The following is a 56,285-nucleotide window of genomic DNA, read 5'->3' as shown; positions in this document are numbered from 1 at the left end:
GCAACCGCGCTCGGCGGAACGCCCGTACACCCGGAGAGGACGGGCCACCCCATCGGGGGGTACCATCCCGCTTCTCTCCTGTGTTCCCGACGGCGTCGTCCGCCGGGGTCGCAGCACCCACGTCGTCGTCGCCGGAGCACCCATGGCCACCACCGCCGCGTTCACCACCGAGCCCACCGATCCCGAGACGCGGGACGAGATCCTCTCGCTGGTCCGGCAGTTCACCGACGAGCAGATCATCCCCAACGCCGAGCACTACGACTCGACGGACACGTGGCCCGAGCCGATCGTCGAGGGGCTCAAGGAGCTCGGCCTCTTCGGGACCACGCTGCCGGAGGAGTACGGCGGCCTGGGCCTGGACCTGCAGACCTACGCGCGCATCGCCGAGGAGCTCGCGCGCGGCTGGATCTCGATCCCGGGCATCGTCAACACCCACTTCATCGGCGCGTACCTGCTGATGAAGTTCGGCACCGAGGAGCAGAAGCAGAAGTACCTGCCCTCGATGGCCACCGGTGAGCTGCGCGCCGCGTTCTCGCTGTCGGAGCCCCACGCCGGCTCCGACGTGCAGGCGATCAAGACGTCCGCGAAGAAGCTCGACGACGGCCGCTACGAGATCAACGGCCAGAAGCTCTGGGTCACCAACGGCCTGATGAGCGGCCTGGTCTTCGTCCTCGTCGTCACCGACCCGACCGCCAGCCCGAAGTACAAGGGCATGACGTGCTTCATCTGCGAGAAGGAGCCGGGCGTCGGGGTCAACACCGGCGAGTACGAGGGCTTCGAGGTCCCGCCGAAGATCAAGAAGATGGGCTACAAGGGCGTCGAGTCCACCGAGCTCGTCTTCAACGGCTACAAGCTCGGCGCCGACCAGATCCTCGGTGGCGAGGAGGCCGGGCTGAACAACGGCTTCAAGCAGATGATGGACTCGCTCGAGGTCGGCCGCGTGAACGTCGCCGCCCGTGGCGTCGGGGTCGCGCAGCGCGCGTTCGAGCTGGCCATCCGCTACGCCCAGGAGCGCGAGACGTTCGGCAAGCCGATCGCCCAGCACCAGCTGGTGCAGGAGAAGCTCGCCGACATGTACACCCGCCTCGAGGGCGCGCGCCTGCTGACGTACCGCGCCGCCGAGCTGAAGGACAAGGGCGAGCGCTCCGACACCGAGGCCGCGATGGCCAAGCTCGCCGCGTCGGAGGCCGGCCACAAGAACGCCGAGGACGCGCTGCGCATCCACGGCGGCTTCGGCTTCTCGAAGGAGTACGAGATCGAGCGCATCTACCGCGACGCGCCGCTGCTCCTGATCGGCGAGGGCACCTCCGACATCCAGCGCATGGGCATCGCCAAGGGCCTGCTGAAGCGGTTCAAGATCTAGGGGTCCACTGACCCCGCCGCGAGGCGGGACCGAGGTCCGAGGGGCGCCGGCGACGGCGCCCCTCGTCGTTCTTGGACGGCGGCTCCGGGTCGATGCCCCGGCCCGGTCGCGCGTCGTGCGGAGCCCCGTCCCGCCGGCGCCCCACCCGGTGCGATCGCGGGTCGACCGCCCCGTCCGCGGGTACGGTGTCGACGCATGAGCACGGATCGCCCACCCGGAGCCTCCGACCGCGGGACCGGGTGGGCGCACGGCGGCGGCCCCGAGCCGACGACCCCTTCGCCCGGCGGCCCCGCGCGACGGCGCATCGCGATCGTCGCCGGGGGCGTCGTCGCGGTGCTCGTCGTCGTGCTCGTCGTGCTCCTCGTCGGCGGCGGCGACGGTGACGACCGCAGGCGGTTGCAGGCCACGGGCAGCACGCAGGGGGTTCCGGACGCCTCGGGCGTCGGTCGCCTCGGCAGCCGGGCGGCGCTCGTGCAGCTCCGGCGCCGGATGCGCCCGGAGGACACGGTGTCGGACATCTCCCTGACGAGCTTCCACGCCGTCGCGAGCATGATCAGCCCGTCCGGGGGTGGCCGGACGCTCGCGATCACGGACATGCCCGACGGGGACGTCGACGTCGACGGGGACGGCACCACCGGCGGATCGACCGGCCTCGACGGGGACGTGCCGGGGGCCGAGCTGGACGTCGACGCGCCCGCCCGGCTGCTCGCCGCGGTGCTCCGCGCGGTGGGCCCGGAGACTCGGCCGAGGATCCTCGAGATCAGCGCGCGCTCGACGGACGATGCGGGCGACCGGTCCGGAGGACTCGAGTGGAAGATCGACGTCGGGTCGGTCTCCGACGAGGGCACGTGGATCGGCGACGAGCACGGCCGACACGTCCTCCGCCCGTCCGACGGCATGCCCGCGCCGCCCGAGGGATCGCGCGGCCCGGCGCTGCCACCGGACGGGGTCAACGCGTCCTCGCTCGTGCGGCCGACGGCCCTGCGCGCGGGACTCGACGCCGTCGGGGAGCGGCCCGGGGCGACGGGGGGCGTGACCTTCGTGCGCGTCGAGCCGAAGGAGCTCTACGTGTCGTTCGTGCAGCCGCTCGGATCGCCGGACGCGGAGGGCCTCGAGCGCATCCGGACCCGGACCTTCACCGTCGACGCGGCCGGGGGGATCGAGGTCGACGAGGTGCTCCGGCGGGCGCGGCGCAGCGAGGACGGCGTCGGCGTCCCGATCGCGGCGATCGACCCGGACGCCCCGCTGCGGGCCCTGCGCACCATCGGTCGTCGGGAGGGCCGGGACGCCGCGGCGGAGGTGCGCGCCGTCGAGTTCCGGGCGCCGGGCACCTTCAGCGGCGCCTCCACCGGCTGGGAGCTCGAGCTCCGGGACGGCAAGCGCCTGAGCACCTGGACGGCGAAGCCGGACGGCCGCGGGGTGCGCAGCGGGACCGACGGGTAGCCCCGCCCGGCCGCGCGCCGACACCGCCCTGCGCGGCGGGCGTCGGCCCGGTCAGGCCGGCATGCGCTCGTCGAACCGCGGGAGGCCGTCGTCGGGGATCGGCTCCCACGGCGCGGCGTAGGCGACGAACTGGCGGGCCTGCGGGCGGACGCCGGGGTCGCCGTCGACCGCGGCCAGGCGGACCATCACGCGACCGTGGTCCTGTGGGTCCTGGGCGAAGACCGCCGACCCGCACGAGGCGCAGAAGACCTTGTCGAAGCCGCCGGGGCTCCAGCGGCCCAGGGCGTCCTCGCCGGCCGTTACGCGGAACGAGCCGTCGACGGTCTTCGCGGAGGCCTGGACGGCGGTCCCCGTGCGGTGCTGGCAGCGGGTGCAGTGGCAGTAGGCGGCGGCGACGAGCGGCTCGTCGATCTCGAAGCGCACGGCGCCGCAGCCGCAGCCGCCGGTGAGGACGGGGGTGGTCATGGGGCGACCGTAGCGCGGCGCGGGGGCGTCCGGGTGCGGCGACCACCCCGCTCTCCCGTGACGCCGTCCACCCGTCCGGTGGCGGCAGGAGCCCGGGTCACGGGGACGACCGCCGCCGGTGCCGTCCCGGCCGGGGCCGCTACCGTCGTGGCGATGTCCACGACGCTCCCCGACTCCGCCCCCGACGCGGCGCGCCGCGCCCGCGCGCGGGGTGCGGTCGACGGGATCGTCCGGGTCACCCCGGTCCTGCGGTCCACCGGCCTGTCGGAGCGGTTCGGTGCGCCCGTCGACCTGAAGGCCGAGTCCCTGCAGCGGACCGGGGCGTTCAAGCTGCGCGGCGCGCTGGCCAAGCTCGCGGCGCTGGGCGACGCGGCGGCCCCGGGCGTCGTGGCGGGCAGCGCGGGCAACCACGCCCGCGGGGTGGCCGAGGCGGCGCGGGCCCGCGGGCTGCCGGCCGTCGTCTACATGCCGGTCGGTGCACCGATCGCGAAGATCGAGGCGTGCCGGGCGCTGGGCGCCGACGTGCGGCTCGTCGAGGGGCAGGTCGAGCAGGCGCTCGAGGCCGCCACGGCCCACGCCGCGGAGACGGGGATGATGTTCCTGCACCCGTTCGACGACCCCGACGTCGTCGCCGGGCAGAGCACGATCGGCAGCGAGCTGCTCGAGCAGGTCCCCGACCTCGCGCAGGTCGTCGTCCCGGTCGGGGGTGGCGGCCTGGTCTCGGGCATCGCCACGGCGATCAAGGCGGAGCGGCCCGACGTCCGGATCATCGGCGTGCGGGCCGCGGTGCGCGGGGCGCAGGTCGCCGCCCGGGAGAGCCGGTCCCAGGTCTCCCCGACCTACGGGCTCCGGCGTCCGGAGGCCCCGGCCACGACGATCGCCGACGGCATCGCGGTCAAGACCCCCGGCCGCTACACCGGCCCGCTCGTCGACGCCCTGGTCGACGAGCTCGTGGCCGTCGACGAGGACTCGATCGCCGAGGCGATGGTGCTGCTGCTGGACCGCGTGAACCTCGTCGTCGAGGGCGCCGGCGCCGTCGGGCTGGCGGCGCTCCTGCGCGACCTCGTCCCGCGACCCGACCGCGGCAGCACGGCGCTCGTCCTCTCCGGCGGCAACGTCGACCTGGGGCTCCTGGCCGAGATCGCCCGGCGGCACGAGTCCCTCGTCGGCCGGCGTCTCGGCCTGATCGCCCTGCTCCCCGACCGCCCCGGCGCGCTCGTCGGCCTGGCGTCCGCGGTCGCGAGCGTCGGCGCCAACGTCGTCGAGGTCCAGCACGTCCGGGAGGGCGTCGACATGCACGTCGGCGAGACCACGGTGCGGCTCGTGCTCGAGACCCAGGGCCGCGACCACGCCGAGACGGTGCTCCGGGCCGTCCGCGACGCCGGGTTCCCCGTGCGCCGGACGGCCGAGGCGGGCTGAGGCGGTCGAGCGGCGCGGCCGCTGCGGGGGCCGGGTGGAGATGACGAGGCCCTGGCACGCCGCGGCGAGGTGGCCGGAGCGCGGGCATCTGCCTGCCCGACGGTCCGGTCGGACCGTGGCAGCACGGCCACCGTCTCCCGGTGCGCGGTCCGCCCCGCCTGCGACGATGCGAGCCGTGCCGGACCTGCGCGTCGTCGACCACCCGCTCATGGCCGACCGCATCGCGGTCCTGCGCAACGAGGCCACGGACCGCGCGGGGTTCCGTCGTGCCCTGCGCGCCGCCGCGGTGCTGCTGGCCGTCGAGGCCACGACCGACCTCGCCACGAAGCGCGGGCGCGTCACGACGCCGCTGGAGGAGACCGACGCCGTCCGGATCGCCGGCGACGTCGTCCTCGTCCCGGTCCTCCGCGCGGGACTCGGCATGCTCGACGCGTTCCTCGACGTCGTCCCCGAGGCCCGCGTGGGCCACATCGGCCTGGAGCGCGACGAGGTCTCGCTGCAGCCGCGGCGCTACTTCGAGCGCCTCCCCGAACAGGTCCCCGTCGCCCGGACCCTCGTCCTGGACCCGATGCTCGCCACGGGCGGCAGCGCGGTCCACGCCCTGCAGGCCCTGCGCGAGGCCGGCGCCCGCGAGCTCGCCCTGGTTGTCCTGGTCGCCGCGCCCGAGGGCGTCGCGGCGGTCCAGGCGGCGCACCCCGACGTGCCGATCATCGCGGGCGTGCTGGACCGCGAGCTCGACGGCGACGGCTTCATCCGCCCGGGCCTGGGGGACGCGGGGGACCGGGTCTTCGGGACCTGACCCGGCGTCGGCCCGGCGGACGCGCCCGGGCGCGGGCGGCCGGAGCCGGGCCCGGCCCCGGCGTGTCCCACCCCGGGCGGGGCGGGGGGTCAGCCGCGCAGCCGGACGGCCGTGCCGTAGGCGCAGATCTCCGTGCCCGTCTGGGCGTACTCCGTCGTCTCGAAGCGGAACGCGACGACGGCGTCCGCACCCTTGGCCTCCGCCTCGGCACGCAGGCGCTCGAGTGCCTCCTCGCGGCTGTCGTGGAGCATCTTCGTGATGCCCTTCAGCTCGCCGCCGACGAGCGACTTGAAGCCGGCGCCGATGTTCGAGCCGATGTTGCGGGAGCGGACGGTGAGACCGAAGACCTCGCCGAGCGCCTCCTCGATCTCGCGGCCGGGGACGTCGTTGGTGGTGACGATGAGCATGGGACGAGGGTAGCCGCGGCGGTGGAGGGCGACGGTGAACCGGGCGTGTCGGCGCTCGAGGTGCCCTGCAGCTCGACCACGCAGATCGCAGACATCTGATGACTTGGTAGGCTCCGCGTCCGATGGCGATGACCTCTCTCGGTCGCGGCTCCCTCGGGGAGCTCGCGGCGAACGCGCTGCGCGAGCAGCTCGCCGCCGGCGCCTGGCCGGTCGGGACGAAGCTGCCCGCGGAGAACGTGCTCGCCGCCCAGCTGGGCGTCGGGCGCTCGACGGTCCGCGAGGCCGTGCGGGTCCTGGTCGCGGCCGGGCAGCTCGAGACCCGGCAGGGGTCCGGCACCTACGTCCTCGCGCTGCAGCCGCCGCCGGAGTGGGAGACCCGCGTCCGCCGGGCCGACGTCCTCGACGTCTACGAGGTCCGCGAGGCGCTGGAGTCGCAGGCGGCCCGCCTGGCCGCCGAGCGGCGCACCGGCGACGACCTCGTCGCGATCGACGTCGCGCTGGCCGCCCGCGAGGCCGCCCGGGCCACCGGCGGGGTCGAGCCGTTCGTCGACGCAGACCTGGCGTTCCACGCCGCCATCGTCGCCGCCGCGCACAACCCGCTGCTCGAGGAGATGTTCACCTCGTTCCTCGGGGCCCTGCGCGCGGCGCTGGTCACGGTCGTCGAGGACGTGGTCCTCGACGTCGTCGACGACGCGCACGCCCACGCGGCCCTCGCCGCGGCCGTGCGTGCGGGCGATCCGGAGGCCGCGATCGCCGCGACCCACGCGAACGTCACGGTCACCGGTCGGTCCCTCCGCGCGGCCGCGTCGCCGGCTGCCGAGGCCCCCGCGAGCACCCCTTCTTCGCCCACCACCCCCGACGGGAGCGCCCCAGCATGAGCACCGAGACGAACCCCACCTGGAGCCTCCAGAAGCCGAGCGGGATGCCCTCCGGGCGCTACCGGCCGTTCCACCAGCGCGTGCCGTTCGAGCTCGAGGACCGCCAGTGGCCCTCGAGGCGGATCGAGAAGGCACCGATCTGGGCGGCGGTCGACCTCCGCGACGGCAACCAGTCGCTGATCGACCCGATGGACACCGACCGCAAGCGGCGGATGTTCGACCTGCTCGTGTCGATCGGCGTGAAGGAGATCGAGGTCGGCTACCCGGCGTCCGGCGCCACCGACTTCGACTTCGTCCGCTCGCTGATCGAGGACGACGCGATCCCCGACGACGTGCGGATCATGGTCCTCACGCCGGCGCGCAAGGAGCTGATCGAGCGGACGTTCGAGGCGCTGGAGGGCATCGACCGGGCGCTCGTCCACCTCTACACCGCGACCTCGCGGCTGTGGCGGGAGGACGTCCTGGGGCAGTCGACCGACAGCCTGTTGTCGCTCGTCCGGTCCGGCGCGGAGGACGTCCTGCGCGGCGTCGACTCGCTGCCGGACACCGACGTGCGGATGCAGTTCTCGCCCGAGACGTTCTCGCTGACGGAGCCCGAGATCGCCCTGGCGACGTCCGACGCCGTCTCGGCGCTCTGGCAGCCGACCCCCGAGCGGCCGATGGTGCTGAACCTGCCCTCCACGGTCGAGGTCTCCACCCCGAACGTCTTCGCGGACCAGATCGAATGGATGGACCGGCATCTGGCCAAGCGCGACGCGGTGATCGTCTCGGTCCACCCGCACAACGACCGCGGCACCGGCGTCGCGGCGACCGAGCTGGCGCTGATGGCCGGCGCGGACCGAGTCGAGGGCTGCCTGTTCGGCAACGGCGAGCGGACGGGCAACGTCGACCTCGTGACCCTGGCGCTGAACCTGCACACGCAGGGCGTGGACCCCGAGCTGGACTTCAGCGACATCGACGCCGTGCGCTCGACCGTCGAGTACTGCAACCAGCTGCCGGTGCCCGAGCGCTCGCCCTACGGCGGCGACCTCGTCTACACCTCGTTCTCGGGCACGCACCAGGACGCGATCAATAAGGTCTTCCGCAAGCGCGAGGCCCAGGCGAAGGAGCAGGGTATCGCGGTCGAGGAGCTCGAGTGGGAGGTCCCGTACCTGCCGATCGATCCCCACGACGTCGGCCGCACGTACGAGGCCGTGATCCGCGTCAACAGCCAGTCCGGCAAGGGCGGCATGGCGTACCTGATGAAGACCGAGCACGGCCTGGACCTGCCGCGCCAGCTGCAGATCGAGTTCTCCCAGGTCGTCCAGGCGCGCACGGACGACGAGGGTGGCGAGGTCACACCCCAGCGGCTGTGGGACATCTTCTCCGACGCCTACCTGCCGGGCGGGAAGCCGCCGTGGGGCCGCTACCGCGTGTGGGAGCACCGCACCGCGTCGCGCTCGGACGGCACCGACGAGCTCGGCGTGCAGCTCGACGTCGACGGCCAGCCGCAGCGACTGGAGGGTGTCGGCAACGGCCCCATAGACGCCTTCGTCAAGGCGCTGGCGACGATCGGCATCGTCGTGCGGGTCGACGACTACGTCGAGCACGCGCTCGGCGGGGGAGAGGACGCCCGCGCCGCCTCCTACGTGCGCTGTTCGATCGACGGCACGACGGTGTGGGGCGTCGGCATCCACGAGAACATCGTGCGTGCGTCGCTGGACGCGATCGTCTCCGCGGTGAACCGCGCGGCGAAGGGCTGATCGCGCGACGAAGAACCGGCCGCGCGACGACCGAACGACGGGCGGTGCGGTCCGTCGTGGGTCGGTGCGGCCCGCCGTCCCCGGTGGCACCGTCCGTGGGCGGCGTCCGTGCGGCGGACCGACGGCCGGCCGACCCGGTCAGCGCGCCCCGGCGTCCCACGCCCGGCGGGCCGCGCGCAGTGCGGCGGGATCGGCGCACGCCGCCCCCGCCTCCACCGATCGGGCCCGGCCCGTGCTGGTGGACAGGATCGTCGCGACCGTCTGCGCCCGTCGCGTGCTCGTGCTCGAGCAGTCGCCCGGACCCAGGAGCAGGTCGATCTGCGCGGTTCCGTTCCAGCCCAGCGCCCGGACCGCGCGCGAGAGCCGTCGGAAGCCCGCGGCGTCGCCGACCGGGCTGGACGACGCGCCGAGGAACGAGGGCCTGGTGATCCGCAGCTGCGGGACCCCGTCGGCGGCGCGGCGGTCCCAGCGCAGCCCGGCGATGCCGGCGCTCCGCATCGCCCGGGCCCCGTCGACGAGACCGACCACGCGACCCGGTCCGTCGTCGATCTCCGACCGGTCGCGGTCGAGGGTCCCGACGCCGCCGAACCACACGTCGTCCTCGTCCGCCGCGGGCCAGGACACCGCGACGCGGCGCGCGGAACCGTCCCGGGCGACGACGGCCGCCGTCCGGGCCCCGGAGATCGACGTCGCCCGGGCCTGGGCGAAGCCGAGGTCCGTCCGGGCGAAGGTCCGGGACCCCGGGGTGCTCATCCGACGGGCGAGGGCGAGCGCGCGGGACGGATCGTCCGCGGCGGCGCCGGCGAGCACCGGGCGGGAGACCGGCTCGCCCGAGCGGTCCACGTCGTCGGTCCCGGCGGTGAGGTCGACGGCGATCTCGACCTCCCGGCGGACCTCCGCGTCTCTGCCGAGCGCGGCGGTGGCCTCGCGCCAGGCGACGGCTGCGTCGTCGAGCGAGCGGGCGCGGACGCGGAGCTCGGTGGTCCGTCCGCCGGCGAAGAGCCGCGGGGACCGGTCCGTCAGGCGGGAGGCCGCCCGGAGCGCCGCGCGCGCCTCAGGACCGACGACGCCGGTGGGGGACCGCAGCGCGATCGGCAGCTCCTGGCCCCCCGAGCGCGGGTTCGCGTAGACCAGCAGCCCGCGGAGGCCGGCCGGGAGTCGGTCGCCGCTCAGGACGCGGTCCAGTACCTCGAGGGCCAGGGGCGCGGCGAGCTCCGGGCGGTCGACCTGCGCGGACAGCCGCGGTTCCGAGGGGCCGGCCTGCAGCTCGATCGGTCCGCCGGGGGTCCGCACGCCGGCGACGGCCACGAGCACCGTGGCCAGGCGGGGATCGGGGGTGCCCCGGCGCCGCAGGACCAGGACGCCGCGACCGAGCCGGATCTCGGTGCCCGTCCGGCGCTCCGTCAGCGCCCGCAACGCGGCGGCGACCCCGTCCGCGCGGGTCCCGGGACGGAGGGCGACCCGCAGCTCGCCGTCCTCGTCGGTCACCGACGTGACGGCGGGCACGTCGCGCAACCCCGCCCGGTCGTCGTCGGCGTCGTCCCCGCCTGCGAGGACGACGACCAGGACGACCACGAGCGCCACGGCGGTGACGAGCAGCGCGAGGACGCGCGGGCGACGGAGGCGTGCGACAGACACCCGGGGGACTCTCGCAGAGCGTCGCGACGAGATCCGGCGCGGCGGGCCGCGGCCGGTGGGGTCCTCAGCCCCGCCCGACCGCCCCCTCCAGCCGCAGGATCCGCCGGAGGATGGCCAGCGACCCCGCGTAGGTCGAGTCCATCCCGAAGAAGCTCAGGCCGCGCGCGCCGAGGGTGCGCGCCTGGGTGTAGGGCGTATCCGACGCGTAGTGGATGACGCCGAAGTCCAGCGGGACGCGGGTGAGCGAGACGGCGTCGCCGACGGGGTGGCGGTCGGCGTCGGCGAGCTCGTGGACGGCGGCGCAGAACGGGCCGGCCTCCATCTCGACCACCGTGTACGCCTCGCGGTAGTAGAAGTCGAGGTGATCGCGGTTCTGCAGGAACGTCGACCGCACCGTGACGGCCTTCTGGTTGTCGAGGCCCGTCCCGTAGCGGAGGTCCTGCTGGAGGTCCTCGACGGCGAACGCGTTGTCCAGCCAGTAGGTCGTCCGGGTGTGCTCGTCGTGGACGACGCCGGAGATCATCACGTCGCCGACGTCCGCGTTCAGCGTCGCGGCCTTGCCCAGGACGTAGACCCCTCGCAGGCGCGAGACGTCGACGGCCACCTCGCGGAGGATGTTGTACGCCGAGCTGCCGAGGGGGTAGTCGATGTTCACGATCACCGCGTCGCTGGCCCTGAGCGCCGCGGCGTCGACGTCGCCCAGGCGCGGGTCGAGGTGCTCGACGTCGAGCCGGTCCAGGGCCATCACCTGCGCCGGGACGCGCAGGGCGCCCTGCGGGAGCAGGTCGAGCACGCCGACGCGCGACTCGGCCGCGATCCGCTCCTCGGGGTGGCGCTCGAACGCGCCGCGCGCCGCGAAGTAGAGGAGGTTCTCGAGCGACCCGTCGCTCCGGCCCTCGCGGATCCGCACGAGCTCCTGACGCAGGTCGTCGGGGCCGTGGCGCTCGACCTCGCGCAGCAGGCCGTCGGCGTTCTGGCGGGCGATCCCCGAGACGAGGTTGACGAGCGCGTGGGTGTTCGACGAGACGAAGTAGACCGGCCGCTCGTGCAGGTCCGCCTTGGTCATCGCCGCGCTGACGGGCCGCCACCAGTCGCGCGTGACCCGGGCGTAGCCGACGTAGTTCATGCCGAGCGAGCGCAGCCGCAGGTCGCAGCGACGGTCGCGCATGCCGCGCAGCCGGTCCTCGAACTGGGCGCCCCACGACTCCTGCAGGCGGGTCCAGTCGTCCTCGGTGCCGCCGACGGCCTCGGCGAGCTCCGCCGGGAGCACGGGGACCTCGGCGCGACCGGATCCCCGCAGATGCGCCCGGATGGTGTTCCACTCGATCTGGAACGCCACGAGGGTGGGGACGAGGTCGTCGACGTCGGACGAGCTGGCCATCAGGACGGCGAGGGTGTCGCCGCCGACGTGCCAGAGCCGCCGGCGCGCGGGCGCCTCGGCGGGCGGCCAGGCCCCGAGGTCGATCCCCGCCGCCTCGAACTGCGTGCGCTCCTGGCCGAGGACGACGAGCCGGGCCTCGGCGATCGCGTCGGGCAGGCGTCGCACGGCGTAGAGGAACGCGCCCAGGTCGATCTCCTCGCGTCCCGCCATCGGGTGCAGGCTGGAGCCCATCGCCACGTGCGAGGGCTCGAGCACCTTCAGGCGGGTCTCGCCGGTCGAGCGCAGGAGCGTGGTGTAGGTGCGGTGGTACAGGCCGACCTCGTCCGAGAGGCCGTAGGTCCGGTCCGTGCCGCCCGGCGGCGGGGTGGCGAAGCGCTCGGTCATGTCCCGATCCTGACGGACGGCGGGATCGGTGCCGTGAAACCCTCGGTGGGTGCACGACACGGCCGCGACGACCCACGACGCCGTCCGGCTCGACCGCGTCACCGTCCGGCGCCACGGGCGCGCGGGGGAGGAGCTCGTCCTGCTGGACGACGTCTCCTGGCGGGTCGGGGCGGGCGAGCACTGGGTCGTCCTGGGGCCCAACGGTGCGGGCAAGAGCACGATGCTGCAGCTCGCCGGCGGCGTCACCCACCCCACGGAGGGCACGGTCCACGTGCTCGGCCGTCGCATCGGCGGGGTCGACCTGCGGGCGCTCCGCGAGCGGATCGGACACGTCGACGCGGCGACCGCCCGCGGGCTCAAGCGCGGCCTGGACGGTCGCGACGTCGTCCTGTCGGGCGCGTTCGGCAGCCTCGCCCCGCAGCGCAGGCGGCTGCGCACCGAGCACGAGGCGCGCGCGGACGAGCTGCTCGCGCTGACCGGCTCGGAGGTGCTCGGCCCGCGGCGCTTCGACGACTGCTCCCAGGGCGAGCGGCAGCGGCTGCTGCTGGCGCGGGCGCTGATGGCGGGCGGGCCCGGTGGCGGCCCCGACCTGCTGCTCCTGGACGAGCCCGCGAGCGGCCTGGACCTCCCCTCGCGCGAGCGCCTGGTCGGTGCCCTCGTGGCGAGCGCGCGGCGCTGGCCCGACCTGCCGACCATCACGGTCACGCACCACCTCGAGGAGATCCCGCCGACCAGCACCCACGCGCTGCTGCTGCGCGACGGTCGGGTGCTGGCGTCGGGATCGGCCGACGAGGTGCTCGCGTCCGGCCCGGTGTCGCAGTGCTTCGGCCTGCCGGTCACGGTGGAGCGCTCCGGCGGGCGGTGGGCGGCGCGGATGGACCCGCGGGGGTAGCGGCCCGGGCTGCGTTGGTTTTCGTCGTACGCAGGACGTCGACGCGCCACGCCGTAGCGGGCGCCGACAGCGTCGTCGTCGGACCGATGGCGTAGGCCGTCCCGCCGAGCGCGGGACCCGCGGCCAGCGACGGACCCCCCTCGGGCGAGGCATGGTCGCCGGGTCCTCGCAACGACTGAACGGACCCCGATGGCTCCCACCACCGACCTCACCCGCCGACGGTTCCTCGGCGCCGCTGCCCTCACCGGCGCCGCCGTCGCGGTGCCGGCCCTGCGATCAGCCGACGCGCACGCGGACGCCCCGACCCTCGGCGACCTGCCGACGGCCGAGCGTCGATACCTCGAGAAGGAGCGCCGAGCCGGCCTGGCGGCCGTCGCCGGCGGCGCGGGGCTCCCGTTCCTCACGGGCACCCAGCTCGCATCCATGCTCGCGGCCCGAGACGTCACGAGCGTCGCGGTGACCACCGCCTTCCTCGACCGCATCGACGCGCTCAACGGCGACGGGATGTTCTCCGTCCCGTCGCGCGAGCCGACGATCCCCGTGTTCGGGGACAACGGCAAGCTGAACGCCTACGTGCGATCGACCCGCGACCTGGCGCTCACCATGGCCGAGGACGCGGACGCCGCGCTGGACGCGGCCGCGAAGGGCGGGGCACCGCTGCCCTTCGGCGCCGGGGTCCCGGTGGCGCTGAAGGACATCTACGCCGTCGAGGGTGTGGAGCTCACGATCGGCTGTCCGCTGGCGAAGGGCAACGTCGCGACCGGCGACTCGGTCGTCGCCGAGCGGTTCCGGGCGTCGCACATGCCGATCATCGGCCTGACGCACACCGGGCCGTGGACGAACGACGACACGTGCCCGCAGACGGCCAACCCGTGGAAGCGGGACCGCTGCGTGGGCGGCTCCTCCGGCGGCTCGGCGGCGGCGATCTCCGCACGACTGGCCGTCGTCGCGACGGGCTCCGACACCGGCAACTCGCTGCGCAACCCCGCGCAGAACGTCGGCGTCGGGTCGATCAAGCCGACCTACGGACTGATCCCGAAGTACGGCGTGACGGTCTCCTCGACGAGCCTGGACACCTGCGGGCCGATGGGGCGCTCCATGGCCGACGTGTCGATGCTCCTGGGGGTCATGGCAGGACCGGACCCGAGGGACCCGCGCTCCGAGCAGGCACCGGAGTTCCCGGGCGGATTCCCGCTCGCGCCGCGGCCGGGGAACAAGCCCTTCGCCGGTCTGCGGATCGGGTCGACGGTCGACACCGAGACGAGCCCCGCCCGCGCGAGCTGGGCGCCCGGCATCCTCGCGCGCCTGAAGGCGACCGAGCAGCAGTTCATCGATCTCGGCGCCGAGATCGTGAAGATCACCCCCGCCGTCTCGAACCTCGGCAACACGACCTACTTCCAGGCCAAGGCGAAGGACCCGAACAACGGCACGACGTCGATCTCCGCGGCCAACGTCTACAGCTACGCGGAGAACGCGTTCACGCTGAAGGACACCTACGCGACGACGGCGGCCCAGAGCGCGCCGATCGAGGGCGCGGTCCGGACCCGCTTCCGCACCTCGATCGCCACGATCGAGGCCCAGAAGACGCTGCTCCAGAACCGCGCGAACGCCCTGACCCCGGAGGACCTCTTCGGAGCACAGCGCGTGCGCCGCGAGTACTCGGAGGCGTGGGCGAAGATCTTCGCGGACAACGACATCATCGCGTGTCTCTGGCCCCAGAAGGTGCAGACCCCGCCTGTCCGTGCGAACGACCAGACGGGCGGATTCTCCGGTGTGGAGTCCAGCCGGCCGAACACGACCGGTTGGCCCTGCCTGAACATGCCGGTGGGCAGGGACGAGAACACCGGGATCCCGGTCGGCATCGACCTGGCCGCGCCGTTCGGCGCGGACGCCGTGATCCTGCAGCTGGCGATCGACTACCAGGAGCACCACCCCTACCACCTCGACATCCCGACGGAGCTCTGACATGGCTGATCCCACCGGCGCGCGGCTGCGCGACTTCGACATCCCCGTGATCCTTCCGCGCATCGCGTTCCAGGAGCTGCAGTACGCGGCCGAGCCCGCGACGGGCGATCCGGCGACGCCGGCGCCCGGCCCAGTTACGACGGTGACCTGTGCAGCTCCGACACCCACCGCGGCGGCCGGCCCGCCCCCGGCCTCGGTCGGCGTCCCGTCGCCGAAGGTCCTGATCGGCCTGCCCGGCGCGAGCCGCCGCACGACGTCGCGCCTGCGGCGCTCCGGCCTGCCGTTCGCGGTGTCGAGCGACAAGGCGATCTCGGACGTCGAGGTGCGGCTGCTGCAGCGGCTGGCGAAGGGTCGCCTGCGGCCGCTCGGCGTGACGCTCGCGATCGATCCCGGCAGGCGGACGGTCCGGATGACCGTCCTCCCGACCCCGTTCGCGAAGGGCAAGCTGGCGCTGCCCGCGAGGTCGCGTGCGGTGCGCGCCGTCGTGACGGTGACCGCACGGGACGGCTCCGTCGGCCGCACGCAGGTCGACTTCACGCTGAAGGGCTGAGCACCGACCTGCCGGCGACCGCTCGCCCGCAGGGCGGTCCGGCAGGTCGTCCGGCCCGCCCGGCGGACCCCGGCCGGTCAGTCCTCCGGCCAGGCCTGCTCCTGCGAGCACCACCACGTCGTGCGGCCGCCGACGGTCGCGCGGACCATCTCGGCGCCGCAGCGGGGGCAGTGCTCGCCCTTCTTGCGGTAGGCGATGACGTCGCCCATGTGGACGCCGCCCCGGTGGATGGCCTCGCGCGTGCACGCGAGCATCACGCCGTGGAGCTCGCGCAGCTCGTCCTCCGCGAGGTCGCCCGCGGGCCGCAGCGGCGGCTGGGCGGCCTGCCACAGCAGCTCGTCGCAGAGCAGGTTGCCGATGCCCGCCAGCGTGGACTGGTCCATCAGCCGGGCCTTCAACGGGGCCTTCGCCGCCGCGCTCGCCCCGCTGCGGCCGACGCGCTCGACGAACTCGTCCTCGGTGATCAACAGCGCGTCGGGGCCGAGCTTCGACAGGTCGGGATCCAGCCGGACCCGGCCCAGCCGCCGCTTGTCGAAGAGGATCAGGCGGCCGCCGTCGTCGAGGTCCAGGGCGAAGCGGCTCCACGACCCGTCGCCGGGCAGCTCGCGGGCGCCGGTGCGCACGGGCATCGACCAGTCCTCGCGCTCGCGGGCGGTCAGCGGTTCGCCGGCGGACCCGAAGCGCGCCGGGTCGTCGTCGAGGACGTCGATGCCCTTGAAGTACAGCCCGTCGGCGGGTCCGACGGCGGTCGCGCCCTCGAGTCCCTCGCCGCCCAGGCCGACCAGCCGCCCCGCCATGCCGAGGTGCAGGCCCAGGCGCGGGCCGTCCTCCAGGTCCATCCAGAGCGACTTGCCGACGCGCCCGACGCCGAGGATCCGCTTCCCCGTGATCGCCTCGGCGATCTCTCCCGGCGCGTGGGGGCGGCACACCCACTCGTCGGTGTCGTCGACGTCGACGATGGTGCGTCCCGCGGTCCAGCGCTCGGCCAGGGCGCGGGCGGCTTCGACCTCGGGCAGCTCGGGCACGCCGGGCAGGCTAGAGCAGCGGAGCACCGCCCCGCCCGGCGCCCGGGATCGGTCCGCCCGGCTGGAGGACGGCGTGCAGCCCGGGACCCCCCGGCGGGTGCGGCGGTAGAGTCCGTCCATGTCGAACGCTGACTCCCGCACCGCTGTCGAAGTCGCACTGAAGCAGCTGCTGGAGCACGTCCCCGCCCTCAAGCCGCTGAAGATCGTCGCCGCCGCCGAGGTCCAGGGGGGTCGCGACGTCCAGCTGATCCGGATCCAGATGCCGGGCCCGAAGGTCTCCAAGGCGATGGCGCCGGATGCGCGCGTGACGGTCTCGATCCGCCGCGACCTGCTGAACGAGATGAACGACCTCAACGACCTGCAGGCCTGGGTCCGCGCCTGGGACCACGGCAAGTTTCGTGCCTCCGGCGTCGAGGAGTACATCCGCCTGATCGGTCAGGTCGTCAGCAAGACCGCCGCGAAGCAGAAGAAGATCCAGGACCAGAAGGACCTGGACTCCGGCGCCCCGCGTCGCCAGCACCAGCCGCGCTGAGCCGCGGCGGGAGGCGGCCTTCGACCCGCCCCCGCAGATCCCCCCCGCCGGGCCGCCCGACGGCGTCAGCCGCGCAGGTCGGCGACCAGCACGTCCGCGAACCGCCCGGCTGCGACCGGGACCGCGCGCAGGAACAGCTCGGGCTCGATCAGCTCGGCCTCCATCAGGAGCGGCCCGTCGGCCGTCGTCACGAGGTCGATCCGGGCGTAGGTGCTGGGCCACGGCAGCGCCTCGAGCACCCGGCGGGCGACCGCGACCTCGTCCGGGGTCGGCTCGTGGGGGAGGACGACCCCGCCGTGCTCCTCCTGCACCCGGAAGTCGCCCGCGGCGGGCTGCTTGCGCACCGCGTGGCTGAGCTCGCCGGCGAACAGGACGAGCGAGACCTCGCCGTCCTCGACCTCGGGCAGGTACGGCTGAACGAGCGCCTCGCCGTCGCGCAGCAGGCCCGCCAGGTGGTCGCGGGCCCCGTCCGTGCGGGCGGCCACCCGGACCGTGCCCATGGCGCCACCCGAGATCGCGGGCTTGATGACGACGTCGCCGTCGACGGCGAGGGCGGCGGTGCGCGCCGAGGCGCTCGCGTCGTGCCGCAGCACCGTCGTCGGGACGACCGGGAGCCCGCGCTCGAGCAGCTCGGCGAGGTAGCGCTTGTGCAGGTTCCAGCCGATCAGCCCTGCGGGGTTCAGCAGGCGCGTGGCCGCGCCCGTGCTCCGCGCCCAGGCGAGGAACTCGTCCGCCCGGCCGACGTAGTCCCACGGCGTGCGGCAGAGGACGAGCGGCACCTGGGACCAGTCGCGGTCGTCGTCCCAGGGCACGAGTGCGGCGCGCACGCCGCGCTCGGCCAGGGCCGCGACCAGCAGGTGCGACTCCGGGTCGGGCACCGGCATCGCCGTGGCGGATCCGGTGACCAGCGCGATCTGCAGGTCCCCCTCGTCGCCGTCGTCGGCCCGCAGCACGTCGCGACCCGTCCCGCGGCTCAGGCCGCGTAGCCGGCGGCGCGGCCCTGGCCGGCGATCCGCTCGGCCATCTTGCGGTTGGCCTCGTCGACCATCTCGCCGTCGAAGATCGCCGCGCCCGCACCGGACTCGGTCGCCTCGCGGTAGGCCTGCAGCATCGCCTCGGCCTTCTCCCACGACTCCTTCGTCGGGGTGAAGACCTCGTTGACGACTTCGATCTGCGCGGGGTGGATCGTCCACTTGCCGTCGAGGCCGAGGGCGCGGACGAGCTGCGTGCGGGTCCGGAGGCCCTCCTCGTCCTTGAACGCGGCGTACGGGCCGTCGATGGCCTGGATCCCGGCCGCGCGGGCGGCGACGACGAGGCGCGAGTAGAGGTAGTTGAGGTGGTCGCCGGGGTAGCCCTCGGGCGTGCCGCCGATCTGCGTGATCGGGATGCCGATCGCGGCGGAGTAGTCGCCCGGCCCGAAGATCAGCGTCTCCATCCGGCTCGACGCGGTGGCGATCTGCTCGACGTTGACGAGGCCCTTGGCGTCCTCGATCTGCGCCTCGATGCCGATCCGGCCGACCTCGTAGCCCTTCGCCAGCTCGATCTGGGTCAGCAGCTTGTCGGTCAGCTCGATGTCGCCCGGGGTCTGGACCTTCGGGAGCATCACGGCGTGGATCTTGTCGCCGGCCTCCTCGACCACGTCGATCAGGTCGCGGTAGTAGAACGGCGTGTCGGTGCCGTTGACGCGGAAGACGACCGTCTTCTCGGCCGGGAACTCGAGGGTCTTCAGCGCCTCGATGATGCGGGCGCGCGCCGCGTCCTTCTCGGACCGCGCGACGGAGTCCTCGAGGTCGAGGAAGACCTGGTCGGCCGCCAGCGTCGGGGCCTTCGCGAGGAACTTCTCGCTCGAGCCGGGGACCGAGTGGCAGGTCCGGCGAGGACGCAGCGGGCGGGGACCGTCGGAAGCGCTCATGCCGGGGATGATGCCGGGTCGCGACGCGTCTTGACCGGCGGTCGGGCGACGGCACCCGGCGGGCACCGGGCGGGCGGCCGGGGCCACGCCGTCGCCGGCTCCGGAGGCTCGCCCGGGCTGCCGGGCCGGCGTCGTGACGGGGCACCGCGCGGGGCCGCCGGGCCGGTCCGTGCGACCATCTGGGTCATGGCGCAGAACGTGACGAAGGTGCACCTCCTCGACGACATCAAGGATCTCGCGGAGCCCGCCGGCTTCGGGGACCAGCTCGAGACGCGCTTCGCACGGGCCGCCCTGGGCAGCAAGGAGGGCGCGCTGGGCCTCCAGCGCATCAAGCCCGGCCAGCGCCAGCCCTTCGGCCACAAGCAGAAGGAGCAGGAGGAGATCCACGTGATCATCGCCGGCTCCGGGCGCGTGAAGGTCGACCACGACTTCGTCGACCTCGTCCAGTACGACGCGATCCGCATCGCCCCGGACGTCGTCCGCCAGTTCGAGGCGGGACCCGACGGCATGGACCTCCTGATCTTCGGCTCGCCCGCCGGGGACCCCACGAAGGTCGGCGGCGGCGACAGCATCACGTACAAGAAGTTCTGGGACGCCTGAGACGAAGGCGGGCCCCGACCCCTGCGTCTCTGGGCGTGACCTCCCAGGAGGTGGCGGGGCAGGGCCCACCCGCATGAGGAGAGCGGGCCCCGACCCCTGCGTCTCGGGGCGGGTCGCATCTCCCGGCAGCGCGCGGGTCACCCCGGTGCGGTGACCCGGGTGAACTTCGCGGCGACGGGGTGATTTCGTCCCGTTTCGGTGGATCTGGGGCCCGAGCCCCACGAGGATCGCGCCCATGCGCGTCCCCCGTTCATCCGTCGTCCTGCTGACCGCCGCCGCCGCGGCGCTCGGCGCCTCCTCGACCGCCGGTGCCGTCGCCTGGGACACCACCGACCGCGGGCCCGGCACCGCCCTCGACGTGCCGTTCGTGGGCTCGGTGAACGACCCCCGGGTCGCGATCGCCTCCGACGAGACGGCGGTCGCCGCGTGGTACACGTCGGACGAGGCGCCGTCGGTGCGGGTCGCGACCCGCGCACCCGGCGCCGCGTGGAGCACGACGGCCGTCGACCTGACCGCGTCGGCCCCGCTCCCGGAGCTCGGCGCGTTCTACGGCGTCGACGACGTGCAGGTGGCGACCGGCAGGAACGGCGTGGTCGTCGTCTCGTGGTTCGAGGACCACGAGGGCGGCATGATCGTCCGCACCGCCGTGCGGCGCGGCGCGGGGCCGTGGGTGGTCTCGTCGCCGTCGGGTCCCGTCGGAGCGGACCTCGACGACCCGTTCGTCGCGGTCTCGGACGACGGCGAGATCGCCGCCGCGTGGATCGACGAGCGCGACGACGACGCCCAGCTGCGGATCCGGACGCTCGCTCCCGGGACCGACACCTGGACGCGGCCCACGGACGTCGTCGTGAACCGGGACAACGAGCCCCGCCTCGGGTACCTGCCGACCGGCGAGCTCGTCGGGACCTACCAGGACCGCGACACCGACGCCGTCGTCGTCTTCGAGAAGGCCTGTGACGCCGCCCCGGTCCTGCGACGGGACCTCGCGCTCGGCGGCGACTCCGAGTCGGCCGAGCCGGACCTCGCGGTCTCGCGCGACGGCCGGGTGGCCGTCGTCTGGCAGGAGGAGGAGGACGGCGAGCCCGTCCTCGTCCGGTCGGCCGTGCGGAGCGCCTCGGGGGCGTGGTCCACGTCGATGCTGGACCGGGCCGGCACGAGCAACGACCTGCCCGAGGTCGCGGCCTCCGACACCGGGTTCGTCGCCGCCTGGGACAGTCGCGACGAGGGCGGCCCCGCCGTCGACGCCGCGGTGCTCGGTCCCGGGGCGACCTGGGAGCCGACCGAGCGCGTCGTGGGGCAGCTCGCCGGACCGGGGGAGTCCGACGTGGCGGTGGCCCCCGACGGCACCGCGACCGTGGTCTGGGAGATCTTCGAGGACCGCACCCCCATGGTGGCGGGGAGCACCCGGCCCGCCGACGGGGTCTGGGCCGAGCCCGAGCGCGTCGCGGTCACGGACGAGGGGGAGCTGAGCGGACCGCAGGTCGCGGCCTACGCCGACGGCAGCTTCACCGGCGTGTGGCGCGACGCCCCGGACACCGCCGGCGACCAGACCGAGCTCGTGCGATCGGGCCTGCTGGACATCACCGGACCGGTGGTGCGGACGGATCCGCCCGCGACGACCACGATCGGCGTGCCGCTGACCCTCTCGGCCGTCGCCGAGGACCGGTGGAACGCCGTCGGTTCCGTCGGGTGGACGCTGCCGGGCGGCGTCGAGGTCGCGGGTCGGGACGTGACCTGGACGCCGACCGCCCTGGGCGACGCCACGCTCACGATCCGCGCCCGGGATGCGCGGGGCAACGAGACGGTCCGGACCGTCGTCGTCCGCGTCGTGCCGGTGGCGGTGGCGCCGCCGGCCGGGGAGACGCCCCCGGCCACCCCTGTGCCGCCCACCGTCGTCGCGCCGCCGACGCCCCCGGCGGCACCGGCGCCCCCGGCCGCCGCGACGCCCCCGTCGGCCTGCGCCGTGCCGTTCGTCGAGCTGATCGGGATCCGTGCCACGGGCACGGCGCGCGCGCCGCGGGTACGACTGACCGGCGTCGCCGGGCGCTCCCTCGTCGGTCGGACCGTCGAGGTCCGCCGCGACGGCCGGAAGGTCGGCACGGCGAGGGTCGCGGCGGACCGCTCCGTCGAGGTCTCGGTCCCGGCCCCGCGGCCCGCGGGCGCACGCGCACGGGCCCGCTACCGGCTGGTCGTCGGCGACGCCCGCTCCCGCGCCCTCAAGGCCACCCGGTCGGCCACGATCTCGCGGGCCGTGCGGCTGTCGGGCGGACGCGTCGCCGTCACCGGACGGATCTCGTCCCTGCGGCGGTCGACGACCCTGACGATCACCGGCACGCCGGCGTGCGGCGGCGCGCGGGCGACGCGGACCACCGTGCGCAGCGACGCGCGCGGGCGCTTCCGCGTGACGCTCCCGGCCCCCGCCGTCCCCGGCTCGGCGACGATCTACCGGATCGCTCCGAGGGGCTCGGGGACCGCGACGCTCCCGATCGTCGTCGCGGCCGGCTGATCGGGTGGGGCCGAGGCCCGGCGCGCCCAGCCCCGGTGGGCGACGCGGCGGGGTCGGGCGGCGTCCCGCGTCGCACGTTCGCGGCCATCGGCCACGCCCCGAGCGGTCGCCCCGTAGGCTGGGCGCCGATGGCCCTCCTGGATCGCCGCCTCCTCCTCGTGACCGGAAAGGGCGGCACCGGGAAGACCTCGATCGCCGCCGCACTCGGCGTGCTCGCCGCCCGCCAGGGCAAGCGCGTCCTGATCGCCGAGGTCGCCGGCGAGCGGCTCTCGTCGCTCTTCGGCCACGGCCCGGTCGGCCACCGCGAGACGGTCGTCGAGGAGCGGATCTCGCTGCAGGCGATCGACCCGATCGAGGCCGCCCACGACTTCCTCCGCAGCCAGGTCGGCGGGCCCGTCCACCGGGTGATCTTCCAGAACCGCCTGTTCAACCTGACGATGACCGCGGCCCCGGGCCTGCGCGAGGTCTGCACGGTGGACCGCTTCCGCGACCTGTCGCAGAAGGACCGCGGCCGCAAGCACCCGACCTACGACCTCGTCATCGTCGACGCGCCGGCCACCGGACACGCGATGGCGATGCTGCGCTCGCCGGCGACCTACAGCGGCATCGCGCGCGGGGGGCCGATCAAGAAGCGCGCCGACGAGCTCTCGGCGCTGATCGAGGACCGCAGGCGCACGGGCGTGGTCCTCTGCGCGCTGCCGGAGGAGACGCCGGTGAACGAGACCCTCGAGACCGCGGAGGCCCTGCGTGGCCTGGGCGTCGACCTGGGCCTCGTCGTCCTCAACCGCACCCGGGGCACGCTCCTGGAGGACCCGGAGGCCGAGGAGATCGGGGCGCTGGCGCCGGGCGCGGTCGACGAGGCGTCCGACGGCGACCTCGCCGTCCGGGTGGCCGGTCCCGTGCTCGTCGAGCACCGCCGGGCCCGACGCGAGGACGTCCAGCGCGAGCGCCTCGCCGCCGGCCTGCGCCCCGGCGTCGCGCTCACCGCGCTGGAGCGGCGCGACGACGAGGTGACCCGGGACGACCTGGGCGAGCTCGCCGACGCCCTGGCGGAGGCCGCGGCGTGAGCGCGGCGGACGCCACGCCCGGCGGCGTGACCTCGACCCTGCACCTGGACTCCACGCTGGCCGACGCGCGCGTCGTGGTGCTCGCCGGCGGCGGCGGCGTGGGCAAGACGACGACGGCGGCCGGCATCGGCCTGGGCCTCGCCCGGCGCGGACGGCGCGTCTGCGTCCTGACGATCGACCCCGCCCGGCGCCTGGCCGACGCGCTCGGCCTCGAGGGCGTCGCGGACGAGCCGGTGCAGGTGCCGCTGGAGCCCAGCGCGCCCGACGGTGGCACCGTCGGCGAGCTCTGGGTCGTGATGCTCGACGCGAAGTCCACCTGGGACGGGCTCATCCGGGAGTACGCCGACAGCCCGGAGGCCGCGGAGAAGGTGCTCCAGAACCGCGTCTACAAGGAGTTCTCCGGGGCGGTCGCCGGCACCCAGGAGTACACCGCCGTGGAGAAGCTCCACGAGCTCCTGCAGTCCGGCCGCTGGGACGTCGTCCTGCTGGACACCCCGCCGACCCGCAACGCCCTGGACTTCCTCGACGCGCCGCAGCGGCTGCACTCGTTCCTCGACTCCCGGGCCCTACAGCTGCTGCTGAAGCCGGCCTCGGGTGGCCTCGGACTGCTCGGCCGCGGCGCCGGCGTCTTCACCGGACTGCTCAAGCGCGCGCTCGGCGTCGACCTGCTGTCGGACCTCGTCGAGTTCTTCGGCGTGCTCGGGGGCATGAGCAAGGGCTTCGGCGAGCGGGCCCGCGCGGTCCAGGCGCTGCTGGCGGAGCCGCGGACGGTCTTCCTCCTCGTGGCCGCGCCGCACCCCGAGTCGCTCGCCGAGGCGGGCGCGTTCCGCAAGGCCCTCTCCGGTCGCGACATCACCTACGGCGGGCTCGTCGTCAACCGCCTGACCCGCGCGGCCCGGCACGAGGACGAGGACGCCGTGCGGGACGCGCTGGCCGAGGCGCTCGGCGACGAGGACGTCGCCGCCCGCGCCGCCGCCATGCACGAGCGGATCCGCCGCCAGGCGACGCACGACGAGCGGCTGATCACCGAGCACCTGCGGGGCCCCGGCGACGAGCCGGTCCTGCTGGTGCCCCAGCTGGCCGAGGACGTCCACGACGTCGAGGGGCTCGACCGCCTGGTCGAGCACCTCTTCCCCGCGGCGGGCTGAGCGGCCGGCCGGGGCGACGATCCGGCTCAGGCGGCGGCGGGCCCGTCGCCGCGCCCGGCGCGGCGGTCCCGCCGGACGACCTAGAAGCCGTACTTCTCGCGCAGCTCGTCGTCGTTCTCGGCCAGCTGCTCGGCGAGCTCGACGAGGACCTTGGCCTGCTTCCACGAGGCGTCGTCCTGCATCTTGCCGTCGATCATGTGGACGCCCTTGCCGTCGGGGATCGCCTCGATGATCTTCTTGGCGAAGGCGACCTCGTCCGGGTCGGGGGAGAAGACCTTCTTGGCGATGTCGATCTGCACCGGGTGCAGCGACCAGGTGCCGACGCAGCCGAGGATGAACGCGGCGCGGAACTGCGCCTCGCAGGCGACGACGTCTTTGATGTCGCCGAACGGGCCGTAGAACGGGAGGATGCCGTTGGCGACGCAGGCGTCGACCATGCGGGCGACGGTGTAGTGCCACGGGTCCTGCTGGGCGCGGACGCGGCCGGCCTCGAGGTCGTCGGCGCTCGTGGGGTCCGAGATCGAGACGTAGCCGGGGTGACCGCCGCCGACGCGGGTGGTCTTCATGCGACGCGAGGCGGCGAGGTCGGCCGGGCCGAGCGAGATGCCCTGCATGCGCGGCGAGGCGCCGGCGATCTCCTCGACGTTGGCCATGCCCGACGCGGTCTCGAGGATCGCGTGGAAGAGGATCGGGCGGGTGACGCCGGCCTTGGCCTCCAGCTGGGCGACGAGGCGGTCGGCGTAGTGGATGTCCTGGGCGCCCTCGACCTTCGGGATCATGATGACGTCGAGCTCGTTGCCGATCTCGGTGACGAGCGTCGTCAGGTCGTCGAGGACCCAGGGGCTCTCCAGCGAGTTCACGCGGGTCCAGAGCGGCGTGCCGCCCAGGTCAGCGGTCTTCCCCACCTCGACGAGACCGGCGCGCGCGGCCTCCTTGTTGTCGATGGAGACGGCGTCCTCGAGGTTGCCCAGGACGATGTCGGCCTTCGCGGCGATCGCCGGGAGCTTCGACCGCATCTTCTCGTTGCTCGGGTCGAAGAAGTGGATCATCCGCGAGGGCGGGACCGGGATCTCGCGGACCGGCTCCGGCGCCCCGACGGCGAGCGGCTTGAAGAAGTCACGGGGGTTGCGCATGGGGCCGGATCCTACCCGCGGTCGGGCGTGGTCCGTCTTCGCGTCCTGGACCTCCCGGGCGCTCGTGCCGCCCGGTCACCGGTCGGTGGCATCCACCGGGTTCGGCGACGCGTAGGATCTCGATAGGCCGCAAATCCAACCGGGATTCGCGGGTATCGACATCGAGGATCCCATGGCGACCACGAAGAAGCAGATCGTCCCGTTCACCGTCGCGGGCGAGGGCACCGGCGTCCTCCAGCGGATCACGGTCGGCGGCGACGGCACCGCCCACCGGTTCGCCACCGACACCGTGCCGCCGTTCGGGGGTCAGGACTCCGAGCCCAGCCCGCTCTCGCTGACCCTCGGCGCGCTGACCGGCTGCAACCAGATCACCGCGCAGATCGTGGCCAAGGAGCTGGGCGTCACGCTCGGCGAGCTGCGGTTCGACGCCACGGGCGACTTCGATCCGTCGGTGATGGCCGGTGGTGCGGACGGCAACGCGAACTTCGACGCGGTCCGCGTCTCCGCGACGATCGCCACCGACGCCGACGACGCGACGTTCGAGCGGCTCAAGACCGAGACCGAGCGCCGCTGCCCCGTCACGCAGCTCTTCGTCCGCAGCGGCCTCGAGTTCACCTCGGACTGGACGAACGCGGCGCTGTAGGGGCGATCGCGGGACGGGCGCCGCCGGCCGGGTTCGCCGTCCTCGGGACGGGCGGGCCGGCCGGCGGTGGTGGGGCGCGCGGCCGCGCGCCCGGTCACCCCAGGACCGTGTCGAAGATCAGGTAGCCGTTGAGGCCGATGATGATCGTCGCGATCACGCTCGCGGCGAGCGTCGTCACGCGGCGGTTGACGAGCGACCCCATCACCCGGCGGTCGCTGCTGATGATGATCAGCGGGACCAGGGCGAACGGGATCCCGAACGAGAGGACGACCTGGGAGACGACCAGGACGTCCGTGGTCGGCAGGCCCACCGCGAGGACGACCAGGGCGGGGGACATGGTCACCAGGCGGCGCACGAACAGCGGGATCCGCCAGTCCATGAACCCCTGCATCACGATCTGGCCGGCGTAGGTGCCGACGCTGGAGGACGAGAGCCCCGAGGCGAGCAGCGCGACGGCGAACGCGAGCGCCGCCCCGCCGCCGACGTACTCGCGCAGGCCGCGATGGGCGGCCTCGATCGAGTCGACGTCCGTCGCCCCGATGCGGAAGAACAGCGCCGCGGCGACGAGCATCATCGAGAGGTTGATCAGGCCGGCGATGCTCAGCCCGAGGCCGACGTCGATCCGCAGCCAGCGGAGCAGGTCGCGACGCTCCGCCTCGTCGCGGGGGGCCATCCGGTTCTGCGTCAGCGCCGAGTGCAGGTAGACGACGTGCGGCATGACGGTCGCGCCGATGATGCCGACCACCAGCAGCAGCGAGTCCGACCCGGCGAGACCCGGCGTCAGGCCGTCGAGGATCCCCGACGCCGACTGGTTGCCGACCGCGACGAGGTCGTAGACGAAGCCCGCCGCGACCAGGCCCAGCATGGCGGCGATCGCCAGCTCGAACCTGCGGTAGCCGCGCTGCTCCAGCGCGAGGATGGCGAACGCGACGACCGCGGTGATCAGGCCGGCCTCGAACAGGGGGACGCCGAAGAGCAGGTTCAGGCCGATCGCCGCACCGACGAACTCGGCCATGTCCGTGGCGATGGCCACCACCTCGGCCTGTGCCCACAGCCCGAACCGCGTCCGGCGGCCGAAGCGCCCGCGCGCGAGCTCGGGCAGGTTGTGCCCCGTCGCGAGCCCGGTCTTCGCCGACAGGTACTGCACGAGCATCGCCATCGCGCTGGACATCACGACGACCCAGACGAGCAGGTAGCCGAACTGGGCACCCGCCGAGATGTTCGTCGCGAAGTTGCCCGGGTCGACGTAGGCGACGGCCGCGACGAACGACGGACCGAGGAGTGCCAATCGACCCCGGATGCGGCCCCGTGAACGGGCCGTCTGCAGGTGGCTGGGGGTGAGGGGGGCGTCCGGGTCGGGTGTGGCCGATGGGGGGTCGCGCTGAAGTGTGGGCTCTATGCGAGTGATTGTATCGCGTGCCAAAACCTCGGCCGTGCGCCCCATCCGGCAGACTCCCGCAGGCGCGATCCGCCGCAACCCGACCTGGAGTAGCAATGTCCGACGAGCCGACCTTCACCCCTGGGACCGACGACCTCCCGGAGGTCCGTCACGCGACCGGTTCCCACCAGTACGGGCGCTACTTCGAGGAGTTCGAGGAGGGCGCCACGTACAAGCACTGGCCCGCGAAGACCGTCACGGAGGGGGACGACCACCTCTTCTGCCTCCTGACGATGAACCACCACCCGCTGCACCTCAACGACGTCTACGCCAAGCGGTCGCAGCAGGGCAAGAACGTCGTCGTCGGTCCGTACGTGTACTCGCTGGCGCTGGGCATCTCCGTCTCCGACATCTCGGGCCTGGCGATCGCCAACCTCGCGACGGACGACCTCTCGCACCCCAACCCGGTCTTCCACGGCGACACGCTGTTCGTCGAGACCGAGGTCCTCTCGAAGAAGGCGTCCAAGACGAAGCCCGACCGCGGCGTCGTCATCGTCCACACGCGCGTCTTCAACCAGGACGGCCTGCTCGTCGCCGAGTTCAAGCGCCGCGTGCTCGTCCCGAAGAAGGACCCGGGCGAGTAGGGGGACCCAGCCGCCGGCGGAGCTCGAGCGCCAGGGCGACCGCCAGGCGGCGGTCGCCGGGGCGGTGGCCCAGCTGCTCTGTCGCACGGCCGACCCGCTGCAGGACCGTGTTGCGGTGCGTCTGCAGGCGCGCCGCGGCCCGCGGCGCGTTGTCCGCCTCGTCCAGGAACACCCGCAGCGTCTCCCGCAGGCGCGCGGCGGTCGGGGTGTCGTCGGCGAGCGGTCCGAGGGTCGCCGCCATGAACCCCTCCGCGGAGGCCCGGTCGCGACCGGCCAGCGCGGTGATCTCCAGCGCGCTCCACGTCGACACCCGCTCACCCGAGGGGTCGTCGCGCAGGAGGCGGTGGATGGCCGTCGCCGCCTCGTGGCTGCGGCGGAACCCGCCGATCCCTGCCGCGGCCGGCCCGATCGCCACCCGCACCGCCGGGTCGACCGCGGCCAGCGCCCGGTCGATCGCGGACTCCTCCGGCACCCCTCCGCCGGTCAGCCAGGCCCAGAGCGTCGTGGAGCCCGCCGCGAGCGTGAGCGGGGTGCCGGCGCCGGCGACCCGGGCGACGGCCACCGCCGCGGTCTCGAGCGCGCCGGCGTCGGCGGGACCTCCGTCCCGCCACAGCACGAGCGCCGTGTGCCGGCGGTCCAGGTCGACGCGCAGCCGCGTGCTCGCGGTGGCGCGGTCGAGCGGCGCGCCGTCCAGCACGAGCCGGATCGTCTCGGCGCGTCGGGCGAGCGCCCCGCCCAGGACCTGCTCCCGCTCGCGTTGCATCTCCAGGATGACGCGCCCGAGGACCCCGTCGACGTAGCGGAACAGCAGGTCGAGCGAGACGTTCAGGACCGCGGCCAGGTCGTCCCGCGAGGTCGCGACCTCCTCGGCGACCGTCATCCAGCGGCGCCAGAGGACCTGCTGCCCCTGCCGGTAGCCCTGGTAGACGACGTCGGACTCGATCCCCCGGCGCACGACGGTCCGCGCGAACTCCAGGGCCTCGGCCGGTGGCTCCTCCGCGGGCGGGTCCGACGGCAGGCGGGCGACCGCGACGTACCGGCGGGCGTTGCCGCGGCAGCTCGCCGCCGCCTCCGCGCGGATCACCGGGTCCGCGTCCAGGGCGGGGACGGTCACGACGATCGCCTCCACCATCTCGGCGACCACGGACTCCAGGTCCACCTCGACCCGGTCGGCGATGCGTCCGAGCAGGTCGGCGAGATCCGTCATCGCCGCAGTGTGCCACCGCCCATTCCCGGCGGGGAAGTTCGTGCGAGACGCCATCATCGCGCCCGCCGGCCCGGGCTAGCGTCGCGTCATGATCGAACGGACGACGGACGACGTGGACACGGATCTCGACGTGCTGATCGTGGGGGCGGGGATCTCCGGCATCGGTGCGGCCTGCCACCTGCGCTCGCGGCTGCCGGGGAAGCGCATCGCGATCCTCGACGCGCGGGAGGCGATCGGCGGGACGTGGGACCTCTTCCGCTACCCCGGCGTGCGGTCGGACTCCGACCTCCACACGTTCGCGTACGAGTTCAAGCCGTGGACGAGCGGGAACATGATCGCCGACGGCCACGAGATCGTGGCGTACCTCGAGGAGGCCGCACGGGAGCACGGGGTGCACGAGCACCTCCGCTTCGGGCACCGGGTGCTCTCCGCGTCGTGGTCGGGGGACGAGGCCCGTTGGACGGTCCGGGTCGCGCACGACGGCCGGGAGGAGGACCTGACGACGCGGGTCCTCTTCTCCGCCACGGGCTACTACGACCACGCCGAGGGGTTCGCGCCGGAGTTCCCGGGTGCGGAGGACTTCGCCGGTCGGATCGTCCACCCGCAGGCGTGGCCCGAGGACCTCGACCACGCCGGGCGGCGCGTCGTCGTCATCGGCAGCGGTGCCACGGCCGTCACGCTCGTCCCGGCGATGGCGCAGGACACCGCGCACGTGACGATGCTGCAGCGCTCGCCGACCTACGTCGTGCCGGTGCCGCGGCGAAACGCGCTCGCCAACGCGATGAACCGCGTGCTCCCGGAGGCCCTGGCGTACCGGATCACGCGCCGCCTGAACGTCGCCGTCTGGCGCGGCGTCTACAACGGCTGCCAACGGTGGCCGCGGGCCTCGCGGCGCCTGATCCGCGCGATCACCCGGCGCCTGCTTCCCGCGGGCTACCCCGTCGACGAGCACTTCAAGCCGCGGTACGACCCGTGGGACCAGCGCCTCTGTGCCGTCCCCGACGGCGACCTCTTCCGTGCGATCCGCGAGGGGCGGGCGTCCGTCGTGACCGACCGGATCGACCGGTTCACGGAGACCGGTGTCCGCCTGGCCTCGGGCCGGGAGCTCGAGGCGGACGTCGTCGTGACGGCCACCGGACTGCGGATGCTGCCCTTCGGCGGCATCGACGTGTCGGTCGACGGCCGGCGGATCGACTTCGGGGAGACCGTCGCGTTCAAGAGCATGATGCTGGGCGGCCTGCCCAACTTCGCGTTCGCCTTCGGCTACACGAACATCGCCTGGACCCTGAAGGTCGACCTCGTCTGCGAGCACTTCTGCCGGCTGCTCGCGCACATGGACGACCACGGATGGGACGTGGTCGTCCCGGAGCTCGACGACCCGACGGTGGAGACGTCGCCGTTCCTCGACTTCGACGCGGGCTACGTGCAGCGCGGGATCGACGCGTTCCCGCGGCGCGGGTCGCACGGGCCGTGGACCGTCGAGATGGGGTTCGTCGCCGACCGGGAACGCCTGCGGCGCGGCGGCGTCGAGGACCCGGCCCTGCGGTTCTCGACCACGGACCGCCGGCCGGCGGTCGTCGCCTGAGCGACCGCCGCCTACGGCGGGTCGGACGACCTACAGGCCGCCGACGCGCTTCGGCGGCCAGTAGGTGCCCACCGCGTTGCCGATGACCCACTTCACGCGGACCGGGCCCCAGTAGCGGCTGTCCTCGGAGTTGCCGCGGTTGTCGCCCAGCACGTAGACCGTGTCCTTCGGGACCGTGATGGTGCGGGTGAAGGTGCAGTCGTCGCCCGAGGAGCAGCGGCGGATGAACGGCTCGCTCGCCCGCTTGCCGTTGCGGATGACGCGTCCGCGGCGCAGCGAGATCCGGTCGCCCGGGACGCCGACGACGCGCTTGACGAAGGTGCTGGAGTCGTCCTCGTCGCGCGGCACGGCGCACAGGCTCGGTGTGCCGCCGCCCTGATCGCGGTTGGTGCAGCCGCCCTCCTCCGGGTCCTTCGCGGGGTGGAAGACGATGACGTCGCCCACCGACGGCGTCGAGCCGAGGTGGTGGCCGACGCGCTCGACCACGATCCGCTGGCCGATCTGGAGCGTGGGCTCCATCGACTCCGAGGGGATCTGGTACGGCTTGACGGCGAGGGCCTGGACGGCGAAGACCAGACCCAGGACCACGGCGATCGTGAACACCATCGAGACGAGGGAGTTCCGTCGCAGGCGCTTGAGGGTCGGGAGCACCGATGGATCGTGGCAGAGCCCCCGCCGCCGCGAGCCGCCGGGGGACGATCGGCCCGGAGCGGCCGCCGGAAGCCGTCGTCCGGGGCCGGCGCGAGGATGCGGGGCGTGGCGGACGACGCGCGGGCCCAGCGCATCCTGGAGGGCGTCCGGGCGATCCCGGAGGGGTTCGTCCGCACCTATGGCGACCTCGACCCGGCGGCGCCGCGGCTCGTCGGTCGCGTCCTCGCCACGTCCGGTGCCGACGTGCCGTGGCACCGCGTCGTACGTGCCGACGGCAGCCTGACCCAGGCCGACCGGCAGGCCGCGCTCCTGCGTCGGGAGGGCGTCCCGCTGACGCCGGCGGGCCGGGTGGACCTGGCCGCCGCACGGCTGCCGCTGCCCCCGGGCGAGCACCTGGGGTGAGCGGGGGCGCCCCGCCCGCTCAGGCGCCGGTCACCTGCGCCCACGGACGCGGGGGAGCGCCCGCGTAGACCGCCGAGGGGCGGATCAGCCGCCCGGTCCGTCGCTGCTCGAGGACGTGGGCGGACCAGCCGGCGGTGCGGGCGCAGACGAACAGCGGGAGGAACAGGTCCTGCGGCACGCGCGCGTGGTCCAGGACGACCGCGGACCAGAACTCGACGTTCGTGGCGAGCACCCGGTCGGGCTTGGCCGCCGCGAGCGCCGACAGGGCGGCCCGCTCCAGGTCCAGGGCGACCTGCACGCGCGGCGAGCCGAGCTCCTCGGCGACCTGCCGGAGCGCCCGGGCACGCGGGTCCTCGGCCCGGTAGACGCGGTGGCCGAAGCCCATGATCCGCTCGCCGCGCCCGAGGACCCCGGCGACGTAGCGGTCGGCGTCGCCCTCGCGCTCGACCTCGTCGAGCATCCGCAGGACGCGGGCCGGCGCCCCGCCGTGGAGCGGCCCGGACAGCGCCCCGACCGCCGCGCTCAGCGACGCGGCGACGTCCGCCCCGGTCGAGGCGACCACGCGGGCGGCGAACGTCGACGCGTTCATGCCGTGCTCCGCCGCGGTCGTCCAGTAGGCGTCGATCGCCCGGGTCTCCGCGGGGTCCGCCTCGCCGCGCCAACGGATCAGGAAGCGCTCGGCGAGCGTGCGTCCCTCGTCGATCCGGGCCTGCGGGACCGGGGGCCTGCCGGTCGTCCGGGCGGCGCCGCCGAGCCCCATGCCCTCCCGGCGTGCGGCCTGGGCGACGAACGACAGGGTGGTCGAGGCGACGCGCGCGAGCTGGTCGCGGGCGACCTCGGGGCTCAGGTCGACGAGCGGTCGCAGGCCCCACTCGGGGGCCAGCGCCGCGATCGCGGCCTGCACGTCGACCCGCGCGTCCCCGGTCCGGAACGCGAGCGGATGGGTGCCCGCGGGGGCCAGCTCGCGGTCGGGGCGCCCGTCGACGAGGAGCCCCCAGACCCGCTCGAACGGGACCACGCCTGCGAGCTCGCGCAGATCGACCCCGCGGTAGCGCAGCGCGCCGCCGTCGCGGTCGGGCTCGGCGATCTCGGTCGCGAAGGCGACGACGCCCTCGAGCCCTTCCCGTACCTGCTGCGTCTGCGTGCCCATCGGGTGCTCCCTGGTTCGGTGGTCCCGTCGATCGTCCTGCGGCCGTCGATGCGGATCAACGTTGATCACGTCAACATGAGCGGCATGGGGGAGACGCTCACGGTGGCCGAGGCCGCGCGCCGGCTCGGGGTCAAGCGCGAGACGGTCTACGCCTACGTCAGCCGCGGGCTCCTGGAGCGCGACCCCTCGAGCGACCGCCGCGCGACGCGGTTCTCGCGCGCCGCGGTCGAAGGGCTGGCCGGTCGCGCGCGCCGCACCGACCGCTCGCCCGCCGTCGAGACGGTCGTCGACACCGAGCTGACGCTCCTGGATCCGGACGGGCGGTTGGCCTACCGCGGCCACGACGCCGTCGGCCTGGCCCGGCACTCCGGCCTCGAGCGCGTCGCCGCGCTGCTGTGGGGGGACCCCGACCGCGGCCCCTGGCGCGCGGACCCGGCGGCCCTCTCGACGCTCCGTGCCGTCCTCGCCCCGTTGCGGGACGTCGACCCGCCGGCGCTCCTGCCGGTCGTCGTCGCGACCCTGCGTGCGGGCGACCCCCTGCGGGCCGACCGTCGTCCCGAGGCGGTGCGCCGGGCCGGGCGCACGGTCGTGGCGGGGTTCGTCGACGCCGTCCCGGGCCGGGGGATCCCCGTCGACGACCGCGTCGCCGCGCGGCTCTGGACGGTGCTGGCCCCGGACGATCGCGCTCCCGGTCCCGCGCAGCTGCAAGCGCTCGACGCGGCCCTGGTCCTGCTGGCCGACCACGAGCTGGCCGCATCGACGTTCGCCGCCCGGGTGGCGGCGTCGGCCTGGGCGGATCCCTACGGGGTGGTCCTCACGGGGCTCGGGTCGCTCGGCGGGGCGCTGCACGGGGCGGCGTCCAGCGAGGTCGAGCGCATGCTGACCGCGGCGGCGGGCCCGGACGGGCCGGCGCGCGCCCTGGGGGACCGGCTCTCGGCGGACGGGCCGCCGGCCGGCTTCGGGCACCGGGTCTACCGCGACCGCGACCCGCGGGCGGACCACCTGCTCGACCTCGTCGGCGGGTGCGCGCGCGACCCTCTGGCAGCCCGTGCGGTGGCCGACGTCGTCGCCCTCGCCCGCGACCGCGGGCTGCCGGCCCCGAACGTCGACCTCGCGTTGGCGGGCCTGACGACGGCGATGCGCCTGCGCCCCGGCTCCGCGGCGACGATCTTCGCGCTGGCGCGGACCGTCGGGCTCGTCGCGCACGGTCTGGAGGAGTACCGCCACCGCCTGCGGTTCCGGCCACGGGCGACCTACGTGGGGGAGCGCCCGGCGGCCCGCTGACCGCGCCGGGTGGACGGGGCGGGCGACGACCCCGGGGCTCGGGAACGGCGACGACCCGGGGTCCGAGGGTGGCGGCGTGCCCGGACCACCCGCCGGTCGCCCGGGTCAGACCAGGGCGCGCCAGGCCGCCGCGAGCTCCTCGACGCGGTCGTCGCTCCCCAGCGGCCGGCCGTCGATCGACGTCACGGGCACCACGCCGCGCGCGGCGGTGGTGAGGAACGCGGCGCGGGCGGCGCCGAGGTCGTCGACGGTGAGCGGGTGCTCCTCCGCCCCGGCGGCGCCGATCGCCCACTCCCGGGTGACGCCGGGCAGGATGCCGCGGACCGGGGGGGTGCGGATGCGGCCGGTCGCGTCGACGACGAACAGCGACGCCCGGCTGGTCTCGCCGAGGAGGCCCGCCGCGTCGTGGAGCAGCGGCTCGTCGGCACCGGCGGCGGCGGCGGCGGCCTCGGCCTCCTCCGCCCACGTCCGGTCGGCCAGCTTCCGCTCGCGCCGGCCGTCCCCCGGGTCGAAGCCCGGGACCAGGGCGAGGCGCACCGGGTCGCGGGACGGCGGGGTCCGCGCGCGGCTGGCCACGCCGCTGCGGGCGGCGACCTCGAAGCGCACGACGGTGGGTCGGCCGGCGGTCCGGCGCCACGTCTCCGCGAGCGCCCGAACGGCGGTGACCTGCTTCGGGGCGGCGCCGGAACGCCGGAGACGGACGAGGTGTCGATCGAACAGACGAACACGTCCGGACTCGATCAGGACGGTTTCGATCAACGGCTCTTCGGGGCGCCGGCGGAACACGGACCCATCGTGCCACGCTGGGATTCCCGGGGCTCCGATCCTCTCCGGCGGGACGGATCCCACGATCGCCTGATGATCTTTTTTGGTCGACCACGGGTGGGCCTGTGCGGTTGCCCGCAGTACGCGTACGACGTGTGTGACCGAGGCCCGAATGCGCGACGCAAGGCGCCGCGCGTTCCGGTTGACTACCTCGAATTCCTTGTTGGCCCATAGGAGGACCAGTCCAGTGCCCGACACATCCGTGCTGACCGAGAACGCCAAGCTCCTCGCCTGGGTCGATGAGATCGCCGGGCTGACGCAGCCCGAGTCCGTCGTCTGGTGCGACGGCTCCGCAGAGGAGTACGACCGCCTCTGTCAGGAGCTGGTCGACGCCGGCACGTTCCGCAAGCTCTCGGACGCCAAGCGGCCCAACAGCTACCTGGCCTGGTCCGATCCGTCGGACGTCGCCCGGGTCGAGGACCGCACCTACATCTGCGCCGCGACCGAGGCGGAGGCCGGGCCGAACAACAACTGGCGCGAGCCCTCCGAGATGCGCGCGGAGATGCAGCAGCTCTTCGCGGGCGCCATGCAGGGCCGCACGATGTACGTCGTGCCGTTCTCGATGGGCCCGCTGGGCTCGGACAAGAGCAAGATCGGCGTCGAGGTCACCGACTCGCCGTACGTCGTGGTGCAGATGCGGATCATGACCCGCATGGGCAAGGGCGCCCTGGACGACCTGGGCACCGACGGCGAGTTCGTCCCGTGCGTGCACTCGATCGGCGCGCCGCTGGCCGCCGGCCAGGCCGACTCCACGTGGCCGACGAACGCCGAGACGAAGTACATCGTCCACTACCCCGAGACCCGCGAGATCTGGTCCTACGGCTCGGGCTACGGCGGCAACGCGCTGCTGGGCAAGAAGTGCCTCGCGCTGCGCATCGCCTCCGTCCTCGCCCGCGACGAGGGCTGGATGGCCGAGCACATGCTCATCCTCAAGCTGACCTCGCCCGAGGGCGTCGAGAAGTACGTCACCGGCGCGTTCCCGTCGGCCTGCGGCAAGACGAACCTCGCGATGCTCATCCCGACCCTCCCGGGCTGGAAGGTCGAGACCATCGGCGACGACATCGCCTGGATGAAGTTCGGCGAGGACGGCCGGCTCTACGCGATCAACCCCGAGGCCGGCTTCTTCGGCGTCGCCCCGGGCACCGGCGAGAAGACGAACCCCAACGCCATCGCCGCCATCCAGCGCGACACGCTGTTCACGAACACGGCGCTGACCGACGACGGCGACGTCTGGTGGGAGGGCCTCACCGAGGAGAAGCCCGACCACCTCATCGACTGGCACGGCAACGACTGGACGCCGGACAGCCCGACGCCCGCCGCGCACCCCAACTCGCGCTTCACGGTCGCCGCCTCGCAGGCCCCGTCGATCGCCCCGAACTGGGAGGACCCGGCCGGCGTGCCGATCGACGCCTTCCTCTTCGGCGGTCGCCGCGCCACGGTCCTCCCGCTCGTGCGCGAGGCGACCTCCTGGGAGCACGGCGTGTTCCTCGGCGCGACGATGAGCTCCGAGCAGACCGCCGCCGCCTTCGGCAAGGTCGGCCAGCTGCGCTTCGACCCGTTCGCCCAGCTGCCGTTCGCCGGCTACAACCTCGGCGACTACATGAACCACTGGCTGAAGCTCGGCCGCTCCGCCGACGAGGCGAAGCTGCCGAAGATCTTCTACGTCAACTGGTTCCGCAAGGACGAGGACGGCCGGTTCATCTGGCCCGGGTTCGGCGAGAACTCGCGCGTCCTCGAGTGGATCTTCCGCCGGACCGAGGGCAAGGCCGACGCCGTCGAGACCCCGATCGGTCTGGTCCCGCGCGCCGAGGACCTCAACATCGAGGGCCTCGACATCTCGCGCGAGGCGCTCGAGGGCCTGCTGACGGTCGACGAGGCCGCCGTGGCCGCCGAGCTGCCGCAGATCGAGGAGTACCTCGCCACCTACGGCGACGCGCTCCCCGCCGAGATCTCGGCGCAGCTCGACAGCCTGAAGGCCGCGCTCAACGCCTGAGCCGGTCCGTGCGGTCGTCCGGCTCCGTGCCGGACGACCGCCCCGGCACTGGATGTGGCGGGGCGCAGGGGGCAGAGTGCAGGCATGAGCACCGGAGCCCCCGTCCGTACCGCCGCGCTCCGCGCCGTGCCGCTCCCCGCGGTCCGGCCCGGCCCGCGGCGTCCACGCGAGCTGGGCCGGTCCGGGCGCCGCCGTGCTCCGGCCGGCCCGCTGGCCTGCTGCGCCGCGCTCGCGATCGCCGGCTGCGGCGGTGGCGGGGGAGGCGGGGACGACGCCGACGCCCAGCGCCGGGTGATCACCACCAACGCCGGCACGGTCATCGTCCGGAGCGTCACCGACCGCGACGGCCTGAAGGTCGAGGTGCAGAGCGACAGCGTCTACGTGTCCGCGACGGACGACACGCCACCCGCGCTGCTCTCCGAGCTGAAGGGCAAGCCGCTCGGTGGCCGCTGCACCCTGGCGGACGGGCGGAAGATCGGCACGATCCAGCTGCTCTGGCGCGAGGATCCCGGCGACTGGGGCTCGAACCTCGCGGTCCAGGGGGTCTACGACGGTGGCGACGCGCTGCCGCGGGAGATCCGCTCGTGCGACCTGCGCCGCGGCGAGGCGGCGGCAGGCGGGACCGACGTCAACGCCGGACCGGTGCTGGCGTCCGTGACGTTCACGGACGACTGACCGCGCAGGCCGGGGGCCGCCCTGCGCCTAGCCCAGCGACCAGTCGAACGCCGGCTGCCCGAGCTCGGCCAGGGCGGCGTCCGTCCGGCTGAAGATCCGCGAGCCGCGGAAGGCGGCGACCGACATCGGCGACGGATGCGCCGCCTCGACGACGCGGTGGCCGTCCGTCGGCAGCTTCGCGATGACGTTCTGGGCCGCGCGGCCGAGGGCGAGGAAGACGATGCCCTCCCGCTCCGACGCCAGGCGCCGGAGGAGCTCGAGGGTCACCGCCGGCCACTTCGCGCCGTTGTGCGACCCCGGCTCACCCGGCCGCACGGTCAACGACGCGTTGAGCAGCAGCATCCCGTGGGCCGCCCAGGGGGTCAGGTCCCCCGTGGACGCGGGCGGGATCCCGAGGTCGTCCTGGAGCTCCGCGAAGAGGTTCTTCAGCGACCCGGGCACCGGCGCGTCCGGGGGGACGGAGAACGCCATGCCCATGGGGACGCCGAGGCCGGGGTAGGGGTCCTGGCCGCAGAGGACGATGCGGACGTCCTGCGGCGCGACGAGCTCCAGCGCGCGGAAGACCTGGGCCCGTAGCGGCTGGATCCTCCGCCCGGCCTCGACCTCGCCACCGAGGAACGTCTCGACGTGGCGCAGCGCCGGCAGGTCGACGTACGGGCGCCACGCGGGCGGGACGACGCCGGCGAGGTCCGGGGCGTTCGGGTGCGGGGTGGGGGCGTCGTCGGTCACGACGGGCCCCTACCCGCTCAGTCGAAGCCGATGATCGTGCGGATGCCGTCCTGGTGGTGCATCAGGTCGAAGCCCTTGTTGACCTCGTCCAGCGTGATCCGGTGCGACAGGAGCGCCTGCACGTCGACGTCGCCGCGCATCCAGCGGTCGACGAGCTGCGGGACCTGCGTGCGGCCGCGGACGCCACCGAACGACGACCCCGTGACGCGGCGGCCGGTGATGAGCAGACGCGGGACGATGTCGAGCGTCTCGCCCTTGCCGGCGACGCCGATCATCGTCGCGAGGCCCCACGCCTCGCGGGCGGCCTCGACGGACTGCTGCATGACCTTCACGTTGCCGGTGGCCTCGAACGTGTAGTCGGCGCCGAACCCGTCGGTCATCGCCTTGATCGCGGAGACCGCGTCCTGCCCGTCCTCGAGCTTCGACGGGTCGATGACGTCCGTCGCCCCGTGGTGGCGGGCCATGTCGAGCCGGCCGGCGGCCAGGTCGACGGCGATGATCCGCGTGGCGCCGGCGATGCGCGCGCCGGCGATCGCGCCGAGGCCGACCAGACCGCAGCCGAAGACGGCGACGGTCGAGCCCTGCTGCACGTCGGCGGTGTAGATCGCGGCGCCGAGGCCGGTGGAGAGACCGCAGGCGAAGATCGAGGCGCCGTCCAGCGGGGCGGCCTTGTCGATCTTGGCCAGGGCGATCTCCGGCATCACGGTGTACTCGGCGAACGTCGAGGTCCCCATGAAGTGCCGCAGCTCCTGCCCGTCGCGCGAGAGGCGGGTGGTGCCGTCGGGCAGGTAGCCGTCGCCCTGCATGTCGCGGATCGCGAGGCAGCGGTTCGTCCGGCCGGAGCGGCAGTGCAGGCACTCGCCGCACTCGGGTGCGAAGAGGGTGACGACGTGGTCGCCCTTCACGACCGACTCGACCCCGGGCCCGACCTTCTCGACGACACCGGCGCCCTCGTGCCCGAGCACGCACGGCGCGTAGCCCGTCGGGTCCGCCCCGGAGGCGGTGTACAGGTCGGTGTGGCAGACGCCGCAGGCCTGCAGCCGCACGAGGACCTCGCCCTGCTTGGGCTCGGCCAGGTCGACCTCCTGGACCACGAGGGGCTCCCCGAACTGCTCCAGCACCGCGGCGCGAATCTTCATGGGGCGACGGTATCGGGCGGGGCGGGCGTGAGGCGGGGTGGTCGGTCTCGTCGCGAGGCGGGCGCGACAGGGCCGGGACGTGCGGGGGAGGAGGCCTGGGCGGGGCGCTGGTGATCGCCGGGCGGCGCGCGGTCGTGCGGGCGGGGGCGGGGGCCTGGTGATGGTGGGGGCGGGGGGCGTGGCGCTGGCGCGGGTGAGGCGCGTGGTGATGGGGCGGTCGGAGGCCTGGCGATGACGCGCGCCGGTGGAAGCTAGAGCGAGGTGCAGACCGCGGGACGCGGTTCCGGAGCTCGGGTGACAGGTCGGCCGAGCCGTCGCGATGCCGGCGAAGCTGCGCAGAACCGTGGAGTCCCCGTGCCGGTTGCGTCCGACCTCGGTGGAGGTCGTCGATGCCGGCACGTCGGCGGGGAGGCTCGTCGGTATGACGAACACGAACCTGCGAGATCCGTCGAGGTCTCCGTCGCGCACCCCGGCTTTGGACCCATGCGCACGCGGACCGCGCGCGATCCGTCGAACCGGGCCGTCGTGACGATCGACTGGCGGATGGCGCAGGTGACGCGCATGGCGCAGGTGTGGTGGATCGCGGATGTGTGGCGAGCGACGCACGCGTGGCGGACCGCGAACACGTGGCGAACGACGCACGCGTGGCGGACGGCGCCTGTCTGGCGAATGGCGCCCGTGTGGCGGATCGCGCCCGTGTGGCGGACGACGCATGGGCAGGACCTTCAGTGACGGTTCCCGTGAAGGCGGCCGTCAATGCGCAGCTCGCCGCCGTGGCCTCCCGGCAGCTCGGCCTGATCACCCTCGCCCAGCTGACAGCCTGCGGACTCGGCCGCGGCGCGGTCGCCCACCGGGTGGCGTCCGGCACGCTGCTGCGTGTGGCGCCGGCCGTCTACGCCCTCGGCCGTCCGCCGGCGGGTCGCGACGCCTGGGCACTCGCGGCGGTCCTGTCGGTGCGGGGGGACGCGTGGATCTGCGGACGATCGGCGGGTCACGCGTGGCGCCTGCTCCCGGGACGACCCTCCGGGGACGTGGAGCTGTGCGTCGTGGGCGGAGGGACCCGGTCGAGGGCGGGCGTCGACGTCCGGCGCCTGACGAGGCTCGACGGCCGGGACCGTGCGAGGAGGGGGCCGCTCCCGGTCCTGGGCCTCGAGCGGACCGTGATCGACCTCGCGCCGATGCTGCGGGAGGACGAGCTCGAGCGGGTGACGGCGGAGGCGATCGCGGTCCATGGTCTGACGGCGCCCGCCCTTCGGTCCGCGCTCGACCGCGCCCCGACGGCGCGGGGGAGCGGGGCGGTCCGACGGCTCCTCGCGGACGCGGACGGCCCGCGGCGCACGGTGTCCGAGGCCGAGCGGGAGTTCCTGCGATTCGTGAGGGAAGCGGGGCTCCCGATCCCGAGGACGAACGTCCGCGTCGGCCGCTTCACCGTCGACGCGCTCTGGGACGACCGGGGGATGGTCGGCGAGATCGACAGCTTCCGCTTCCACCGCTCCCGCCGGAGCTTCGAGAACGACCGCGCTCGGGACGGTGAGCTGCAAGCTCGCGGACTCGTCGTCACCCGGGTCACGTGGCGGCAGATGACCGAGCACCGCGTGGTGACCGCGGGGAGACTCGGGGCCGCTCTGGCGGTGCGGGCGTATCAGTGGGGTGGGGGACCCGGAGGGACGGCTCGTGCGGGATGACGTCGGTGACCGGGGCGGCCCAGGCGGAGCGACGTTGGCGATCGGGGTCGGCCCGTGCGGGAGGCTTCGGCAACTGCGGCGGGGCGGGGCGGCCGGCGCGCCCGCGTGGCGACCTGCGCCTGCGCGGCAGGGGAAGACAGGTCCGGCGCCCGTCGAAGTCCATCCGGGCCCGTCGAGAGACGTCCGGCACTCGTCGAGGGAGTCCGATGCCGGAGGGACGCGGGCAACGGGGACCGCCACCGAAGGGGCCGGACGGACGACGTACGCCCCGCAGCACGGGGTGGGCCGTCCCCCGGCCGGGCATAGTGGAACCCATGGGCACCCCCGACACGCACCGTCCCTGGACCGCCGACCCGGAGCGCTACGACGGCCGCATGCCGTACCGCCGCACGGGCAGCAGCGGCCTGCAGCTGCCCGCGATCTCGCTCGGTCTGTGGCACAACTTCGGCGACCACGAGCCGATCGCCGACCAGCGGGCGATCCTGCGCCGTGCGTTCGACCTGGGCGTCACGCACTTCGACCTGGCCAACAACTACGGGCCGCCCTACGGCTCGGCCGAGACGAACTTCGGCCGGATCCTGCGCGAGGACCTGAAGCCCTACCGCAACGAGCTCGTGATCTCGACGAAGGCCGGTTGGGACATGTGGCCCGGCCCGTACGGGATGTACGGCTCGCGCAAGTACCTGCTCCAGTCGCTCGACGAGTCGCTCGGTCGCATGGGCCTCGACCACGTCGACATCTTCTACTCGCACCGCTTCGACGCGGACACACCGCTCGAGGAGACCTGCGGCGCCCTGCACTCCGCCGTCCAGCAGGGCAAGGCGCTCTACGTCGGCATTTCGTCGTACTCCGGTCGTCGCACGACGGAGGCCATCGAGCTCCTCCGCGAGCTCGGTACGCCGCTCCTCATCCACCAGCCCTCCTACTCCATGCTCAACCGCTGGATCGAGGAGGACCTGCTCGACGTCCTCGGCGAGGAGGGCGTCGGCTCCATCGTCTTCACCCCGCTGGCCCAGGGCCTGCTCACGGACAAGTACCTGGACGGCATCCCCGAGGGATCCCGCGCCGGCCGCGACGAGGGCGTCGCGTCGCAGCTGACGGAGAAGAACCTCGACCGCATCCGCGGCCTGAACGAGATCGCGAAGGGCCGCGGCCAGTCCCTCGCCCAGATGGCGATCGCGTGGACCCTGCGCGACCCCCGCGTCACCTCGTCCCTGATCGGGGCCTCCTCGGTCAAGCAGCTCGAGGACTCCCTCGGCGCCCTGAAGAACCTGGACTTCGGCGATGACGAGCTGGCCGAGATCGACCGCCACGCGGTCGACGGCGGCGTCAACTGGTGGGCGGGCTCGGCGGAGCTGGAGTAGTCGACCTCCCGGGGCGGTCGCGGGCCGGGGTCGGTCCGGCCTGTTGCCGGCTCCGGGCGGTTCATCCCGGTCCCGGCCGGGGTCGGTTCGTCCTGGAGCCGGCCTGGACCGCGCCGGGCCGGACCGTCGGTGGTTCGTCCTGGAGCCGGCCTGGATCGCGCCGGGCCCGACCGTTCTCGGACGGCCAACCGGGTCGCCGCCGTGGCTGGTCGGGTCCGGTGGTGGTCGTCTCCCGGTACCGCGCTGCCGTGCGGCCGACACGTGTGTCACCCGCCAAGTCAGGACGCGACGCCCCGGCTTTGCGCGTCGGCACACGCTCCGCGTGCCGAGACGTCCGAAGTCGGAAGCCCGAGTTCTGGTTTGACGGATCGTGCATGCCCGGCGGCTCTCGCCGCCCTCTGCGTGAGACGGCCCCGCCGTCTTCGGCGTCCCGCCGTCTTCGGCGTCCCGCCGTCTTCCGCGCCCGGCCGTCTCCCGCGTCCGGCCGTCTTCGGCGTCCGCCGTCTTCCGCGTCTCGCCGCCTTCGGCGTCTCGCCGTCTTCCGCGTCTCGCCGTCTTCCGCGTCTCGCCGCCTTCGGCGTCCCGCCGTCTTCCGCGCCCGGCCGTCTCCCGCGTCCCGCCGCCTTCCGCGTCCCGCCGCCTTCCGCGCCCCGCCGCCTTCCGCGCCCGGCCGTCTTCCGCGTCACTTCGCCTTCTGCGCCTCGCCCTCTTCCGCGTTCGGTCGCGTCTCGTCGCCTTTGCGCCCCGCCGCCCTCCGCGCCCCGCCGCCCCCCTACTTCGTCGCGAAGCTCACGATCGACCCGTCGATGAGCCACTCGACCGGGGCCTTGTCGTCCGTGTAGACCGGGCCGCCGTCGAGGCCCGGCTCCAGGTCGTCGGCGGCGCGCTCGGCGGTCTCGCGGAGCTGGGCGGGCATCGTCGGAAGCGCGGCCCGGATGCGGTCGGCGGAGATCGCGGCGGTCGAGGCGATGATCAGGGTGTTGGTCGGCGTCATCGCGTAGCGGGCGATGTTCGGGAAGTCGGTGCGCATCGTGCTCGACAGCGCCTTCTCCAGGGCGGTGTCGCCCTCGGGGTGGCCGACGTTGACGATGACGCTGCCGCGCGAGGTGAGGCGGTCGCGGACCTCGCGGAAGAACTCGCGCGTGGTCAGGTAGAACGGGATGTAGGGCTGGCGGTACGCGTCGACGCCGATCAGGTCGTAGCGACCGTCACCGTCGTCGAGGCCGGCGGAGCGCAGGAACGGCCGGGCGTCCTGGGAGTAGATCCGCAGGCGCGGGTCGTCCTTCGGCATCCCGAGCCACTTCTCGCCCATCTCGGAGACCTTCGAGTCGATCTCGACGCCGTCGAAGCGGACGTTCGGGAAGAGGTCCAGCGAGGCGCGGGCGACCGTCCCGCCGGCGTTGCCGAGCATCGCGATCGTGCGGGGGGTCTGGCCCGGCGCGACCGATCCGCCCGCGCCGGTGCTGCCGGCGCCGCCCGTGCCGCCGGCCGCTTCCGGGCCGCCGCCCGCGCCGGTGCTGCCTCCCGCGCCGGTGCTGTCGGCCGCGCCCGTGCTGCCGTCCGTGCCCGCACCGCCGGCGGACCCCGACCCCGAGACGCCCGGCACCTCGCCGTCCGCCGTCGCCCCGGACGCGTCGACCGCGAACGGCAGCACCTGGAACGCGTCCCAGTAGTTGTCGGTCAGGACGGTGTCGGCCCGCCAGATGGAGTGGATCGCCTGGCCCTCGTTGAGCTCGAGGCGCCGCTCGACGGGGGCGGGGCCGGAGCGCACCACACCGTCCTGCACCGGGTGCTGGACGACGCGGGCGTACTGGTAGAGCGTCTCGGCCTCGTCGACGACGGTGTCGCCGTCCTCGGCGGGCTTCGTCGTGCCCGGCGGGATCAGCAGCAGCAGGGCGATCACGGCGGGGACCGCCCAGGCGCGCACCGGCATCCGCCACGCGGCGACGAGGGCCATCAGGAGGGCCAGGACGATGAACGTGCGCTGCGACCCGACGAACGGGATCAGCAGCAACGACGCCGCGAACGTGCCGACGAGGCTGCCGCCCGTGCCGATCGCGCCGAGGCGGCCGACGGTCTCGCCGGTCTTCTCCAGGTCGGTGACGGCGAGCTTCGTGGCCCACGGCGTCGCCGCGCCGATCAGGACGAGCGGGAACGCGATCAGGACGAGCATCCCGAGCAGCGAGCCGACGAACGCGCCGGCCTCGATCTTGTCGAACGCGGTGATCGCCAGGTCGAGGAACGGCCCCGAGACCAGCGGGACGACCGAGAGCAGTCCCGCGGACATCAGGACGAGGACCTTGAGGCCCTGGATGTGCGGGTGCCGGTCGGCGAAGCGGCCGCCGAGCCAGTGGCCGATGGCCAGCGCGATCAGGCAGACGCCGATCGTGTTGGCCCAGATGATCGTCGAGTCGCCGAAGTACGGCGCGAGCAGGCGGGCGGCGGCGATCTCCGCCCCGAGGCTGCCGGCCCCTACGACGAAGACCAGGATCGCCAGCGCGCGCATCGGCGGGGGACTGTAGCGGCGGGACGCCACCGGAGGAGGCGGCACCGGTCGGGGACGACGGACGCCCTCCGATGGCGTGGGCGCCCGTACGACGTCCTCGGGCGCGCCGGGGTGATGGCCGAGAACGGCATGCCCGGTGCGCTCTCCGCGCCTCCTCGGCGGTGCGCTCCGGGACGACCCGGGCCCTCCCGCCCGGACGCCGCGCGCCGTGCTCGTCCGCCCCGCCGGCACCCGCGGCCCGCCGCGGGTCACGAGCCGGTCACGCCGCGCCCCGGCCCGTCGTTAGTGTCGGCGGCGATGGCCCGCTCCGAAGCCCCGCGCGAGATCGACCAGCTGGCGCAGGCCTGGGAGGACCGGGTGCAGGCCGTCCTCGGCGGCCTCGTCGGCGAGGAGCGCGGCGCGGAGCTGGCCGCGCGCTGGGCCGGGCGCCTGCCCACGTCCTACCGCGCGGGCGTGGCCCCCGACTCGGCCGCCCACGACGTCGTCGCGCTGGACCGGATGCACGACGACGCCGACCGGATCGTCGTCGTCACCAAGCACGAGCCCGCGCCCGCGGGCCCCGACGACGGGCCCGGGATGACGCGCATCGTCTTCGCGCGCAGCGGCCCGCGCGTCGAGCTGGCCCGCGCGATGCCGATCCTCAGCGACCTGGGACTGCACGTCGTCGAGGAGCGCTCCGCCCGGCTGCACGGCGCCGACGAGGCGTGGATCCAGGACTTCGGTGTGCTCGGGCCGGACGGCCTGCCGCTGGACCTCGAGGCCGTCGGACGCCGGGTCGAGGCGTGCATCGACGCGGTCTGGGAGGGCGCCGCGGAGTCCGACTCGCTCAACCGGCTCGTCGTCGTCACGTCGATGGGGCACGCGCGGCTCGAGCCGCTGCGCGCCTACCGCCGCTACCGCCAGCGACTGGGCTCCCGGTTCACCGAGGGGTACCAGAACGACGTGATCGTGCAGCACGCCGCGATCACCGAGCTGCTCGTCCGGCTGTTCGAGCTGCGCTTCGGCTCCCCCGACCCCGGTGACGGCACCCGTGCGGCGGTCGCCGCGAAGGGCAGCGCGGCGCCGGCGCAGGCCGCGAGCACCGACGGGGCGACCCCGGACGTCGGCCCGGACGACGACGCGGCCGGCGGGAAGAAGCGGCGCGGGTCGAAGCGCCGCTCGAAGAAGCAGCCCGCCGACGGCCCCGGGGCACCCCGCGACCTCGAGGCGGAGGAGGCGCTCCGCCGGGAGATCCTCGAGGCGCTCGACGGGGTCACGTCGCTCGACCACGACCGCATCCTGCGCAACCAGCTCGCGGCGATCGAGGCGACCTACCGCACGAACGCCTACCGCCCGGGCCGCGGGGCACTCGCGTTGAAGCTCAAGAGCTCGGAGGTGCCGGCGATCCCGCAGCCCACGCCGCTGTGGGAGACCTACGTCCACGGCCTCACCGTCGAGGGGATCCACCTGCGCGGCGGCATGATCGCCCGCGGCGGGCTGCGCTGGTCGGACCGGATGGACTACCGCACCGAGGTCCTCGGCCTGATGCGGGCCCAGATGGTGAAGAACGCGGTGATCGTCCCGACGGGCGCCAAGGGCGGGTTCCTCCTGCGCGGGGCCGAGCAGCTCGAGGGCGCGGCGCTGCGCGACGCCGTGCGCGGCGGCTACGTCGAGTTCGTCACGGCGCTCCTGGACGTCGCCGACGACCTGCACGACGGCGCGGTGATCCACCCCGAGGGCGTCCGCATCCTCGACGACGACGACACGTACCTCGTCGTCGCCGCCGACAAGGGCACCGCGACGTTCTCCGACACCGCCAACGAGATCGCGCTGCGCCGCGGCTACTGGCTGGGCGACGCGTTCGCCTCGGGCGGCTCGGTCGGCTACGACCACAAGGCGCTGGGCATCACCGCCCGCGGTGCGTGGGAGTCGGTCAAGCGGCACTTCGCCGAGCTGAACATGGATCCCGAGCGCGACCCGATCACGGTCGTCGGGATCGGTGACATGTCCGGCGACGTCTTCGGCAACGGCATGCTCCTGTCGAAGTCGATGCGCCTGGTCGCCGCCTACGACCACCGGCACGTCTTCGTCGATCCCGATCCGCAGGACGCCGAGGCGTCGTGGAAGGAGCGTCGGCGGCTCTTCGACGGGACCCGCACGAGCTGGGACGACTACGACCGGAAGCTGATCTCGAAGGGCGGCGGCGTCTTCCCGCGCACCGCCAAGTCCGTCGACCTGACGGACGAGATGCGCGCCGCGCTGGGCGTCGACGCGCCGAGGCTGTCGCCGGCCGAGCTGATCCAGGCGGTGCTCCGTGCACCCGTGGACCTGCTCTGGAACGGCGGCATCGGCACCGTCGTCAAGGCCTCCCACGAGCGCGACGAGGACGCCGAGGACCGCGCGTCGGACGCGATCCGCGTCGACGCCCGCGACCTGCGCTGCACCGTGGTGGGGGAGGGCGGCAACCTCGGCTTCACCCGTGGGGCGCGCGTCGAGTACGCCCGCGAGGGCGGCGCGATCAACGCGGACTTCATCGACAACTCCGCCGGCGTGGACTGCTCCGACCACGAGGTCAACCTGAAGATCCTGCTCGGCCTGGCGATCCGTCGCGGGCGGCTGGACCCGGAGGAGCGCGACGCGCTGCTGGCCGACGTCACGGACGACGTCGTCGCCCACGTCCTGGCGGACTCGGCGGCCCAGGCGCGCGTCCTGACCCAGGAGGAGCGGCGCTCGCCGTGGCGCACCCAGGCGGTCGAGGAGCTCATGCACGCGCTCAAGGACGAGGGCCGGCTGCAGCGCGCCGACCACGGGATGCCGACGGACGAGGAGCTGGCCGAGCGCCGCTCCGACGGCGAGGGCCTGACCCGGCCCGAGCTGGCCGTCCTGGTCGCCCTCTCGAAGGACAGCGCCGCACGTTCGATGCTCGACCAGGGGGAGCGCGACGCCGGCGGCGCGGACGCGGTGCGCGACGACGAGGCGCTGGCCGCCGACCTGGCCGCGTACTTCCCGCCACCGGTCGTCGAGCGCTTCGGCGACCTGATCGTCGAGCATCCGCTGCGACGCCACCTCGCCGCGACCCTCGCGGCGAGCGAGGTCGTCGACACGCTCGGGCCGACGTTCGTCGCCCGCCGCGCCGCCGAGTTCGGAGCGACGCCGACCGCGGTCGTCCGCGCCTTCCGGATCGCGGTCGGCGCGTCGGACGCCCGGGCGCTCTGGGACCGGATCGACGCCCTCGAGGGGGTCCAGCCCAGCGTCGTCTGGAACCTGCGCGCCGAGGTCGACGAGCAGGTGCGGGTCACGAGCCGCTGGTTCCTGACGCACGCCTCCGGCGCCCCGATCGGCCCGGCGGTCACCACGCACCGCGACGGCGTCGAGGCGGTCCGCGCCCAGCTCGCCGAGCGCGACGGCGACGACGACCGGCCGCCGCGGATCGCCGCCTACGTCGAGGCGGGCGTCCCGGAGGAGCTGGCGGAGCAGGTGGCGGGGGACGCGGCCCTGGTGCTCGCGCCGTTCGTCGTGGCCGCGGCCGAGCGCTGCGGCCGGGCCGTCGGCGAGGTCAGCGCCGCGACGCTGCACCTGGGCGAGCGCCTGTCGCTGGGCCTGCTGCACCGCGCGGTAGGCACGCTCGCGATCCCCGACCGCATGACCCGCTGGTCGGTGCAGGCGCTGCGGGACGACCTGCTCGACGCGCACGTCCGGGTGGTCGAGAGCGCCCTGCGCGGCCCGAAGGCGGACGGCCCGGTGGAGGAGGTCGACGCGTTCCTCGACGAGCACGACGCCGAGGTCCTGCGGCTGCGGCGGTTCCTGCGGGAGCTGTCCTCGGACGGCGAGGGCCGCTCCGCCTCGTCGGCGGCCTGCCAGCTGGCGGTGCGCCAGCTGCAGGGGATGGCGCGGGCGCGCTGAGGCTCAGCCCCCGAGCTCCTTGGCCAGCGCCGCGACGACCTTCGATCCGGGGTCGCTCTCCGGGCCGACCTCGATCCGGCCGACCTCGGCGTAGCCGCGCGAGCCGTGGAACGCCATCGACGGGGCGTTGAGGGGGACGACGTTGACCTCGCAGAGCATGCGACCGAGCGGGCGGGCGCGGTCCTCGCAGGCGGCGTAGAGCATCGTGCCGACGCCGCGCCGGCGTGCGCGGTCGGCGACGACGATCCGGTCGAGGTAGAGGTACGACGCGTAGCGCTCGCCGAACCAGGCGTAGTAGCGGCCGTCGAAGTCGGTGCCGTGCGGCACGGCGAGGCAGAAGCCGAGGACCCCGTCGTCGTCCTCGACGACCAGCGGCGCGGTCGCCCGGGCGGCGATCCAGCGCAGGCGGTCCTCGTCCATCGGGGCGAGCTTGTCCACGTCGCGCGCGTTGAGCTCGAGCACCTCGGCGTGGTGCCGGGGCTCCAGCTCGACGAGCCGCGTCCCGGGGCCGGCGGGGCCGGCGTGCGGTGCGCCGGACGAGGGCGGCAGCGCGCTCATCCGTGCCCGCCGCCCGAGGAGACCGCCGGGGGACGGGACTCCTCGGCCAGCGAGGTGATGACGAGCGGCCCGCGGGCGGCGTCGTCCAGGACGGTGCCCGCCTCGTCCTGCGAGCGCGCGTAGAGCTCGACGAGCAGGTGGGCGACGATCTCGTCCCCCTGGTGGGTGTGGAAGCGGACGTGGGAGAAGAACTCCTGCGTGCCCGCGTCGCCCAGGGCGGCGTAGCTCAGCGCCTCGCCGGCCTCGGGGCCCGAGCAGACCTCGACGTCGTCGGCCGGGACCGTGATCGTGCAGGACGCCACCCACGGCGTGCCCATCACGAGGCGCTCCCAGCGCGACTCGTCCGCGTGCAGCCGACCGTCGGTGAAGATCAGGTGCGGCTGGTCGTGCATGCAGTCCAGGCACTGCACGACGGCCTCCTGCTGCTCCTCGACGGCGTGCACGGGCGTGCCGGTGCTCGGGTCGACGCGATGGATCCCGTCGTAGTGGACGTGGAGCTCCAGGGACGTCGACCAGCAGCGGTAGCACCGCATCCAGGGCAGCGTGCCGGACTCCGTCATGGGGTGATCGTACGCCGCGCGGACCGTCGCGACGGTCCGGTGTCCGCGCGGCCCGACGGACGGACGACCGGCGGCGCCCGCGACGGCGACGCGGGCGGGGGCGCCACGGACCCCGCCGAGGTCGCCCCGACGGCGTCCCGCCCGGTCCCGGCGGGGCGGTCCGACCGGTGCCCCGCGAGAGCGATTCCGGGTAGCCTGCCCGCGTGCGCCGCAGACTCGTGACGGGCGGCATCGCGGTCATCGCGATCGTCGTCGTCCTCCTCGCCATCAACTCCTGGAGGACCGACGACACCGACCGCGCCCGGGCCGCCGTCGAGCGGTTCGCCGCCGCGGTCGAGACCCGCGACTATCGGTCGATCTGCGGCGGGCTGCTCGCCGGGGACCTCCAGGACAAGCTGCAGTCGGTCGACCTGCCGTGCGAGCGCGCGATGCAGCTGGGCTTCGGGGAGGTGCGCGACCCGCGCCTGACGGTCGAGAACGTCGTCGTGATCGACGACCGGGCCCGGGCGGCCGTCCGCACCGACGCCGCCGGTCAACGGCCCTCCGCCGACGTGCTCTCGCTCGAGAAGCAGGACGGCGACTGGCGGATCTCGGCGCTGAACCAGACCGCGTCGACCGCGTCGACGGGCGCGGCCACGACGCCGACGCCACCGGCGGAGACCGTCGTCACCGCGCCGACGCCGGTGCAGGGCGACCTGACGCCGAAGACCACGGGCCTGCCCGACGACGAGCGGATCCAGGACCGCAAGGGCGTCGGGAAGACCGCTGCGGAGAAGCGCCGGGACGCCCGGATCCGTGCGGCGCAGCGCCGGGCGCTGCGCGTGCAGGGCGAGCGCGGGCAGTAGCTGAGGGGGCGCTCTGCCCCTCCTTCGTGGCGCCTAAACGCTCGCGTCTGGGCTAGGGTCCCCGCCGTGATCGCGACCCTCCTGGCCGCCGTGGACCTCCCGTTGGCCCTCGGGCCCTCGTGGCTGGACCCCGAGCACATCGTCCGGGAGTTCGGCTTCGTGGCCGTCCTCCTCGTGGTCTTCGCGGAGTGCGGGCTGCTCGCGTTCTTCCTGCCCGGCGACTCGCTCCTGTTCACCACCGGCGTGATGGCCAACGCCGACAGCCCGATCTTCCTGATCGACCAGCCGCTGTGGCTGCTCTGCGTGACGATCTCGATCGCGGCCGTGGTCGGCGACCAGGTCGGCTTCCTCATCGGGCGCAAGGCCGGGCCGGCGATCTTCTCGCGACCCGACTCGCGCTTCTTCAAGCAGGAGTACCTCTCGCGCGCCGAGGACTTCTTCACGCGCTACGGCGGCCGCACGATCTTCCTCGCCCGGTTCGTCCCGATCGTCCGCACCGCCGCGCCGCTCGTCGCCGGGGCGTCGGGCTGGGACTACAAGGACTTCGTCCGGTGGAACGTGCTGGGCGGCGTCGTCTGGGGCGCCGGCGTGACGGCCCTGGGCTACGCGCTGGGCGGCGTGGACTTCATCAACCGCAACATCGAGGCGATCCTGCTGCTGATCGTCCTCGTCTCCGTCCTGCCGATGGTCTTCGAGGTGCTGGCCGCCCGCCGTCGCGGGAGGCGCGCCGAGACCCTGCAGTCGCCGGAGGAGCGGGCCGGGGCCGTCGCGGCCGCCGAGGACTGAGCCCGCGGGGCCGCCGGGCGACCGCGATCAGTCCAGCAGAGTGGCGCGGGTCCAGCGGGTCCAGCGCTGGAACCACTCCGCGAACGCGTCGTCGTCCAGGCCGTAGGAGGTCAGGACGAGCTGGACGCCGCCGTGGGGGCGGGCGTCGTCCGCCGGCCGCTGCACGGCGACGAGCAGACCCTCGCCCCAGCCGTCGACCGTCAGCCCGAGCTGATGGGCGGAGCGGAACCACACCTGGCCCGTGAGCTCCTCGCCGAACGGGGTCGTCGCGGCGTAGGGCGCCCCGACCTCGAGCGTCGCGGCGTCGGCCAGGCCCAGGGCCTCCCAGGTGCGCGGCGCGTCGTCGGAAGCGAGCTTGCCGCCCAGCTCGATCGCCCGACGCTCGACGTCCGGATGACGCTCGACGCCCAGCCGCAGCTGCTGGACGAAGGTGGTCCAGCCCTCGTCGATGGCGTCGAACGCGGCGCCGGTCTCCGCGTCCTCCGCGGGCCGGCGCAGCTCGACGACGGTGCCCGCCGGGGTCTCCTCGAGCAGGAACAGGCCGCCGCCGTTGGTCTCGAAGCGCAGCTTGGAGGGCGACCGCGACGCGGCGTCGACGAAGATCATCGCGATCTCGTCGTCGAGCGAGTCGTGCTCCCAGCCGAACCAGCGGCCGATCAGCGGCGGCTCCGTCAGCCACGCGAAGACGACGTCGGCGGGCGCCGCGACGACGACGCGCAGGCGGACGGGGTCGTCGTCGGCGGTCATGGTCCGGTCAGTCGCGGTCGGTGCTGCGGGAGGCCGGTGCGTCGCTGCCGGTCGACGTGTCGCCCGGGGCGGGAGAGGTGCCCGGGAGCGCCTCCTCGACGACCGGGACGGCGGGGCGCTTGTGGCGGCGCTGCTCGACGACGATGCCGACGATCGTCAGGACGACCACGCCGATGATCAGCAGGTCGATGTGGCCCTGGATGAAGTCGACGGTGCTCTTCGGGAGCAGGTACGCGGCGAGGTGGCCGATGAGGATCAGGCCGGTGCACCAGGCGATCGCGCCCAGCACGGACCAGAGGAAGAAGATCCGCCGGTCCATGCCCACGGCGCCTGCGACCACGGCGGTGAACGTGCGGACGACCGGGACGAAGCGGGCGAGGAAGACGGTGATCGTGCCGTACTTCTCGAAGAAGACGCGGGAGCGCTCGAGGTGGTCCTTGCGGAAGAACTTCGAGTCCTCCTTCGTGAACACCGCCGGCCCGGCCCGGTGCCCGATCTCGTAGCCGACGAGGTTGCCCAGGACGGCCGCGACGGGCACGAACACGAGGAACATCCAGAGCGGATCGGAGTCCGGCTGGGTGTACGAGAGGATGCCCGCGCTCAGGAGCAGCGTGTCCCCGGGGAGGAAGAAGCCGATCAGGAGCCCCGTCTCCGCGAAGATGATGATCAGGATCGCGACCAGGCCGTACTCGATGAAGATGTGCTCGGGACTGAGCCATTCGGGGAGCAGCGCGAGCGGGGCCGAGAGCTCGGCCAGGAGCGGGGTCATCACGCGGGGGAGCGTACAAGGGCTCGACGGGAGGAACCTGAGCGGGTCGCCCGCCGGAGGCGCACGGCGGCCCGACCGGGCCCGGACCGCCCGCGGTCAGCGGACCCGGAACGACAACGTCGGACCGAGCGGGTCCCCGGTGACCGACGGGGCGAACGTCACGCGGTAGCGGCCGCGCCCCTGGTCCGGGAACGACGTGGACCACCGCAGGCGGGCGCGGTACACGCCGGCCTTCGTGCTGCGCAGCGTCGCCGTGCGGCACGTCCGGCGGCGCGGCCCCGCCACGCAGATGCGCACCGTGCCGCGGAACGAGAACGTGTTCAGCTGCAGGTACCGGCGCCCCTGCTGCTTCGTGACGGAGGTGCACCAGTCGCCCGTCTCCGGCGCGCAGGCGCTCTCGGCCGCCCCGGCGGTGGCGGGACCGGCGAGCGCGCCGGCCCCTGCGACGGCGGCGAGGACCACGAGCATGGGGGTGCGGCGCATGGGCGGCACCCTACGCGGGGTCGGCCTGCGCGTCCACGGTGGCGGCGCCGCCGGCGGCCGTAGGCTGCGGCGCATGTCCCGTGCGTGGCAGGAGCCGGCTCCCCAGGAGCGCGTCGTCGATCCACGTCCCGGAGCGCTGCTCGGTGCTGCGGGGGCGATCCCCCTGGGGATCGCCGTCCTCGTGGCGGCGGGCCTGCTGCCCGCCGGGCTGCGGATCGTCGTCGGCGTCGCGGTGGTGGTGCTCGGTGCGCGGCTGCTGCAGCAGGACGGGACGGCGCTCGGCGCACGGGCCACGCCTGCTGTCGTGCGGGCCGTCGGACTCGCGGCGATCGTCGTCGGCGCGGTCCTCACGGCCGGCGCCGTGGCCGTCGGGCTGTCCGACGTCCTGACCGACGCCTCCGTGGCCGACCGCTTCGAGAGCGACGGCACGCTCGCGGGAGGCACCGCCGCGCTCGCGTCCGTCCTGGTGCTGGTGGCCGGGGCGGTGCTCCTCGGGGTGCGCCCCGACCGGGCCGGGGGACGGCTCGCCCGACTCCGGGATCCGGGCGAGGACGCGGGGCCCGGACGCGGACGCACCCTGGGCGCGCTGGTCGCCGGCGTCGGGGCCGCCCTGGCGGTGCCGGTCCTGCTCGGCGGCGACGTCGTCGGCCTGGCCGACGGACCCCGCGTCGTGGTCGTCCTCCTCCTGGCCGCCGCGGCCACCGCGAGTGGTCTGCGCGTCGCCGGGAGGGACGACGACGCGGGCCGGGGGCTGCTCGTGGCCGCGGGCGTGCTCGTCGCGCTGACCGGCGGCGAGGCGACGCAGCTGCTCGCGAGCCTCGTCGGACCGCTGGCCGATCCGACCCTCGGCGCCCTGGTGTCCTCGGGCGCCCGCGGCGCCCGGACGGCCGTGGCCGCGGCGATCGCCGTCGTCCTGCTCGTCGTCGCCCTCCGGCGCCGGGACGCGGTCGTCGGCGTCCTCCCGCTGGGGGTCCTGCTGCTCGTCGCACAGGTCGAGGGGACCGGCGAGAAGATCGGCGCGCTGCTCGTCCCGGTGGTCGTGCTCGTCCTCGTCGCGGCCGCGCTCGGAGGGGCCCGGCGACCGTCGGACCTCGGGTCCCGGGACACGCTCCTGGCGGCCGCCGGCGCGGCCGCGCTGCTCCTCGCCGCGCAGGCCGGTGGCGTCCTGGCCGGCACCCGCACGGACGGCTCGGACGTCGTGGTCGTGTCGATGCTCGCCGGCGTCCTCGGCCTCCTCGTGGTGCTCGCGGTCGTCGCCGCGGCCCGCCGGGTGCCCGGCCGCACCGGGGCGGCGTTCGCCGTCGTCGCCCTCGTGGCCCTGGTGGCCGTCAGCCCGCTGAACGCCCTGCAGAGCGCGGGCCCCGAGAGCTGGGGCGGATCGATCCCCGTCGCGCTGGTCGTCTGGCTCGGCGCCCTCGCGCTCACCGGCGCCGTCCTGCAGCGGCGGCGCGACCCGCTCGTCCTAGGTGCCGCCGTGCTCGTCGTCGCGACGAGCACCTCCCAGTTCGCGTTCCTCCTGGCGTTCCGTGGTGGCCTCGACGACGGGGACCTGAGCCTCGTCCTCGCCATCCAGGTCGGGACGCCCGTCCTGCTGCTCCTCGCCGCGGCCGTCGTCGCGCTGCTCGGCCCCGCGGCCCACGTCGGCCGGGCGCAGGCCGCCGGCGCCGGCGCGGCCTACGTCGCCGGTCTCGCCGCCGTCGGGGCCGCACAGCTGCTGCGGCAGTTCACGGCGGCCACCCCCGAGGGACGGGTCCTCGAGGGAGGACCGCTCGTCGTCGTGGTGCTGCTGCTCCTGCTGCTGGCGGTCGGGACGGCGGTCCTCGCCGCCGGAACGGCCCGCCGCCCCTCGGTGGTCGTCGCCGTCGCCGCCGTCGGCGGGACGCTGGCGGCCGCGGTCCTCCTGGTGGCGGTGGGCCCGGCCGCCGCGGACGGGCGGGGCCCGGCACAGGACGCCGTGCCGCGCGCCCCGGGCTCGGCGGCGGACCTGGCCCTCGGCGTCCGCGCGGTGGCGGGTGCGTCGCGGGAGGTCGGGGCCGGCTGGCCGATCCTCTTCGGCGTGCTGGGCGCGGTGCTGCTCGGTGCGGCGTGGGTGCTGGAGTCGCGGCGACCCGTGCCACCGGGGGCACCGCTCGGCTGAGCGACCACGAACCCCGGAGGCCGCCGGGCCGCCCCGGGGAGCTCAGCGCTTGACGAGCACGAAGACGAGCGCGATCGCGAAGGCGATCTGCCCGAAGCTCAGCGCGGTGCCGAGGTTGGCGGCGCCGGCGAGCTCGGCGATCACGGTGCCGCCGACCATCGCGCCGACGACGATGCCGAGGTTCTGCACGAACGGGCGGCTCTCGGGGAGCTCGCTCTCGTCGCCGACGGCCCGCCGCAGCGCCCGGCCCTTGCGGCCCTTGGCGTCGGCGTCGGTCAGGCGACGCACGCCGCCGGCCGCCCGGCCGTCGGCCGCGGCCTGCTCCTCGCGGGCGCGGTCGGCGTTCGGGGTGCGGGGCCCGGTGTCGCTCATCGGACGGGCCCGGCCGTGGGGGCCTCTGCGGCCCGGC

49 protein-coding genes are annotated in these 56,285 nt (G+C 74.5%); 27 read left to right on the top strand and 22 right to left on the bottom strand.

Annotated features, from left to right (window positions below):
• Window positions 1–142: 142 nt before the first annotated feature.
• Both Q7T67_RS11075 and Q7T67_RS11070 read left to right on the top strand, forming a co-directional pair.
• The gene (locus Q7T67_RS11075; protein ID WP_304789047.1) at window positions 143–1,363 is read left to right on the top strand and encodes an acyl-CoA dehydrogenase family protein; all 1,221 of its coding nucleotides are present in this window, start codon (window positions 143–145) and stop codon (window positions 1,361–1,363) included.
• 195 nt (window positions 1,364–1,558) lie between these two features.
• Window positions 1,559–2,806, top strand: a complete 1,248-nt coding sequence (locus tag Q7T67_RS11070; RefSeq protein WP_304789045.1) for a hypothetical protein — start codon at window positions 1,559–1,561, stop codon at window positions 2,804–2,806.
• 51 nt (window positions 2,807–2,857) lie between these two features.
• Here Q7T67_RS11070 and Q7T67_RS11065 read toward each other — a convergent pair whose 3' ends face one another.
• Entirely contained in the window at window positions 2,858–3,271 is a 414-nt protein-coding gene (locus Q7T67_RS11065) for a GFA family protein (protein WP_304789043.1), read from the bottom strand.
• A gap of 153 nt (window positions 3,272–3,424) precedes the next feature.
• Between Q7T67_RS11065 and ilvA the strand changes: the two genes are divergently transcribed.
• Both ilvA and upp read left to right on the top strand, forming a co-directional pair.
• Window positions 3,425–4,690, top strand: a complete 1,266-nt coding sequence (gene ilvA / locus Q7T67_RS11060) for a threonine ammonia-lyase (RefSeq protein WP_304789041.1) — start codon at window positions 3,425–3,427, stop codon at window positions 4,688–4,690.
• A gap of 175 nt (window positions 4,691–4,865) precedes the next feature.
• The gene (gene upp / locus Q7T67_RS11055; protein ID WP_304789039.1) at window positions 4,866–5,489 is read left to right on the top strand and encodes a uracil phosphoribosyltransferase; all 624 of its coding nucleotides are present in this window, start codon (window positions 4,866–4,868) and stop codon (window positions 5,487–5,489) included.
• A gap of 89 nt (window positions 5,490–5,578) precedes the next feature.
• Here upp and Q7T67_RS11050 read toward each other — a convergent pair whose 3' ends face one another.
• A complete protein-coding gene (locus Q7T67_RS11050; protein ID WP_304789037.1) occupies window positions 5,579–5,896 on the bottom strand; it encodes a YbjQ family protein in 318 nt (105 codons plus the stop codon).
• A gap of 122 nt (window positions 5,897–6,018) precedes the next feature.
• On the opposite strand from Q7T67_RS11050, the gene Q7T67_RS11045 reads away from it, so the two are divergent.
• Window positions 6,019–6,774, top strand: a complete 756-nt coding sequence (locus Q7T67_RS11045; protein WP_304789035.1) for a FadR/GntR family transcriptional regulator — start codon at window positions 6,019–6,021, stop codon at window positions 6,772–6,774.
• Window positions 6,771–8,516 carry a 2-isopropylmalate synthase gene (leuA, locus tag Q7T67_RS11040; protein ID WP_304789033.1) on the top strand — a complete coding sequence of 582 codons (1,746 nt, stop codon included), beginning with the start codon at window positions 6,771–6,773 and terminating at the stop codon, window positions 8,514–8,516. The genes Q7T67_RS11045 and leuA overlap by 4 nt, the downstream gene beginning before the upstream one ends.
• A gap of 138 nt (window positions 8,517–8,654) precedes the next feature.
• On the opposite strand, the gene Q7T67_RS11035 is transcribed toward leuA, so the two are convergent.
• Together Q7T67_RS11035 and Q7T67_RS11030 are read right to left on the bottom strand one after the other, a co-directional pair.
• Window positions 8,655–10,154 carry a hypothetical protein gene (locus tag Q7T67_RS11035; protein WP_304789031.1) on the bottom strand — a complete coding sequence of 500 codons (1,500 nt, stop codon included), beginning with the start codon at window positions 10,152–10,154 and terminating at the stop codon, window positions 8,655–8,657.
• A 64-nt stretch (window positions 10,155–10,218) separates the two neighbouring features.
• Complete coding sequence (locus tag Q7T67_RS11030) at window positions 10,219–11,919, bottom strand: hypothetical protein (RefSeq protein WP_304789029.1); 1,701 nt, start codon at window positions 11,917–11,919, stop codon at window positions 10,219–10,221.
• Window positions 11,920–11,968: 49 nt separating this feature from the next.
• Here Q7T67_RS11030 and Q7T67_RS11025 point away from each other — a divergent pair, with 49 nt between their 5' ends.
• From Q7T67_RS11025 to Q7T67_RS11015, 3 genes are all read left to right on the top strand, one after another.
• Complete coding sequence (locus tag Q7T67_RS11025; protein WP_304789027.1) at window positions 11,969–12,811, top strand: ABC transporter ATP-binding protein; 843 nt, start codon at window positions 11,969–11,971, stop codon at window positions 12,809–12,811.
• 189 nt (window positions 12,812–13,000) lie between these two features.
• Window positions 13,001–14,776, top strand: coding sequence for an amidase (locus Q7T67_RS11020; RefSeq protein ID WP_304789025.1), 1,776 nt, complete (start codon window positions 13,001–13,003; stop codon window positions 14,774–14,776).
• Between the two features lies 1 nt (window position 14,777).
• Entirely contained in the window at window positions 14,778–15,326 is a 549-nt protein-coding gene (locus Q7T67_RS11015; protein WP_304789023.1) for a hypothetical protein, read from the top strand.
• 77 nt (window positions 15,327–15,403) lie between these two features.
• Here Q7T67_RS11015 and Q7T67_RS11010 read toward each other — a convergent pair whose 3' ends face one another.
• Window positions 15,404–16,351 (bottom strand): Fpg/Nei family DNA glycosylase, encoded by a 948-nt coding sequence (locus tag Q7T67_RS11010; protein WP_304789021.1) that lies wholly within the window; start codon window positions 16,349–16,351, stop codon window positions 15,404–15,406.
• A gap of 118 nt (window positions 16,352–16,469) precedes the next feature.
• Here Q7T67_RS11010 and Q7T67_RS11005 point away from each other — a divergent pair, with 118 nt between their 5' ends.
• Window positions 16,470–16,883 (top strand): hypothetical protein, encoded by a 414-nt coding sequence (locus Q7T67_RS11005; RefSeq protein ID WP_304789019.1) that lies wholly within the window; start codon window positions 16,470–16,472, stop codon window positions 16,881–16,883.
• Window positions 16,884–16,948: 65 nt separating this feature from the next.
• Here the strand turns inward: Q7T67_RS11005 and Q7T67_RS11000 are convergent, their stop codons facing one another.
• Window positions 16,949–17,836 (bottom strand): RimK family alpha-L-glutamate ligase, encoded by an 888-nt coding sequence (locus tag Q7T67_RS11000; protein ID WP_304789017.1) that lies wholly within the window; start codon window positions 17,834–17,836, stop codon window positions 16,949–16,951.
• Between the two features lie 20 nt (window positions 17,837–17,856).
• Entirely contained in the window at window positions 17,857–18,795 is a 939-nt protein-coding gene (locus Q7T67_RS10995; RefSeq protein ID WP_304789014.1) for a CoA ester lyase, read from the bottom strand.
• A gap of 186 nt (window positions 18,796–18,981) precedes the next feature.
• Here Q7T67_RS10995 and Q7T67_RS10990 point away from each other — a divergent pair, with 186 nt between their 5' ends.
• The 4 genes from Q7T67_RS10990 (at window position 18,982) to Q7T67_RS10975 (ending at window position 24,116) form a co-directional block, all read left to right on the top strand.
• The gene (locus tag Q7T67_RS10990) at window positions 18,982–19,395 is read left to right on the top strand and encodes a hypothetical protein (protein ID WP_304789012.1); all 414 of its coding nucleotides are present in this window, start codon (window positions 18,982–18,984) and stop codon (window positions 19,393–19,395) included.
• A 235-nt stretch (window positions 19,396–19,630) separates the two neighbouring features.
• The gene (locus tag Q7T67_RS10985) at window positions 19,631–21,901 is read left to right on the top strand and encodes a hypothetical protein (RefSeq protein ID WP_304789010.1); all 2,271 of its coding nucleotides are present in this window, start codon (window positions 19,631–19,633) and stop codon (window positions 21,899–21,901) included.
• A gap of 128 nt (window positions 21,902–22,029) precedes the next feature.
• On the top strand, window positions 22,030–22,968 hold the full coding sequence (locus tag Q7T67_RS10980; protein ID WP_304789008.1) for an ArsA family ATPase: 939 nt from the start codon (window positions 22,030–22,032) through the stop codon (window positions 22,966–22,968).
• Window positions 22,965–24,116, top strand: a complete 1,152-nt coding sequence (locus tag Q7T67_RS10975) for an ArsA-related P-loop ATPase (RefSeq protein ID WP_304789006.1) — start codon at window positions 22,965–22,967, stop codon at window positions 24,114–24,116. The genes Q7T67_RS10980 and Q7T67_RS10975 overlap by 4 nt, the downstream gene beginning before the upstream one ends.
• A gap of 80 nt (window positions 24,117–24,196) precedes the next feature.
• Here Q7T67_RS10975 and Q7T67_RS10970 read toward each other — a convergent pair whose 3' ends face one another.
• Window positions 24,197–25,249, bottom strand: a complete 1,053-nt coding sequence (locus Q7T67_RS10970; RefSeq protein ID WP_304789004.1) for a CoA ester lyase — start codon at window positions 25,247–25,249, stop codon at window positions 24,197–24,199.
• Between the two features lie 172 nt (window positions 25,250–25,421).
• On the opposite strand from Q7T67_RS10970, the gene Q7T67_RS10965 reads away from it, so the two are divergent.
• Window positions 25,422–25,892, top strand: a complete 471-nt coding sequence (locus Q7T67_RS10965) for an OsmC family protein (protein WP_304789002.1) — start codon at window positions 25,422–25,424, stop codon at window positions 25,890–25,892.
• A gap of 94 nt (window positions 25,893–25,986) precedes the next feature.
• Here the strand turns inward: Q7T67_RS10965 and Q7T67_RS10960 are convergent, their stop codons facing one another.
• The gene (locus Q7T67_RS10960) at window positions 25,987–27,336 is read right to left on the bottom strand and encodes an Nramp family divalent metal transporter (protein ID WP_304789000.1); all 1,350 of its coding nucleotides are present in this window, start codon (window positions 27,334–27,336) and stop codon (window positions 25,987–25,989) included.
• A gap of 50 nt (window positions 27,337–27,386) precedes the next feature.
• Between Q7T67_RS10960 and Q7T67_RS10955 the strand changes: the two genes are divergently transcribed.
• Entirely contained in the window at window positions 27,387–27,914 is a 528-nt protein-coding gene (locus Q7T67_RS10955; RefSeq protein ID WP_304788998.1) for a MaoC family dehydratase, read from the top strand.
• Here Q7T67_RS10955 and Q7T67_RS10950 read toward each other — a convergent pair.
• Window positions 27,871–29,121 (bottom strand): CdaR family transcriptional regulator, encoded by a 1,251-nt coding sequence (locus Q7T67_RS10950; RefSeq protein WP_304788996.1) that lies wholly within the window; start codon window positions 29,119–29,121, stop codon window positions 27,871–27,873. The two genes, Q7T67_RS10955 and Q7T67_RS10950, sit on opposite strands and share 44 nt — an antisense overlap.
• An 88-nt stretch (window positions 29,122–29,209) precedes the next feature.
• On the opposite strand from Q7T67_RS10950, the gene Q7T67_RS10945 reads away from it, so the two are divergent.
• On the top strand, window positions 29,210–30,706 hold the full coding sequence (locus tag Q7T67_RS10945; protein ID WP_304788994.1) for an NAD(P)/FAD-dependent oxidoreductase: 1,497 nt from the start codon (window positions 29,210–29,212) through the stop codon (window positions 30,704–30,706).
• Between the two features lie 30 nt (window positions 30,707–30,736).
• Here the strand turns inward: Q7T67_RS10945 and lepB are convergent, their stop codons facing one another.
• Window positions 30,737–31,357, bottom strand: coding sequence for a signal peptidase I (lepB, locus tag Q7T67_RS10940; RefSeq protein ID WP_304788992.1), 621 nt, complete (start codon window positions 31,355–31,357; stop codon window positions 30,737–30,739).
• Window positions 31,358–31,462: 105 nt separating this feature from the next.
• Here lepB and Q7T67_RS10935 point away from each other — a divergent pair, with 105 nt between their 5' ends.
• Window positions 31,463–31,759, top strand: coding sequence for an MGMT family protein (locus tag Q7T67_RS10935; protein WP_370695389.1), 297 nt, complete (start codon window positions 31,463–31,465; stop codon window positions 31,757–31,759).
• Between the two features lie 19 nt (window positions 31,760–31,778).
• Here Q7T67_RS10935 and Q7T67_RS10930 read toward each other — a convergent pair whose 3' ends face one another.
• On the bottom strand, window positions 31,779–32,909 hold the full coding sequence (locus tag Q7T67_RS10930; protein ID WP_304788988.1) for a citrate synthase 2: 1,131 nt from the start codon (window positions 32,907–32,909) through the stop codon (window positions 31,779–31,781).
• Between the two features lie 18 nt (window positions 32,910–32,927).
• Between Q7T67_RS10930 and Q7T67_RS10925 the strand changes: the two genes are divergently transcribed.
• Window positions 32,928–34,193 (top strand): citrate synthase, encoded by a 1,266-nt coding sequence (locus Q7T67_RS10925; RefSeq protein ID WP_304788986.1) that lies wholly within the window; start codon window positions 32,928–32,930, stop codon window positions 34,191–34,193.
• A 105-nt stretch (window positions 34,194–34,298) separates the two neighbouring features.
• On the opposite strand, the gene Q7T67_RS10920 is transcribed toward Q7T67_RS10925, so the two are convergent.
• Window positions 34,299–34,979 (bottom strand): aminotransferase class IV, encoded by a 681-nt coding sequence (locus Q7T67_RS10920; RefSeq protein WP_304788984.1) that lies wholly within the window; start codon window positions 34,977–34,979, stop codon window positions 34,299–34,301.
• 226 nt (window positions 34,980–35,205) lie between these two features.
• Between Q7T67_RS10920 and Q7T67_RS10915 the strand changes: the two genes are divergently transcribed.
• On the top strand, window positions 35,206–37,011 hold the full coding sequence (locus Q7T67_RS10915; protein ID WP_304788982.1) for a phosphoenolpyruvate carboxykinase (GTP): 1,806 nt from the start codon (window positions 35,206–35,208) through the stop codon (window positions 37,009–37,011).
• 84 nt (window positions 37,012–37,095) lie between these two features.
• Window positions 37,096–37,686: a hypothetical protein gene (locus Q7T67_RS10910; protein ID WP_304788980.1), complete on the top strand. Its 591-nt coding sequence runs from the start codon at window positions 37,096–37,098 to the stop codon at window positions 37,684–37,686.
• Between the two features lie 27 nt (window positions 37,687–37,713).
• On the opposite strand, the gene Q7T67_RS10905 is transcribed toward Q7T67_RS10910, so the two are convergent.
• Window positions 37,714–38,415: a uracil-DNA glycosylase gene (locus tag Q7T67_RS10905; RefSeq protein ID WP_304788978.1), complete on the bottom strand. Its 702-nt coding sequence runs from the start codon at window positions 38,413–38,415 to the stop codon at window positions 37,714–37,716.
• Between the two features lie 17 nt (window positions 38,416–38,432).
• Complete coding sequence (locus Q7T67_RS10900) at window positions 38,433–39,554, bottom strand: alcohol dehydrogenase catalytic domain-containing protein (protein WP_304788976.1); 1,122 nt, start codon at window positions 39,552–39,554, stop codon at window positions 38,433–38,435.
• Between the two features lie 728 nt (window positions 39,555–40,282).
• On the opposite strand from Q7T67_RS10900, the gene Q7T67_RS10895 reads away from it, so the two are divergent.
• Both Q7T67_RS10895 and mgrA read left to right on the top strand, forming a co-directional pair.
• A complete protein-coding gene (locus Q7T67_RS10895; RefSeq protein WP_304788973.1) occupies window positions 40,283–41,239 on the top strand; it encodes a type IV toxin-antitoxin system AbiEi family antitoxin domain-containing protein in 957 nt (318 codons plus the stop codon).
• A 314-nt stretch (window positions 41,240–41,553) separates the two neighbouring features.
• Window positions 41,554–42,603 carry an L-glyceraldehyde 3-phosphate reductase gene (gene mgrA / locus Q7T67_RS10890; protein ID WP_304788971.1) on the top strand — a complete coding sequence of 350 codons (1,050 nt, stop codon included), beginning with the start codon at window positions 41,554–41,556 and terminating at the stop codon, window positions 42,601–42,603.
• A gap of 772 nt (window positions 42,604–43,375) precedes the next feature.
• Here mgrA and Q7T67_RS10885 read toward each other — a convergent pair.
• Window positions 43,376–45,109 carry a spermidine synthase gene (locus Q7T67_RS10885; RefSeq protein WP_304788969.1) on the bottom strand — a complete coding sequence of 578 codons (1,734 nt, stop codon included), beginning with the start codon at window positions 45,107–45,109 and terminating at the stop codon, window positions 43,376–43,378.
• 297 nt (window positions 45,110–45,406) lie between these two features.
• Here Q7T67_RS10885 and Q7T67_RS10880 point away from each other — a divergent pair, with 297 nt between their 5' ends.
• Window positions 45,407–48,991 carry an NAD-glutamate dehydrogenase domain-containing protein gene (locus tag Q7T67_RS10880; protein ID WP_304788967.1) on the top strand — a complete coding sequence of 1,195 codons (3,585 nt, stop codon included), beginning with the start codon at window positions 45,407–45,409 and terminating at the stop codon, window positions 48,989–48,991.
• Between the two features lie 3 nt (window positions 48,992–48,994).
• Here the strand turns inward: Q7T67_RS10880 and Q7T67_RS10875 are convergent, their stop codons facing one another.
• The gene (locus Q7T67_RS10875) at window positions 48,995–49,549 is read right to left on the bottom strand and encodes a GNAT family N-acetyltransferase (protein WP_304788965.1); all 555 of its coding nucleotides are present in this window, start codon (window positions 49,547–49,549) and stop codon (window positions 48,995–48,997) included.
• Window positions 49,546–50,109: a hypothetical protein gene (locus Q7T67_RS10870; RefSeq protein WP_304788963.1), complete on the bottom strand. Its 564-nt coding sequence runs from the start codon at window positions 50,107–50,109 to the stop codon at window positions 49,546–49,548. The genes Q7T67_RS10875 and Q7T67_RS10870 overlap by 4 nt, the downstream gene beginning before the upstream one ends.
• Window positions 50,110–50,312: 203 nt before the next feature.
• Between Q7T67_RS10870 and Q7T67_RS10865 the strand changes: the two genes are divergently transcribed.
• On the top strand, window positions 50,313–50,954 hold the full coding sequence (locus Q7T67_RS10865; RefSeq protein WP_304788961.1) for a hypothetical protein: 642 nt from the start codon (window positions 50,313–50,315) through the stop codon (window positions 50,952–50,954).
• A 66-nt stretch (window positions 50,955–51,020) separates the two neighbouring features.
• Entirely contained in the window at window positions 51,021–51,740 is a 720-nt protein-coding gene (locus tag Q7T67_RS10860; protein WP_304788959.1) for a DedA family protein, read from the top strand.
• A 27-nt stretch (window positions 51,741–51,767) separates the two neighbouring features.
• Here the strand turns inward: Q7T67_RS10860 and Q7T67_RS10855 are convergent, their stop codons facing one another.
• The 3 genes from Q7T67_RS10855 to Q7T67_RS10845 all read right to left on the bottom strand — a co-directional run bounded on the left by Q7T67_RS10855 (window position 51,768) and on the right by Q7T67_RS10845 (window position 53,739).
• Complete coding sequence (locus tag Q7T67_RS10855) at window positions 51,768–52,487, bottom strand: hypothetical protein (protein WP_304788957.1); 720 nt, start codon at window positions 52,485–52,487, stop codon at window positions 51,768–51,770.
• A 7-nt stretch (window positions 52,488–52,494) separates the two neighbouring features.
• Entirely contained in the window at window positions 52,495–53,256 is a 762-nt protein-coding gene (locus Q7T67_RS10850; RefSeq protein WP_304789069.1) for a DedA family protein, read from the bottom strand.
• Between the two features lie 96 nt (window positions 53,257–53,352).
• A complete protein-coding gene (locus Q7T67_RS10845; protein WP_304788955.1) occupies window positions 53,353–53,739 on the bottom strand; it encodes a hypothetical protein in 387 nt (128 codons plus the stop codon).
• A 73-nt stretch (window positions 53,740–53,812) separates the two neighbouring features.
• On the opposite strand from Q7T67_RS10845, the gene Q7T67_RS10840 reads away from it, so the two are divergent.
• Window positions 53,813–55,876: a hypothetical protein gene (locus Q7T67_RS10840; RefSeq protein ID WP_304788953.1), complete on the top strand. Its 2,064-nt coding sequence runs from the start codon at window positions 53,813–53,815 to the stop codon at window positions 55,874–55,876.
• A 42-nt stretch (window positions 55,877–55,918) separates the two neighbouring features.
• Here the strand turns inward: Q7T67_RS10840 and Q7T67_RS10835 are convergent, their stop codons facing one another.
• Window positions 55,919–56,248, bottom strand: a complete 330-nt coding sequence (locus tag Q7T67_RS10835; protein ID WP_304788951.1) for a hypothetical protein — start codon at window positions 56,246–56,248, stop codon at window positions 55,919–55,921.
• Window positions 56,249–56,285: the final 37 nt, after the last annotated feature.

The organism is Patulibacter sp., from assembly GCF_030655195.1.
Lineage (GTDB): Bacteria > Actinomycetota > Thermoleophilia > Solirubrobacterales > Solirubrobacteraceae > Patulibacter.
This window is presented reverse-complemented; position numbering and strand designations above follow the sequence as displayed.

What these genes read in the sequence shown, in the direction of transcription:
- Q7T67_RS10960 (WP_304789000.1), bottom strand. Translation starts at nt 27,336, where the DNA reads ATGGGGCGCACGGCCGAGGTTTTGGCACGCGATACAATCACTCGCATA.
- Q7T67_RS10835 (WP_304788951.1), bottom strand. Translation starts at nt 56,248, where the DNA reads ATGAGCGACACCGGGCCCCGCACCCCGAACGCCGACCGCGCCCGCGAG.
- Q7T67_RS10845 (WP_304788955.1), bottom strand. Translation starts at nt 53,739, where the DNA reads ATGCGCCGCACCCCCATGCTCGTGGTCCTCGCCGCCGTCGCAGGGGCC.
- Q7T67_RS11075 (WP_304789047.1), top strand. Translation starts at nt 143, where the DNA reads ATGGCCACCACCGCCGCGTTCACCACCGAGCCCACCGATCCCGAGACG.
- Q7T67_RS10945 (WP_304788994.1), top strand. Translation starts at nt 29,210, where the DNA reads ATGATCGAACGGACGACGGACGACGTGGACACGGATCTCGACGTGCTG.
- Q7T67_RS10930 (WP_304788988.1), bottom strand. Translation starts at nt 32,909, where the DNA reads ATGGGCACGCAGACGCAGCAGGTACGGGAAGGGCTCGAGGGCGTCGTC.
- Q7T67_RS10980 (WP_304789008.1), top strand. Translation starts at nt 22,030, where the DNA reads ATGGCCCTCCTGGATCGCCGCCTCCTCCTCGTGACCGGAAAGGGCGGC.
- Q7T67_RS11045 (WP_304789035.1), top strand. Translation starts at nt 6,019, where the DNA reads ATGGCGATGACCTCTCTCGGTCGCGGCTCCCTCGGGGAGCTCGCGGCG.
- Q7T67_RS11070 (WP_304789045.1), top strand. Translation starts at nt 1,559, where the DNA reads ATGAGCACGGATCGCCCACCCGGAGCCTCCGACCGCGGGACCGGGTGG.
- Q7T67_RS10950 (WP_304788996.1), bottom strand. Translation starts at nt 29,121, where the DNA reads ATGACGGATCTCGCCGACCTGCTCGGACGCATCGCCGACCGGGTCGAG.
- Q7T67_RS11005 (WP_304789019.1), top strand. Translation starts at nt 16,470, where the DNA reads ATGTCGAACGCTGACTCCCGCACCGCTGTCGAAGTCGCACTGAAGCAG.
- Q7T67_RS10875 (WP_304788965.1), bottom strand. Translation starts at nt 49,549, where the DNA reads ATGAGCGCGCTGCCGCCCTCGTCCGGCGCACCGCACGCCGGCCCCGCC.
- Q7T67_RS10955 (WP_304788998.1), top strand. Translation starts at nt 27,387, where the DNA reads ATGTCCGACGAGCCGACCTTCACCCCTGGGACCGACGACCTCCCGGAG.
- Q7T67_RS11050 (WP_304789037.1), bottom strand. Translation starts at nt 5,896, where the DNA reads ATGCTCATCGTCACCACCAACGACGTCCCCGGCCGCGAGATCGAGGAG.
- Q7T67_RS10990 (WP_304789012.1), top strand. Translation starts at nt 18,982, where the DNA reads ATGGCGCAGAACGTGACGAAGGTGCACCTCCTCGACGACATCAAGGAT.
- Q7T67_RS10910 (WP_304788980.1), top strand. Translation starts at nt 37,096, where the DNA reads ATGAGCACCGGAGCCCCCGTCCGTACCGCCGCGCTCCGCGCCGTGCCG.
- Q7T67_RS11015 (WP_304789023.1), top strand. Translation starts at nt 14,778, where the DNA reads ATGGCTGATCCCACCGGCGCGCGGCTGCGCGACTTCGACATCCCCGTG.
- Q7T67_RS10965 (WP_304789002.1), top strand. Translation starts at nt 25,422, where the DNA reads ATGGCGACCACGAAGAAGCAGATCGTCCCGTTCACCGTCGCGGGCGAG.
- Q7T67_RS10850 (WP_304789069.1), bottom strand. Translation starts at nt 53,256, where the DNA reads ATGACCCCGCTCCTGGCCGAGCTCTCGGCCCCGCTCGCGCTGCTCCCC.
- Q7T67_RS10985 (WP_304789010.1), top strand. Translation starts at nt 19,631, where the DNA reads ATGCGCGTCCCCCGTTCATCCGTCGTCCTGCTGACCGCCGCCGCCGCG.
- Q7T67_RS10970 (WP_304789004.1), bottom strand. Translation starts at nt 25,249, where the DNA reads ATGCGCAACCCCCGTGACTTCTTCAAGCCGCTCGCCGTCGGGGCGCCG.
- Q7T67_RS10995 (WP_304789014.1), bottom strand. Translation starts at nt 18,795, where the DNA reads ATGAGCGCTTCCGACGGTCCCCGCCCGCTGCGTCCTCGCCGGACCTGC.
- Q7T67_RS10840 (WP_304788953.1), top strand. Translation starts at nt 53,813, where the DNA reads ATGTCCCGTGCGTGGCAGGAGCCGGCTCCCCAGGAGCGCGTCGTCGAT.
- Q7T67_RS11030 (WP_304789029.1), bottom strand. Translation starts at nt 11,919, where the DNA reads ATGACCGAGCGCTTCGCCACCCCGCCGCCGGGCGGCACGGACCGGACC.
- Q7T67_RS11065 (WP_304789043.1), bottom strand. Translation starts at nt 3,271, where the DNA reads ATGACCACCCCCGTCCTCACCGGCGGCTGCGGCTGCGGCGCCGTGCGC.
- Q7T67_RS10880 (WP_304788967.1), top strand. Translation starts at nt 45,407, where the DNA reads ATGGCCCGCTCCGAAGCCCCGCGCGAGATCGACCAGCTGGCGCAGGCC.
- Q7T67_RS10870 (WP_304788963.1), bottom strand. Translation starts at nt 50,109, where the DNA reads ATGACGGAGTCCGGCACGCTGCCCTGGATGCGGTGCTACCGCTGCTGG.
- leuA (WP_304789033.1), top strand. Translation starts at nt 6,771, where the DNA reads ATGAGCACCGAGACGAACCCCACCTGGAGCCTCCAGAAGCCGAGCGGG.
- Q7T67_RS10885 (WP_304788969.1), bottom strand. Translation starts at nt 45,109, where the DNA reads ATGCGCGCGCTGGCGATCCTGGTCTTCGTCGTAGGGGCCGGCAGCCTC.
- ilvA (WP_304789041.1), top strand. Translation starts at nt 3,425, where the DNA reads ATGTCCACGACGCTCCCCGACTCCGCCCCCGACGCGGCGCGCCGCGCC.
- mgrA (WP_304788971.1), top strand. Translation starts at nt 41,554, where the DNA reads ATGGGCACCCCCGACACGCACCGTCCCTGGACCGCCGACCCGGAGCGC.
- Q7T67_RS10855 (WP_304788957.1), bottom strand. Translation starts at nt 52,487, where the DNA reads ATGACCGCCGACGACGACCCCGTCCGCCTGCGCGTCGTCGTCGCGGCG.
- Q7T67_RS11020 (WP_304789025.1), top strand. Translation starts at nt 13,001, where the DNA reads ATGGCTCCCACCACCGACCTCACCCGCCGACGGTTCCTCGGCGCCGCT.
- Q7T67_RS10900 (WP_304788976.1), bottom strand. Translation starts at nt 39,554, where the DNA reads ATGAAGATTCGCGCCGCGGTGCTGGAGCAGTTCGGGGAGCCCCTCGTG.